This window comes from Nitrospira sp. Nam80, from assembly GCF_965152575.1.
The window spans coordinates 913,339-971,009 of record NZ_OZ224216.1; the positions used below are offsets into that span (position 1 = coordinate 913,339).

Genomic DNA, 57,671 nt, shown 5'->3' on the forward strand with positions numbered 1-57,671 from the left:
TCCAACAGCGGCCATGAAGGCAAGCGGTATGGCACGGAGCTGCCGGCGGACGAAAAAACGGCGTTGATCGAATATTTGAAAACATTTTGACAAGCCAACTCGCATGATGCGGCGGGCCGGGAATTCCGGCTGAAACCGGAGCAGTCCTATGGACGAACACCGTCATCCTTACGAACGAAGAGCAGTTTCAATGCGGCCGGCCTCATCGCGTGGCTGGCACAAGCTCACGATGGTGGTCCTCATCCTCATCGTCTTGGGAGGCGCGGGCGCGTTCGTCGGGTGGTACAAATTTTTCCGGGATGAACCCCAGCCTGATTGGGTCACCGCGACGCCGGACATGCGTTTCATGTATGGCTCGATTGGAGCCGAGCACGACGCCGGCATCCCCTACTGGATCTGGTACGTCTTGCCGCGCATGTTTCCGGAGAAGCTGCCGGGCCCCGGTGGCTATGCGTCATTGGGTGTGCTGTGGGAACAGGGTCGGGAAATGCCGATCGGCTTCACGAAGAAAACCATCGGCTTTGCCCGGGTGGCCAACACTTGCGCCTCTTGCCACACGGCCAGCTACCGCTCCAAGCCCGGCGAGAATCCAATATTTGTCCCGACCGGGCCGAACCATACGTTGAACCTCGAAGCCTTCTTTCGTTTCATGATCGACTGCGCGAAAGACCCGCGCTTCAACGCCGACAATATGATGCGTGAAATCAACCTCGCAGCCGATCTCTCCCTCCTCGACCGCATGATCTATCGCTTCATTCTCATTCCGATCACGAAGAAACGCCTGCTGGAGCGCGAGCGGCAGTTCGCCTGGATCTATCGACAGGATTTCCCCGAGTGGGGGAGGGGCCGAGACGATGCGATGAATCTGACGAAGTATTTCATGATCAAATTTCCCACGGACAATAGCATCGGGCCGACCGATATGCCGTCCTTCTGGAATCTGAACAAGTACAAGCCGGAGAAGGGCCATCTCATGAATTTCGCCGGCGACAGCCATGATGCGCGTTCAGTCATTATTGATTCGGCGCTGGGGGTGCTCGGGGCTGCGCCGCACAATAAGGAAGAGTTTCTTGAGCAGGTGAAATGGTTCGAGGACTACCTGGGCTCCTATCCGCCGCCCAAGTATCCGTTCCCGATCGACCTTCAGAAGGCCGCCGCCGGGAAATCGGCCTTCGACAAGGGTTGCGCGCGTTGCCACGCGAGTGAACGTACCGGCAGGCGGGTTCCGGTGGAGGAGGTGGGCACGGATCGAGGCCGGCTCGATACCTGGAGCAAGAAGGCGGCGGTCGAAGCGAACAAGGTCGTTACGGGCATGGGCATCGAGCGGCGCGGCTTGGTTGAAGATAATCCGAGCGGCTATATCGCGGCGTTCCTCGACGGCATTTGGCTGCGGGCGCCGTATCTGCACAACGGTTCCGTGCCGACTTTGCGTGATTTGTTGGAACCGGTCGACAAACGGCCGAAGCTGTTTTATCGGGGCTACGACGTGTACAACCAGGTGAAAGTGGGCTTCATCACGAGTCCCGCTGAAGCGAGCCAGGTCGGGATGCCGTGCGAGATGGTGCAGGACAAGAAGGTCTGCGAAGTCGAACGGATCGGCACGTTGTACGATGTGAGCCAGCGCGGAAGCGGAAACCAGGGCCATGTGTATGGCACCGAGCTGCCGGCCAAAGACAAAGAGGCGCTGGTGGAATATTTGAAGACGTTGTGAATTCGCACTATGGTCACGGGATCTCGTAAGCTGTTCCACACGGGTATTGGCGGCTTTCCCTGATAGTTGGTTGTGTAGACAGACCTCGTTGTAGCAAGAGAGCATTTTACGAGTGGGACTTTCTTTGCCGCTGCCTTTGCAACGGGGGTAGTCGCGAGCGCCATCATCCGACAAGGAATCTTTAATTACCAGTATACGTCTCTGTTGAGCACCCTTCTGCAGAATGCTGACAAGCAATTCCCGCATCACACCAACACAGAGTACGGCCATGGTATCGTGCGAGCTTGATTTAGTGGATAGACTGGAGGATTTCAACGGAAACACTTTCGTGTAATGCGTCAACAAGCACTGAAAGTCCGATTGAGGTTGCTCCAATCTTCCCAGATCGGCATCTGTCTCTCGTCCCATCCACGCACTGTTCCAAAGGGTCAGTCATGAGGTGCATGGAATTAGTGTCTCGTCATTCAGAGTGGCTTGTGATTGGCAAAAGGCACCTATTTAATCCTTCCATTCAATCCGGTCCGATTAAACATAATCTGCTGCTAATCGGTAGAGTGATCAGTGGACTGTGGTCGTATGCCTATTGACAATGTGGTCATATTGTATAGATAATGTGACTAGATTGGAGTGATTATATGCGAACGGTGAACATTGCAAAACTCAAAGCTAGGCTGAGTGAATATATCCGTGCCGCGCGGGCTGGAGAGACCATCCGTATTCTTGATCGTCGTCAGGAAGTCGCCAGGCTCTCAGGTGCCCATACTCGAGAGGGCATGCGTGCCGCCCAAACACTGGTCGACAGAGGCATTGCGGAGTGGCGCGGCAGCAAACCCACGATCAAACCCTTGAAACCTCGCAAGGGGCCGGCGCATGTGGCTGATGCGGTGGTAGAGGATCGAGGATGATCCTTTACCTTGATACGTCGAGCATGCTGAAATTGTATGTTGAAGAGTTAGGAACGAAGGAGGTTCAGGAAAAATCAGAGCAGTCCGAAGTGGTCGCCTCTTCGGTTATTGCCTATCCTGAGGCGCACGCAGCGCTGGCCAGGCGACATCGTGAAGGGGCACTCTCGAAAGCTGAATTGAAAACCATTTTAGAGCAGCTCCAAGAAACGTGGATCGACTTTCTCACCGTCTTCGTGTCTGCATCGGTCTATCTTCGGGCCGGAACGCTTGCTCTCAAGTACGGCCTGCGGGGAATGGATGCGATTCACCTGGCTTCCTGGGCTGAACTTCTCAAAGACGGCGATCGTGTCGAATTCCTCTCTCATGATGAAAAGCTCATGAAAGCTGCCGCAAGAGAATTCAGGGGATAAAGATGACAAAGACGTGAACCTCGGCTTGTCCGCCCCATGTCAGAACATGAAGCAGCCCGAATAGTCCGCCAGCAGACACTGAAAGCGAATTGAAATCCGCTCCAATCGTTCCAGATCCGCCGCAGCCGGTGAGGCGCCATCCACTCCGTTGAGCCATGCTGCGTCCTGGCGAAGCTTTCGGAGGCTCAAGCGCGAGGTGCCGGGGATCAAGGTGTCTTGGTTCACGGCGTAGCCGGTCACGCGGCGAAACGTTTCAATCTCGTCCGACCATTCAATGCGCTCCGGATCGAATTCATACTTTTGATGATCGGTGTCCATCAGGTGCAGAAGGGCATCGAGCCACTGAACCGTCGCTCCCATGCGTTCGTAATGCAGTGTCCCCGCCCGATCGTCAGGCGTATGGTAACGCGGCGTCCGAGCCGACGACAAAAACAGGTACGGCACGCCGCGATTTCGAAAGCCATCGTAGTCGCTGACCGGGTGATGCCCGCGTTCCGGGATTTCTTCAATCAAATGCATGCCGACCGGCAGAACCGTAAGGCGCGCTGCATCAGACGTCATTTCTCGATCTTTACGAGTCAAGTCCTTCAACTCATGACTCAGGACTCCAAACTCAGAACTTGAGAGCGGCGGTTGATGATTGATCGCCTGCTTTACCCGTCGATAGAGCCCGGCGCTTTTCTCCGCTCCCGCCGCAAAGACAACATCCTTAATCGGCTGCCATTGGACTCCGCCGATCAGGTCCATGATGATGACCGCTTGAAATGCATCGAGGGTGCCGATCTCAGGAGGAAGATGGGCAATAAAAAATTCTGAGCCCATATGAGGCGTCCCGAAATAGGGCTGCTCCTCGGTATTGAATGCGGCGAAGACGACGGAGTAATGGGAAAGAGGCGGAAGGCGACGAGCCAGTTCCATAACAATCGCGATGGCGGAGGCGTTGTCATCGGCCCCGACGTACTGCCCTCCCAAGTGGTCGTAATGGGCCCCTACAAGAATCCATCCCAATGGTGTGCCGGTCGCCAGCCTGTAGCCGATGATGTTGTCCCCGTGGGCGGATGAAATGGCTTGCCGGAAGTTCGGCGTCGAGACGAACGGCAATAACGCCGCTTGACGAAACGCGTTCTCAATCCGTTCGGCGGCACGGCGATTCCCGGCCGTGCCGGGGAACCGCCCCTGTAATTGATGGCTTGCCAGGAACTCCACGTCCGCCCTGAGCCTGGTTGCCGTCTCGGTGAAAAGTGGCAGCGTCGCGGGATCGATGGGCTGCATCCGGAGGCAGCCGGCCAGGAGGAAGACAACGCTGAGCATTATTCCGGAGAACAGGGCCGACCGGACCCGGCGGGATACCGGCTGATGCACCATGCCGCTACTTGTCCGATGAAGGATTGATTGATCTATCTGGAGCGGCGCCGGGCTGTTCGACATCTTGCAGCGATGAAGTGGCTTTGTGTTTGAGGGCGCGCCCTTTATCCGGTGTGGGGTCCGTGATGATGCCGTAGGCTTCCCTGCCCTCGTGATTCTCCGGCAGATACTCCGTAATCGGCATCCCGTCCTCTCGGACGAACAGCAGGCAGTGGCAATACTTGTAGATTTGCATTTCGTCGCAGGCGCAAATCCACCGGCGCAGCTTTGCTTCCGCAGTCTTATCCGGATAGAAGTTGCAGGGGCAGAGCGGCTTACCGAGTTCGTCCGCATTCGCCGCCAGGCCGTTGACGACCGCTTCAGTGACGGCATGGTTGGGATGAAACGCCGTGCCGCTTTTCTCCGCATAGCCCTTGGCAAATTTCCACATTTTGGCCAAATTCTTTTCGCTGGGATCTGACATCGACTCCACCTAAAAATAAGAAGTTCTATGTTATGAGTGTATTCACGTCCGCCTCACACGCTGGTAGTGGGCCAGCGTTGCCATCACATGCATTGAGTGGATGCCCGCCCTTCGCATGACTGAAAAGTAAACTGACCCACTACGCGCGCACTCGTCACAGTTTACAAGGCCCATCGGCTCCTTTACAATCCACGAGTTTCACCAATCCGAGCAGATGAGCAATCCGGCGTGATGAAAGAAAAATTACTGGCGATGCTATCGCCGGCGCTTGGGCAAGCGGCGGCAGCGCAGATCCTCGATGATTTGTTCCGGTCGCTTGACCGGGCGGACGGGCCGCAGGCGGTGGTCGTGTTACTCGGCGAGCTGGCCGATCTCTCTCCCAAAGCCGCCCAGGCAGCCATCGAAGCGTTGCCGGAACTTCATCGGCGAGGGGGAGTGAGCGAGATCGTACAGTGGCTCGATCTCGCGCTGGCCTTCGCCCAGGCATCCGGCGCCGCGACCCTTCGATATATCCGCGAAAGCCCGCTGTTGATCAGCCTCATCGAGCCTTCCTCCGCTCGGCGCAGGGTACTTGCTTCGACATTGGAATTGGCCGAAGAGGACCACGCGGTCGCCCTGGAATTCCTGCGCGCGGCTCCCGAATTGACCCCGCGCGTGGAAGCGGACCAACTGGACCAATGGGCCGGCATCGGGACAGACGTTTCTCAAAAAGATCCTATCGCCGGGATCGAGTTTATCCGCCAGTCCCCTGCGATTGCCCAGGTCCTTGCCTTGAGCGATGTAAGGCCATGGATCGATTTTGGTCTGAAATTAGTCACGACGAACAGTTTGGGGAAGATCGATTATCTGGGGACAATAGAGTTCTTCCGCACAAGCCCCGCTGCGCTGGCCGGGATTCATCCGCCCGCCGCCCGCTCGTTCACCATCGCGCTCGGCGCTCGCGTGGCCGATAGCGAGTTGGAATTGGGAACAGCATGCCTGGCTGAAGCGCCGCTCCTGTTGAGCCGGCTGCCGTCCGATGACTGGCGAATGAATGTGCTGCAATACGGGTTGCTTCTGGCGGATCGTGACGCACAGGCGGCCCTTGCCTATTTCCGGCGGGCTCCGGAGATTCTCTCTCTTCTCGGCACGGGAGCGGAGGCACGACCACGCTTTGAGCAATGGTTCAAGGCCGGCATGGAGATTCTCGACTACGGCATCGAGGCAGGCCGCGCATATTTTGCCGTTGAAAGCCATCAGGCGCTTGCGGCCCTCGAGCAGGCGGCGAGCGGGGTGCCGTTGCGGCGTGTTGTCCGCTCATTGACGCTGTTCGCGCAAGCGCTTTGCGGAAGACCGGTCCGCGTTCAAGCGATTCCAGAAGGGAAGGAGCAGCATCCGCGCTCGACTGTCGGGGCCGAAGGCCTGGGTATCCATCTGCCGTCGCTCGTCAGGCGGTATGGGACCTACGAAGAGAATGTACGGTTCTATCAGGTCATGGCGGCGCATGAGGCCGGGCATGTGGAATTCGGCACCTATGATCTCCCCTTGTCGCGATTGGCCGATCTTCGCGCGGATCTTCAGGCAGATGGCAAGGAAGTCACCGGCGAGGGGCCGAGGACATTGGCGGAACTATTTGCCTTGTATCCGCAGCCTGGCCTCATTCGCGACCTCTGGACGATTTTAGAGGATGCGCGGGTTGAATATCTGTTGCAACGCGAGTATCCCGGGCTGCGGCGCGATCTGGCGCTCCTTGCGGCGGAGGCGGTCAATACGAGGACGTTGTCGCACGGCCTGACAGTCCGTGAACTCATTGTCGATCAGCTCTTGTTGCGTTCAACCGCGGCGGACGCGAAGTCGGTGCCGGCCCCTGATGCGGTGGCCGATATCGTAGCCGAATTATGGGAACTTTGCCGAGCGGTACTTACACCTGCCGCCACGGCCGAACAGGCTCTGCGGACGGCCCATCAGGTCTATCTTCGTCTGGACGAACTGGTCGCGCAGCGATCCGAGCCGATTGCCGGAGACAACGAGCCATCTGCCCAACCTCCGGCCGCAACGGTCCCGAGGGCCTCCGAAGACATGTCGTCCGAATATTATCCTGTCTCGAACTGGGATTATCGCGGCACGATGGATCCGAACCTAGTAAAGCAGCAGGCGGAGGAAACATCCGGCGCGCAAGGAGCCGAACAGGGGGATGCCGGGGAAGTCGGGATCGCCGGTTCCTCCGGGTCCGGGGGACAGGGAGCAGGGACGGCCCGCGGTCATCAGGCCGGTCTTGAAGGGTTGGCTCCGGGAAGGGGCGCGCCCTCTCTCGTCGAAAAGGTGCTCGCATTGGAGGGTGAAGCAGAGTTCTCGAAAGAGACGGGACATGAAGAGGGACGGCTCGTGCGCTATCCGGAATGGGATGCGGCCATTCAGGATTATCGCAGCCATTGGTGCTGGTTGTTTGAACGGGAAGCCGAAGAAGGCTCATCCGAATTTGTTGAACAGACTTTGGCTGCTCAACGAGGACCGATCAAACTGCTGCGCCGGTATTTCGAGAGTTTCCGTCCGTCCGGTTTCACACGGCTCGCGGGTCAGATCGATGGGGAGGAGATAGACCTTGATGCGGTGGTGCGTCGGCTGGCAGACATCCGGGCCGGGGCCGAGCCGTCTGATCATATCTACATAAGAGGAGACCGGCAGGAACGAGCTGTGGCGGCGGCGGTGCTGGTCGATGTCAGCGGTTCCACGAGCCGCCAGGTGACGGCGGGCCGGCGGATCATCGATATTGAAAAGGAAGGGCTGGTCATGCTTTGCGAGGCGTTGGACGCGATCGGTGACCAATTTGCCCTGTACGGATATTCCGGCGCGGGACGGAAACAGGTCGATTTTATCGTGATCAAGGATTTCGATGATCCGGTGAGCGGGCGGGCGGCGCGCAAACTCGGCGGCATCGTACCGCTGCACCAGAACCGTGACGGCGCCGCCATCCGGCATGCGACACGCAAACTATTGGCGCGGGAGGCCAAAACTCGACTCCTGATTCTGATCAGCGATGGGCGGCCGCTCGACGACGGATATAAAGACGACTATTCGTTGGAAGACACCAAGATGGCGTTGCGCGAAGCCCGCATGAAGGGGATCGAGCCGTTCTGCATTACGATCGATCGGGAGGCAGACCGGTACCTCCGCCGCATGTATGGAGATGTCCGATATATCGTAATTGATGACGTGGAGGGGTTGCCGGACAAGCTGCCGAAGATTTACCATCGCCTCACGCGCTGAACGAGCCAGGGGCGTAAGTTTTAAGTTTAGAGTGATGAGTGGTCGGTCGAGACATCGAGAGGCTGATAAGGTGTTCCGTAGGAAAACTCAGAACTCACAACTCACAACTCAGAACTTGGAGCAGCATGACCGACGAGCGTGAAAAACAGCCCGTTCCGCCCTGGCTCTACAAGCTGTTTACCGGGCATCAATACCCGTACGTCAGGCGACAGGCGAAATTCGCCAATAGGGATATCAAGCCGGGCGAAGAGCGGCCGGAACCGACCAAGCAGGAGATCGATGCGAAATTCTGGGAGATTTATCCCCGCTGTTCCGCCAAAATCCTCCAAGAGGTCAAATCGGGGATGATCGTGACCTTCGTGGAGCTGGGTGAATATGGACCAGGTTCCTATCAAGCTCTGGTCGACAAGCCGGAAGAGTTTCTCGCCGAGCGTTACGGGAAGAAAAAGATCAAAGTGAATTTTTATGACGGGGATAATTTCGTCTGCACGCAGAATTTCAAGGTCGGCGGCTGGACGGAACATGAACACTAGCTAGGAATGAGAAATGAGCAATGAGGAATGTGGAATGGTTGAAAGAAATATTCTAAGGTCCGGCTATTCACTCCTCATTCCTAATTCCTCATTTCTAATTTTTGAATCTTAGCGGGGGCAACATGGCAAGGCCGAAAATTACGGTGGTGGGTGCGGGGAATGTGGGTGGAACGGCCGCGCAGCGGCTGGCAGAGAAGGATTGCTACGAGGTCGTGCTCGTGGATATTGTGCCCGGGATTCCGCAGGGCAAAGCGCTCGACCTGACGCAAGCCGGGCCGGTCTGCGGGTACAGCACCAAGGTGGTGGGAACGAACGGGTATGAAGAGACAGCCGGATCCGCGCTCGCGATCATTACCTCGGGCATTCCGCGTAAGCCGGGCATGAGCCGCGATGAATTGCTCGCCACGAACGCCAAGATCGTATCGGGCGTCGTAAAGGAACTCATTTCACGGTCGCCGGACATCATCCTGCTGCTCGTGACGAATCCGCTCGACGCCATGGTGCACGTTGCATTGCAAGTGAGCAAGTTCCCCAAGTCCAGAGTGATCGGCATGGCCGGCGTGTTGGACACGGCGCGGCTGCGGGCCTTCATTGCCGAGGAACTCGGCGTGTCCGGGCCCAGCGTGGATGCGATGGTCTTGGGAGGTCACGGCGACACGATGGTGCCGTTGCTGCGCCATGCGACGGTGGGCGGCGTGCCGATCATGGAGCGGCTGTCCAGCGATCGAATGGATGCGCTCGTCAAACGGACCAGGGAAGGCGGCGCTGAAATCGTGGGTCTTCTGAAGTCGGGAAGCGCCTTTTATGCACCCTCGGCTTCGGCCGTCGATATGGTCGAGGCGATTGTGAAAGATCAAAAGCGCGTCCTGCCTTCCGCGGTGTTATGCGAAGGCGAGTACGGACTGCACAACGTCATCGTCGGCGTGCCGACTCGGCTTGGTCGCGGGGGCGCCGAAGCGGTCGTGGAGTACGACCTCACAGCCGAGGAAGGCGCGGCCCTTCAAGCATCCGCTGCGGCGGTTCGGGAATTGTGCGGGGTCGTCGATCGTCTCCTTCCAAATTAGCTGCTGCGCGCAGCCGCCCTTGCTTGACAAAATTGCAACGCCTACAGTAGACCATTTCACTTAGCAATCAACCGGAGAAGGTGAGGGACCTATGAAATTTCTTGAAGATCCGTATCAGACAATGGGTGTCGGCTTTGCACTCGCTGTCGTGTTGATATTGTTGTATTTGGGAATGGCGGGAATCGGAGCCGGAGACGCCGATTGGTTTGGACTCGTCTTTCGATGGATCCATTTCCTGGCGGGCATTACGTGGATCGGGTTGCTGTATTTCTTCAATCTGATCAATGCCGCATTCATGAAAACGCTGGATGGGCCGACGAAGAATATCGTGATTCCGAAACTGATGCCGTCGGCCTTGAATTGGTTTCGCCATGGCGCGACCGTCACGGTGTTGGCCGGGCTCGTTCTCTATTTCTATCTCTATTCCAAGGGTGGTACCGGCGCGATCGCGTTGGGGATTGGCGGGTTATTGGGCATCATCATGATGGTGAACGTGCATGCCATTATCTGGCCCAATCAGAAAAAGATCATTGCGGCCGTCTCACAGGCTGCGGCCGGTGGGCCTCCGCCGCCTGCCGAAATGGCGCAATGGGGAAAGACCGCACTGCTGGCGTCCCGCGTTAACTTCTTGTTATCCATCCCAATGCTGTTGTTCATGGGAGCGGGAAGCCATTTCAAATAGATTGCCGGGTTGACGAGGCCGGCCGTGGAGAGCGGCCGGCCTCCAGCCGGTTCCCACATGGCGTGTTTCAATATTTTTTTATCGCCGCTGGTCATTCAGGGCTATCGTTTTCTAGGTCCATGGGGCCGGAAGAGTCGGAAATTCAGGCCTAATCTCGCGCGGTTGGCTTGACGATCGCATGGGGCGGTCTTATAGTACTCCTTTGGCGATCGCGTTGAATCCATTACCAAGGACATTATGGGTACATCAGCCGAGCCGAGAGTCTTACAAAAAGTAGACGGGGCGCCCTGGGAAATCGATCCCTATATTCAGTCCGGGGGATACGAGGCTTGGCGGAAGTGCGTGAAAGAATTAAGCCCCGATGACATCGTCGGCGAAATCAAACGCTCAGGCCTCCGCGGTCGCGGAGGAGCGGGATTTCCTACCGGTACGAAGTGGGACAAGGTTTTACATCACCGCGTAAAGGAACGGTATTTCGTTTGTAATGCGGGAGAGCATGAGCCGGGGACGTTTAAGGACAGGCATTTACTGAAACAGATTCCCCATCAATTGATCGAGGGCTGCCTGATCGCTTCCTATACCGTGGGAGCCAAGGCCTCCTTTATCTATGTCAATCACGAGTATACGGAAGAAGAAGCCAACTTGAAAAAGGCGATCGCGCAGGCGAAGGAACGAGGCCTCCTTGGCAAAAACGTGCTGGGTACCGGTAAGGATCTCGAGTTGGAGGTGTTCTCCGGACACGGCAGTTATGTCGCAGGGGAAGAGACCGCGATGTTGGAATCCATGCAGGGCCGACCGGCCATGCCGAGACAAAAGCCACCGTTCTATCCGACGGACTTCGGGCTGTACGGCAAGCCGACGCTGGTCAACAACGTGGAAACGTTATGCAACATTCCGAAAATTCTCCGAAACGGAGCTGCGTGGTTTACCGAAGTCGGGACGGAAAAGTGCCCGGGCACGATGCTGTTCTCACTAAGCGGCGCAGTGAACCGGCCCGGTGTGTATGAAATGCCGATGGGCATCACGATTCGCGATCTCGTTGAGAAATGCGGCGGCGGCGTGCCCAACGGTCGCCGGATTAAGGCGGTCTTCCCCGGCGGTCCGGCTTTCGCGATGGTGACCGAAGATCAACTCGATCTTCCCATGGATTTCGACTCTCTAAAGAAAGCCGGCACCGGGTTAGGTTCAGCCGGCGTTATTGTCGTGGACGATGCCACCTGCATGGTGGCCCAGACGCTGAAGTTTTCCAGTTTCTTCAAAAACGAAAGTTGCGGGCAATGCCCACCTTGCCGGATGGGCACGATCAATCTGTCGATGCTGATCGAGAAAATCGAGCAAGGGGACGGAACGCCGAAAGATTTGGATACGCTGCTGCAGCTGTGTGGGTTCGTGAAAGGGACCGGGTATTGCACGCTGGTCACCGGCGCTGCTGTGCTCGTCCAGAGTAGCTTGCGCCTATTCCGGCATGAGTTTGAAGAGCATCTCCGCCTGCAGCGATGCCCGTACAAGCCGGTGCCGGAAGGAGCAGCGGCTACCGCTTAAGGAGTATCCGACGTGCCTCGGGTGACTTTTCTGCATTCTCAAGGTCGAACGGGCGAAGTGGAAGCCGATGTGACATTGCTGGAGGCTTCCAAGGCATTGGGATTTCCGCTGAATCATGATTGCGGCGGCAATGCCTCATGCACCACCTGCCGGGTCGAAGTGCAAATGGGCGGGGAGAATCTGTCCGAAATTGACTTTGAGGAGCAGGATTTACTCGACCGCGAAGCGTTGTCGGAACCATGGCATCGTCTGGGCTGCCAGGCGCGGGTGCAGGGAGATGTGGTGGTTCTTGTGCCGGAGACCAAATGGGCGGCGCCGACAACCGGCGGAAGAAATTCTGAGAGGGATTCTGAGTCGATAAATAACGGCGCCGGCCTTCCGTAAGGCGCCGAAGTGGTGGTAAACTGAGAGAAGCTGCACCAGCATCGCTGGATGCAGGCGGACTAAATGGAGGGAGATCTACTATGGTTACGATTACGCAGATCGCGGAACAGAAGATACGAGAGTTGATGGCGGAAGAGAAGGATGTCGTCGGACTCCGGATCTATGTCCGCGGGGGCGGATGTCACGGCTATCAATACGGAATGGCGTTCGAGTCGAAAATGGCCGAAGACGACACCGTAATCGAAAAAGGCGACGTGAAGGTCATCATGGACTCTCAGAGCGCGCCGTTGCTGCAGGGCGCCGAGGTCGATTATGTGGATAGTTTGCAGGGTTCAGGATTTTCAATCAAGAATCCGCAGGCCAAGACGACATGCGGATGCGGCAGTTCGTTCAGCGCCTAAGTCGCGCCGTTGCTCGCCTGGCGAGTCTCCTGACGATCGATTCTAATACGGTAGCCGGGGTCACCTTCAGAGTGGTCCCGGCTCATTTATTCTTTGGGACTAGGATGACGCAATGGGCTTCACGAGCGTGACCCGCCGGTACAGGTTTTGTGCGGCGCATCGTCTTCACACCGACTGTCTCTCAGCGGAGGAGAACCGGGCGGCATTTGGCAAGTGCAACAATCCGAATGGGCATGGCCACAACTATGTGGTGTTCGTCACTGTCGCCGCCGGTGAGGAATCAACGCCCTCCGACGTGAACAAGTTCGATGAAGTGGTGAGAGACACGATCGTGAAGCGGTTCGACCATCGGGATCTCAACCAGGATCCCCTGTTTGCGGACCGAACCACAACGGGTGAGAATCTGGTGGTCTTGATCTGGGACCTGTTGGAGAACCGATTGCCTGCAGGACAACTGACGAAAGTTGGAGTCATAGAAACCCGGGATAATTACTTTGAGTACTCCCGGCCGGCTGGTTCGGCAAGCGCGTATGAATGAGGTGGGACGTGGCTAAGGGGACAAGGCGATCACGGTTTGTGCAGGCTGGGTCGGTATCCAACAATGGAAGTCCCAAAGGGATCGACAAGGTTCCGGCGCTCGTGACGAAACTCTTACTCGACTTGGGAGAAGATCCCAGCCGGAACGGGCTGCTCAAGACGCCGGAGCGTGTCGCAAATGCGCTGCGTTTCATGACGCGGGGATATCACCAGGATATCGATCAGTTGCTCAATGGGGCGTTGTTCCCCATCGAATACGACGAAATGGTGATTGTGAAGGACATCGATTTCTTCAGCATGTGCGAACATCATCTGTTGCCGTTTTTCGGCAAATGCCACGTCGGGTATCTGCCGAACAAGAAGGTGGTGGGATTGAGTAAGATTCCGCGCGTCGTGGACACGTTCAGCCGCCGGCTCCAAGTTCAGGAACGGCTGACGACCCAGATTGCCGATACGCTGCAGCAGAAACTGAACGCCCATGGGGTCGCCGTAGTCATGGAGGCGAGACACCTCTGCATGATGATGCGGGGGGTGGAAAAGCAGAACACCATCGCGGTGAGCAGCTCAATGTTGGGCGCTTTCCGAACCCAACAGCAGACTCGGGAAGAATTCCTGAAGTTGATCCGTGGCAGCAGCATTCGGGACGGGGTGTGAGTGTGGCTCTAGCGCGCTGATCGGTCCTCGCCTAACCCATCCAGAAATTTCCCAACGACTTCATTGAACTGCTCCGGCTGTTCGGCGTTGCTCAGGTGCCCGGCGCCGGGAATGAGGGCCAACGTCGCGCCCGGAATGGCTTGCGCCATGAGCTGGGCTTCCGCAGGCGGGGTAGGCTGGTCCTCCTCGCCGACGATGACCAATGTCGGGCAGGTGATTTGGGCCAACAGGAAAGTGGAGTCCGGCCGGTCCGCCATGGCCATAGAATCGACAATGATCCCGCTCGGGTCATTGCTCTCAATGATGCCTCTGATCCGCGTCGCCAGCTCCGGTTTTGTCTTGACGGACGTGGCTCCCAAGAGCTTCGGGATCATGATGTCGGCCACCGCCCCGGGTCCTCGTCTGTACGCGGTTTGGGCCATCGCGAATCGGCCGGCGCGGCCTTCTTCACCGTCGGCTTGCGCTCGCGTGTCCGCCAACACCAGGGCTCGCACCCGGTCTGCGTATTTTCTATAGAAGGCGAAGCTCACATACCCTCCCATCGAGAGACCGATCAGTACTGCCTGCCTGACAGCCAAATGGTCGAGAAGGCCGGCCACATCATCGGCATATTGCTCCAGCGAGTACCGCCAGAGCGGTGCGTCCGATTCACCGTGGCCGCGGAAGTCGATGGTGATGGTGCGAAACCTCCTGGACAGGGCATCTTCCTGGGGTTCCCACATGGTGCGGTTCAGGGGAAAGGCGTGCAGGAATACCAGCGGCATGCCGGCGCCTCGATCGTTGTAGCCGATCGTCATTCCGTGAATCTGCGTCTTCATATTTCCTTACATCCTTCAATGGCCGGTCGCTTAGAAACGTCCCAGGCTAGGTACCATCGCCCGCGGTAGGCGGTCAAGGACTTATCGGGCTTGCTCGACCTTAGCCCGGTTTGCGAGCGTTCGGTATCGCCGTATACAATGGCTTCGGAGCCTATCTCATATGTCGAGTAGTCGCCGCCCTCATTCCCCTGGTCTGTTCAATCAAGGCAATCAGCCGGGCCAGCCTTCTATTGAAGCTCCGCTGGCGGACCGGCTGCGGCCGCGGCGCTTTGATGATTTTGTCGGACAGGAAGATATCGTCGGGAAAGACCGGCCCCTTCGGAAGGCGATCGAATCCGACCGGTTATCGTCCGTCATTTTCTGGGGACCTCCGGGATGCGGAAAGACCACGCTTGCCTATCTCATTGCAGAACATACGAAGTCTCACTTTGTGCCGTTTTCGGCGGTGACCGGCGGGATTCCCGAACTGCGCGAGATCATCAAACTGGCCGAACACCGAAAGGCCATGGGACAGCGCACCATTCTCTTCGTCGATGAGATCCACCGGTTCAACAAGGCGCAACAAGATGCGTTTCTCCCGCATGTTGAGCGGGGCACGATCATCCTGGTTGGCGCGACGACAGAAAACCCGTCCTTTGAAGTGATCTCGCCCTTGCTGTCCCGGTCGCTGGTCGTGGTCCTCGGGGCTCTTTCCGACGAGGCGCTGGGTCGGATTCTCGATCGTGCCCTTGTGGACAGCGAGCGGGGGATTGGGACCAGAAATGTGACGCTCGATGATGGAGCCAAACGAGGCCTGATCGGCTATGCAAACGGGGATGCCCGCTCGTTGCTCACCGCGCTCGAGTTCGTTGCCGGACAAGTCCAGCCCGGCTCCGACGGGAGGCGGGTCATTGACGGCAGGACACTGAAGACGGCGCTCCTCAATAAGTCCCTGCGGTACGATAAGTCTGGCGAGGAACATTACAATCTGATCTCCGCGTTCATCAAAAGCCTCCGGGATTCCGATCCAGATGGAGCCTTGTACTGGCTGGCCAGGATGCTGGAAGGTGGGGAAAATCCCCGGTTCATTGCGCGGCGCATGGTAATTTTCGCCTCGGAAGATGTGGGGAATGCCGACCCGATGGCTCTGGTTGTGGCCAATGCCGTGGCTCAGGCGGTTGAATTTGTCGGCCTGCCGGAAGCGCAGATCAATCTGGCGCAAGGCACGACCTATCTCGCCTCGCGCCCGAAGGATAATGCCTCCTATGTCGGCCTGCTGGAAGCTTTGCAAGATGCCAAGGAGGCAGGCAATCTTGGCGTGCCGCTGCATTTACGCAATGCCGTGACGTCCCTCCTACGCGATTTGGGGTATGGAAAGGGGTACCGGTATGTCCATAGCGACCCTTCGGCGCGGTCCAACCAGGAACACCTGCCTGAACCGCTCAAGGGAAGGCGATATTATCGGCCCAAGCCCTCATAACGAGATGAAAAAGGATATGGACAAAGTCGTGTAAACCGTTATACTGAGCGCAAAAGGGGACGGGATGGGCAAACAAAGCTCTGTCGAAAACCCCAACGAACGCCGCAAGTATGTCCGCGCGACCTTGGTTGGCTCAGCACTCGTATCGCCTAAGAGCGGTGGGAAGGCCTTCACGGCCGTTCTGGATAACGTCAATCGAATCGGCGCCGGGCTGCACGCCAAAGAAAATCCGCCGGCTCAGGAACGAGTCACCGTCTCCCTCGCGTTTCTCGATCCGGACCGGGTGGAACAACAGGAAAAATTGTCGGGAACGGTCGCCTGGGTCAAGCCTTGGGAAAAGGGCTATCTGATCGGCGTGGTGTGGGATGAATTGGTCACGAAGGAAAAAAACCGCTGGCTCTACTACTACCTCGAAGAGACCCTCAAATCGACAGTCTAGATCCTGAAAGTCTGTTCAGGGCGACGCGCTGCGGAGAGGCGCGTCTTGGCGCGCCGGGGCTGGGTTGCGTGAGAATACCGGCCTTTTGAGCATCCCTGCAAAAGTAGCTAGCTCGGCACGGCCAGCTTCTGCCTGATCTCCTCCAACTCTCCTGAGAGCGATTCCCAACGGGCGGTCATTCGGTCCAACTCCCGTTTCCATTGATCATGTTCCAGGTGTAATTCATTCCAGCGGGAAAAATCCTGATACAACTGCGGATCCGCCAATTCCTGATCCCGTGATTTGATGCGCGTCTCCAATCCCGCAATCTCACTCTCCGCCCGCGCCACCTGCTTTTCGAGGCGTGCCTGAGTTTTGCTCAGCTCCCGCCGGTCCCCTCCGGAAGACTTGGGTTGGACTTGCGAGGCCATGGCCTTCGTGGGAGCCGAGGATTTCGTTGCCATTTTAGGAGACAAATCTTCGCTGCTTTCCTTGATGGATTCGAATTCCTGCGCCTTCTTCCACAGAAAGTACTCATAGTCCCCGAAATAATTACGGGCTTGCCCCTCATCGATCTCCACGACGCGGGTCGCAATGCGCGTCAAGAACGTTGGATCGTGGGAAATAAAAATGATCGTGCCGGGAAAATCGGTGAGGGCATCGGTCAGCATGTCGACGGAGGCGGGATCGAGATGGTTGGTCGGCTCATCGAGCAGCAGGGTATTGGCCGGCTCGACCAGCATGCGGGCCAACGCTACGCGGTTACGCTCGCCGCCGCTCAGGGCCTTGATCGGCTTCTTCTGGTCCTGTCCCGAAAAGAGAAAGGCGCCCGCGATGCCGCGCAGAAAATTCATTTCAGCCTGCACCGACACTTCGGATAACGATTCGAGAATGGAATGTTCCGGATTGAGCGACTCGGCCTGGTGTTGCGCGAAATAATGGAGCGTGACGCCATGCCCGACGGTCCTGTTGCCTTTCTCAAAGGGAAGAACGCCGGCCAACATTTTCAGCAAGGTACTCTTTCCCGCGCCATTTTCTCCGACCAACGCGATTCGCTGGCCCCGCTCGACCGCGAAGTCCAACGATCGATAGATCACCTTGTCCCCATAGCTCTTTGCGACGCCCCGCAATTCCAGCACATGGCGGCCGCTGGCAGAAGGAACCGGGAACTTGAACCGGACCCGTTTGGCATCCCGTTGCCGTTCGATGACTTTGACTTTCTCCAGTTGCTTGATGCGGGACTGGACTTGGCTGGCTTTATTCGCCTGGTACCGAAAGCGATCGATGAATTTCTGAACCCGCGCCACCTCTTTGGCTTGGCGGGTGGCGGCGGCTTCCAATTGGGCGTCCCGGGCGGCCCGCATCTCGCGAAACTTTGTATAATTGCCGCGAAATTCCTGGATGCTCCGATCGCGGATTTCCCAGATGTGCGTGGCGATGCGGTCCAGGAAGCGCGTGTCATGACTGATCACGAGGAGCGTCAACTTCGAGTTCAGAAGAAAATTCTCAAACCATGCTTGCGTCGGCTTGTCGAGGTGGTTGGTCGGCTCATCGAGCATGAGCACATCCGGCTCGGACAGCAGCAGATGAGCCAGGGCCACCCGCATGCGATATCCGCCCGACAGGTTTTCGATCGGCCTGGTAAAGTCGGTCTCGGTAAACCCAAGACCCATGAGAATGCGCTCTGCCTCGTGCTCGGGATACAAATCCCGATGGGCCGCATCAAGGACAGTCTTGCCCGTGATGGTTTCCAGCTCCTGGGGCAAATAGCCGATTCTGAGGCGGGGACGCTTCCGGATGGAGCCTTCGTCCGGCGATTCTTCGCCCAAAATCATTCGGAATAAGGTGGTTTTTCCTACCCCATTGGGCCCGACCAGCCCGACTCGGGTGTTCGGCCGCAGGTGTGCCGTCGCACCGTCCAAAAGGACCTTTGTCGCAAATTGCTTATGAACCGATTCGAGTTGAAGCATGGAGTTGAATCCGTGAGGCGTGAAGCGTTAGGCGAAAACCACCGAGGATGTAACGCAACCTGAAGACTCTATCCGATCGCATCCATGACGATAAGGCTTAAAATAGCGACCGGCTCTAGCGAAGCTTGGTTTGGTGGAGCTGGCCGGGATTGAACCGGCGACCTCGTGAATGCCATTCACGCGCGCTCCCAACTGCGCTACAGCCCCACATTTAGGAGTCTTGAATTCTGAATGTTGAGTTTTGAGCTAAAAGCCGTCTTGTAGAGGGCAGACTCTAAACCCAGACAACGTAAGGACACATGCTATCATGCAGTCTTTTGGGCAGTCAAGAAATGCAATGGTACAAAACGTGCTTGACAAACCCTCGAGCGGACCCTACCATGATGCGCTCGTGGCTCTGGTCTCTCGATGAGATCAGGGCTATTTTTTCGACCGAGATGCAATAGAGAGTGGCATGGGAAATCTGGTGATCATCGGCGCCCAGTGGGGCGATGAAGGGAAGGGAAAGATCGTCGATATCCTGGCGCGCGACGCCGATGTGGTGGTGCGCTATCAGGGCGGCTCCAATGCCGGCCATACCGTTATCAACTCGCGGGATACGTTCGTTTTTCACCTGATTCCCTCCGGCATTCTGTATCGAGGCACATTGTGTATCATCGGGAACGGGGTGGTCGTCGATCCTGGCGCCTTGATTGAGGAAATGGATCATTTGCATGGCAAGGGCGTGAAGATCGGGAAGAACTTCACGGTCAGCGATCGGGCCCACCTGATCCTTCCCTATCATAAGGCCATCGATAAGGCGTCGGAGCAGTCGAGAGGGGTGCGCCGCATCGGGACGACCGGTCGCGGCATCGGCCCTTCCTATGTAGATAAGATGGCGCGCATCGGCATTCGCATGGGTGATCTGCTGAATCCGCCGCTGTTCAAGCAAAAGCTCGAAGAGAATCTCGGCGACATCAACTGGCTGCTCGAGCAACTACACAAAGTGGAAGTCTTTGAGCTGGAAAAGGTCTTCGATCAGTACATGGGCTATGCCGAGCGGGTGAAGAGCTACATTTGCGATACGACCAGCCTATTGAACAAGGCCATCGCCAATGGGAAAACGGTGCTCTTTGAAGGAGCGCAAGGCACCCATCTTGATGTCGATTTTGGAACTTATCCCTATGTCACCTCCTCCAGCGCGGCGGCCGGAGGCGCGTGCACGGGAACCGGCGTCGGGCCGACCAAGATCGACGGGGTCATGGGCATCGCCAAGGCCTATACGACCAGGGTCGGCAGCGGACCCTTTCCAACGGAATTGACGGACGAAGTCGGCTGCGGACTGCAAGAAAGGGGAAAGGAGTTCGGGGCGACAACGGGGAGGCCTCGCCGCTGCGGATGGTTCGACGGGGTGTTAGTTCGTCATGCCTCGCGTGTGAACGGCTTGACCTCGCTTACGGTGACGAAGCTCGATGTGCTCGATGGATGCAAGGTCCTGAAGCTGTGCCGCGGGTATCGTTACAACGGAAAGATCTATCGCGACATGCCGTCGGATCTCGAAGTCTTGAGCGGTTGTGAGCCGATATATGAAACATTGCGGGGATGGCATCAACCGACCACCGGTGTGACCAGCTATAAAAAGCTGCCGGCGGAGGCGAAGCGGTATCTGGCCCGGATTGAAGAATTGTCGGAATGTCCGATCGATATGATTTCCACCGGATCAAAGCGCGACGAGACGATCATTCTCCGCAATCCGCTGACGCAAGCTTGCCGCGGTCGGGGCAAATAAATCCTCCATGGCCAATCGTCATCCGGCGGTGTTAAGATGCGCGCGCAGCTGACTCTCCCCGGAAGACATCGTGATCAGGTGAGCCGGTAGCTCAGTCGGTAGAGCATCGCCCTTTTAAGGCGAGGGTCCTGGGTTCGAGTCCCAGCCGGCTCACCAGTTTTATGAAATACTTGTCCTGATCCCGCCACGGCCACTTTTCCCTTCATAGGACAATCCATAGGACAACGGATAGGCCTTTTCGAGGGTTTCTACGGCATGTCGAAGTTTGCGGTCCCATTCCGGCCCACCATGGGAATAATCAGCCGCCATTCCCGGCATTCGATGTCCGAGTAAGGCTTGTCGGACTTCATAATCAACGCCGAGCCTTTGGAGTCTAGTAGCAAATGTGCTCCATTTACTCGTTCGGTATCCTGGCGCTGTTCTACAGCCGTACTTGGGGGCCGGATGAGCAGAAATGTATGCCGAATCTTCTGACATCTCGGTTTCTGGAGCAGGACAAGTTGAAGGAGGATCGGACACAAACTTTGCGTTTTCAGGCGTAGCGGGCTTCCGCCTGCTCGTATCGGAACACGTGGATTTTTGGCGACTATAAGCATGTCCGCTCTACGCTAGAGTTGATTCCCTGGAAGGCAATGCCGTCGTGCAAGGAGCCGTCGGCGGCATCAACTTCATATTCTGATTCGATGGGAGGCTACTCAGGAAGGAATTATGTTCACCACCAGAATAAGGGTTCATTACGGTACTTCGCCAAGCGACAAGAGGTCCTTGTTTGGGCATTACAGTTGCCGCATCCCCTGCAAATCAGGGAAGGTAGGCAGTCTAACTGTGGACTCTTACGACAAACTGCTCATAGCCGAAGGTTTTGCAAAGCGATTCTCCAGGCATGGTGTTCCCGCGTGTAAAAAGAGCAACATCCTAACCGCGAATGAAGAATACACCGTGTATACCATGACTGAATGGGACGACGTTAGATCGTGAATTGGACATGAAGCGGCTCATGCTGGATCTGAACGAATCGCGACATCACGATCGTTCAGGATCCGAATTGGAATGACGAAGCTCGGATCAGTTGCGACTTCAGATTCAGGTGCGCTAAGGTCTACAAGCCACCGCCGTATAAGGAGTCCACCATTGTTCTGGATGCAATCAGTATGTCGTTCTTGTACTCTGCGGAGAAGATCTCCAACGACATGCGAAGGCGGGGCATTGCGTCGCGGTCCCAGTGAAGGTGAGGACATGACCAGGAACCCTCGTCCGGCGTGGAGGGTTAAACCAGCAGGTGGGGTCGCCATTCACTCCGTGCAAGGGGCACCGTCAAAATATGGTTTTTAAATGGGAGCCGTATGATGCGTATATTATCGCCTACCTTGGTCAGTAGATATAAGGTTCTTGCGATCATTTCTATCATGTCCGCCGTATGGGTGTTAGGGACGGCGGCTTACTCGGGGGCGAATGAGGGAGAAGTACGGGTCCGGCAAATCGGCCACCTCAATAGCGTCATCGCCGACAAAATCCAGGGACAGGTGAACGTCGTCCCGTTGACCCTGAAGCCAGACTCAGCGATCCTTCTTCAAGGCGAGGCGCTGCCCGGGCTGAAGCATGAACACAAGCAAGAACTAAGAGTGACGTATCGGGCTGGATATACCATCGTGCTGCTTGACGCCACTATGGAGCATATTAACGCCTTACACGAGATCATCGGAGCAGGCGTGAACTACAGTTCGCGTTCGAAAGATGGGGAGGGGATATTGGCGTATACCTTCCGACAAGAGAACCACGTTCCCATAGCCTCCTTGGCGAATGTGCATCCTAGCCCCCTGCAAACCCTAAGTGGCGATCCAGACCCCACTGGCGTTCAGGACCATAACCTGGCACTTATGCGGACTGCAGATCTCGTGGTAGCCGAATTAAGGCATATTCCGAATGTCAGTATGCCGGCCTCGCCCCAGGATCCAAATAAGCCAACAGACTGGCAATCCAGCCCACTGCAAAAAACGGTTTTCCAGCAAAATGGACCCGCAGGGGTCTACAACACCAGTGTGACTGTCTACGCCCTGCATAGCTGCCAAGCAGACACAAGAACGGGCCTCACATCGGACTACTACATGGTGACGGCGTTGGCTGACTGGACACCGACAAACGCCAAATTCCAGAGCGCCGCGACTGAGCTGGGTGACACATCCATGTATTACGACGCCACGAACAATACATACGTGGTGGCCAATTGGCGGGATGATCCCCAACGGACCTACTGCAGCTCACCTTCTTACTTTTCGAGTAACGCAGATATCTGTCGATACATTAATTACCCGCTTCAGTACGACGTCACAATGGTACCGATCAGTAACGGTTCCGTTGTCCAGATTGATGCAAAACCACCTGCTAGCCAGGGTCAGGCAACAACCTACACATCCGGTTTTATGTTCAATCTGGGGGGTACGGTGAATGTGTCAGGAAAGGGTCCGCAAGCGGGAATCTCTGCGGGTGTGACATGGAACAATATGACAGCTACCACCGTCCCCCCCCTTGAGCTGGACCTTAGCCAAACGGATAATGAGGGTGCCCATTGGACCTTCAAGTACTGCACCGGCGGCGAGGAACCGGACCCTGGCGCGAATTGCACCAGTCACGTGCAAATGGCAAAAGATGTGTGCCGGGCCCAGCTCGGGGACGACTCTGGTACCAATCCACAACAAGGCCAAACGCCTAAGGGCGCATTTACCGATGCGGTTCAGACAGCACTGTGGCAGGCAGGACCGGATACGCGCACGGGGAGAACGACTTTTGATATTGAAGTTGCTGTCACACCAAACATCGGATACACCACCGCCAATCTTTGGGCATTCGGTGATAGGGCTTCGAGCAGTGCCGGTTGTGATCCCAGTAGTTGCGACTGCGTCTCGAAAACAACCACTAATCAGTTACCCGGAGGCACCTATACGTTCCACATTCCATTGCCTTCGCTCCAATGTCAATAAGGACGTTGTAAGAGCGTTGGGTTTTGTCCCCGCAACTGGCTGCGGGGGACATCGTGTGTAATGGGTATAGGTTCGCTCTCTTAGACAACAAGCTGGGGATGCCGCCCAACGAAATCGTCAACCAAATCCAGGCGATGTCCAGAGAACTCGGACTAGATCTCAGCATCAGTTCCCAGTAATGGATCTTTCACCAACCGGTCCTGCTTCAGACCTCTTCCGGGCAGTCCCGCGTACTACGCGGCGAGTTGATGAAGCGCCATCCCGGCAAGGGTATTTAGAAAGAACCATCTCGCGATAAAGCAACCAATATCCAAATCGACACAGATATCGCTATTTCGATACGCAAGGCTGAGGTCTCTACAAACTGCTCGGTTCAGAACATGTCGATTATTCGGCCCTGTCCAATGTCCGGCCCAAAAGAGGGGCACGGTACTTTCTTTGCTTAACCAGCTCATGTACCACCTCGGCAGATGCTCTTGCTTAATATTCCGCGGTGGGCTCTGAATACGGTCGCTCAGCAAGGAGGCGAAGAAGGATCGGCCACCGGATAGCGCCCACGGTCTCTTCGCACCGCCGGGGTCATCGGAGCATGTACGGATCGTGTCGCTCGCAGGAGAAATGTGCTGTTGAAGGAGTGAAAAGAAGCGAATTGAAAAGGAGACCAGCATGGATCGGCGCAATGGGCTCTTTGCGGGGTGGTTGCTGATGGCTGTACTCTTTCTTGGAGCTTGTGTCCCGGATGTCTACCGGGCTGTGCCGCCGGTCGGCATGCCAGAGCACGACCAGCGGCGCGTCACTGCCTACTGTGCACGGTACTCTGACCCGGAGCCCTGCTATCTCGCGGCGGGCTATATTTTAGAGCCGGTCCAGAAACCGGACACGCGGATGGCACGGGTCGATTGGCAGACGACCTTTTGAGGCCGCCGGCAGTCCTAATCAAGTAAGTGTCGTACCCTTACGAGATGGTCCGGCGAAATCTTGTATCGTTCGATATAACTCTTCTGTGGCCTGCTCTTTACTCAGCAGAGCGGCTCCTCCCGCTTGGGCCAAGGCCTCGACGGTTTGAGGGGAACTTTGTACCGACAATCCGATGACTACAATGTGCGGCCAAGCTTGCTTTATTCGCCGCGCCGCTTCGATACCATTGAGGCGGGGGAGATTGATGTCCATTACTACCACATCAGGCTGGAGCCGGTGGGCCAGTGACACGGCCGCCTCGCCGTCCACCGCTTCGGCGATAATTTCCAAGTCCTCATACGTCTCAAGGATGCTCCGAAGTCCTTGTCGGACCATGGCATGGTCATCTACCAGCAAGACCCGTGAGCGCCTACCGCCGGTGTTTTCATTTTTCACGTCCATTCCGCTTGGCCGGAGAATCACGTTTTCGCGGGATGGGGCTTCTAACTCACTGCCCACAGTCAAACCCAATTCAATGCGGGTTCCTTGTCCCGGAATCGAATGGACGTAACACCAACCTGAAATGGCGTCCATTCGCTCCTGGATGCTAAACAGCCCGAATTGGTCGTCTGCGGTCCGATGCCGCATCACATTGGGATCAAATCCAATTCCATGATCCTCGACCGTAATCAGCCATTTATCGGCATCACGCATCTCGACCGAAATGACGGCTTCGGACACGCGGGCATGCTTGAGCACATTGAGCAGCAACTCTCGAGTGGCCTGAAAAAGAATATCCGCCGCATTATCCGGTAAGCGCGGCATGTTCGGCGTGAGGACCTGTACAGTAACAGTGAGTCCTTGCTGCCTCATCTGTTCTGCCAGCCATTGAATCGCCGGTACAAACCCAAGGTCATGCAATACGGAGGGGCTTAACTGAGCGATCAGCGTGCGGGTATAGCGGAGACAGTCCTGAAGTACCTTATCGATGTCGGTGAGAATTGCTTTATAGTCGGCTTCGACGCCAGCAGTTCCCTGTTTCGCTTGGCCAATTTTAATGCGTGCCAAGGCAAGAAGTTGAGCCAGATAGTCGTGGAGGTTTGTCGCGAGTCGACGCCGCTCACGTTGCTCTGTCCGACTGAGCTGGACGGCCAATGCCCGGAGCCGGTCTTGATAGCGAACCAATTGCTCAGTGCGCTCGGCCACTCTTGTTTCCAACTCCGCACTCCACCGAGCAAGTTCCCTCTCAGTGCTTTTTCGTTCCGTAATGTCTCGAAAGACCAGGACTACCCCCAGCAGATGCCCCGTCGCGTCTCGGATCGGTGCGGCACTATCGTCAATGGGCACCTCGGTGCCGTCCGGGCGTACCAAGACCGTGTGGTTGGCTAAGCCCATCACAATACCCTCCCGTATGACTCGGTCCACGGGATTTGCGGCCGGCCGACGTGTTTCCTCATTTACGATGTGAAAATAATCTACTAGTGGCTTGCCGACGATTTCATCCGAGGCTCTTCCCAGCAGTTGCAACGCTACCGGATTGGCAAACATGATTCGGGCTTGCGCATCGGTTGCGATCACGGCATCGCCAATGCTGGCTAACGTGACCAGCCATCGTTCTTGCGCTTCATGGATGGCTCGCTGGGCGCGTTTCTGCGCGGTAATGTCCCGCGCGATTTTCGACGCCCCGATAATTCGTCCGTCCTCGTCTTTCATGGGAGAAATGGTGAGCGAGATGTCACACAGAGTGCCGTCTTTCTTTTGTCGCACGGTTTCATAATGGTCAATGTGCTCGCCTCGTGCCAGCCGAGTAAGAATGTCCTCTTCTTCCGACAGTCGGTCGGCCGGGATAATGGTGGTAATCGATTTGCCGATCATTTCATTGGCAGCGTAGCCGAAGATTCGTTCGGCTCCGCGATTCCATGTCAACACGATCCCGTGGAGGTCCTTACTGATGACGGCATCGTCTGAAGACGCGACGATTGCCGACAACCGTGCCGCCATGCGGTTCGCTTGGCGACGTTCTGTGACATCCCGGAAGACCAATACCACGCCCACTAACCGCCCCGCTGAATCCAGAATGGGCGCGGCACTGTCGTCTATTGGACGTTCCGAGCCGTCGGGACGCACCAAAATCGTGTGGTTCGCAAGGCCGGCCGTCTGGCGACTCTGTAAGACGGCATCCACTGGACTAGGGATGGATTGGCGTGTGTCTTCATGGACGATGATAAAGACATTTGACAGCGGCCGGCCAATGATCTCATGTTCGGGCCGACCCAGTAATCTCACAGCGACCTGGTTGACGAACGTCACGCGGGCCTCTGCGTCCGTGGCGAGTACTGCGTCGCCAATACTTTGCAACGTGACGGTCAGTCGCCGCTGTATTTCCTCCAATCGGATACGACCCGCCTTTTCCTCTGTAATATCGCGCGCTATTTTAGAGGCCCCTATAATTTGGCCTTCGGTATTGCGGATGGGGGAAATAGTGAGTGAAATCTCGATTCGCTTTCCGTCTTTTCGGCGACGAATCGTTTCAAAATGGTCAACGCGTTCTCCTCTACGTAACCGATCTAGAATGTAGGTTTCTTCGGGGTGCAACTCCGGCGGGATAATTAGAAGAATGGATTGCCCGACGGCTTCTTCAGCCGTGTATCCAAAAATACGCTGCGCGGCTGGGTTCCAGCTCTGAATGACACCCGACAAATTCTTACTAATGATGGCGTCATCGGTTGAATCAACAATTGCTGCTAAGTACACCGCGGCTTGGATGTGGTCATCCGAAGGTCCGGACATCGACATCACGTATCAATCCCTGATAAATAGTGAAATTGAGCGGTTTGGATCGCAGAATCCCGACTGGGAATATTGCATCTAAACTGAAAGATTCTCCCATCCTAACACGGATAAATCCAGCTTCAAACCGGTGGATCTGGGGGGTAATCGTCTAGCAGACTCGTAAACTTATCGGTCTATGGTTTTATGCTTTGCGCGTTGATCGCCGCTGCCCTTGGAGATGCAGCCGCGGTGACCCGCAAAGATATCCGGGCAGGCGTTCCGGGAATGCTTTTAACTCGGCGGCCTCAGCGGCCTCGATGGCACAGACATTCAGCGTGCGGACCGGTCGTTGCACAGGCGAGTGATCACGGTATCGAGATCCGCATTTGATGGCAGGTGCGCCGCTGAAGATTTGCGAGAAAAATAGTGGGCGTTGAGCTGGGAAAGTGTCTCATTAATAAAGATAGTCTGATGAGTCATCAGGCCTGTCTTCATAACTTCAGGTGGTAACGTATCGGCGTGATATTGACAGATGCCGGAAAGCGCCGGTTGTGCGTGAAATAATTCTTCAAGCCTCCATTCGTATTCCATGAGTTTGGAAAAACCCTTCTCCGGTCCAAACTCCCAGCTCATATCACCTGTCACCCACAGACCCTGGTACCCGTCTTTCAACGCCTGAGCCACTGCTTCATTCAGTAGTGTAAGCATCCGATCAATGTCGAAGCTTCCATTGTTCAGATGCCCTCGGTCGGAGGACAGAACCAGCCTGCCTTCTATCACCGCCTTCGGGACATCCACTCCGGCCGCATACAGATAAGATCGCATTCCCGCCACCATGGGAGGGCTATTGAGGTACAGGCATCGGTAATTCTTGTTGAGGTTTTGTCGGATCAATGCGGTGAGTGCCGTCAAATGCCGGGCAGGAGAGCCCTCATAAATTAAGCATTGGTGTCGTGGGTCGTGTGGCATACGCTTCAAAGAGATCTGCACATATACGCGGTGGTTCAGTCCTGTTGAACACGGGCTCCAAATAATGACCCATATTACAGGAAAAGCTGTATGACATAAATAGAAATAAGGAGCATGTACCTATGAAGGTCCCAATGGAATACCTTATGCCGGTCCGGAAGCCGAACACGCGGATGGCGCGGGTGAGATTGGCAAACGACCTTGCGAGGCAAGCATTCAGCTCAAAGGCAAGTATCGATCGTTACCACATAGTTTGGATCCTGAAAGGAGCTGACTGGACACCTTGACGTCAAGGGGTTCACCGCCAGCAGTGGATTTGTCATACAGTGCCCAATGATCGCCCGTCGACTTGTATAACACGGGTGCCTGGGCTCTCGATATTTTAGTTGATGGGACGGATCACTTAGTCTCAGTGAGAGCTTTATCGATGAGGAATGTGAATTCCTCAAAGGATCTCGCACCGACAAGTGGGCGTCCGTTGATAAAGAAGGTGGGTGTGCTCGAGACGCCGAGCTTAAGCGCATCCTGTAGGTCGCCATTAACCTCCGCTGCGAAATCATGCGCGTTGAGGCATCGAGAGAACGCTGTCACATCCAGCGAAGCTTGCCGAGCCAGCAATTCGAAGTCCCATCCTGATCCGGGATATTGCTGCTCGAAGAGAAGATCGTGATACTCCCAGAATTTGTTCTGCGCCGCGGCGCATTGAGCCCCCTCCGCCGCTTGTTCGGCATGGACATGATTGGGGGCGGGATAGTCTCGATAGACCAGCCTGACCTTGTTCCCGTATTCTCGCAGCACTTCTTTCAGCACTGATGTCAGGGGTCATCCAATAATCCCCAGGTGTGGTCATTGAATTCTCCCCACCCATCCTAACGAAGGAGGAGAGAGATGGGACTTGACGAGACGGGAGCGTCGACGATCATGCGCGTCCAGGACCAACTTGGGGAGGCGTGCATGGTGGATCAGGAGCGGTGGGCGGAGATCCGACGGTTGTTTCATGAGGAACGGGTATCCATTTCGGAGATCGGGCGGCGGTTGGACCTGGATCGCAAGACCGTGCGTCGCAGTGTCCGGCAGACGACGTGGCAGCCCTATCGCCGGGTGGCGGTCGCCGAGACACTCTTGACCGCCCATGCCGACTTTGTGCGGGCCCGCGCCCCGCAGGTCAATTACTCCGCACGGATTCTCTACCAGGAGCTGCGGGCGAGCCGGAGCTACACCGGCAGTTACGAGACGGTCAAGCGGTGTGTGGCACCACTGCGTGAGGTGCAGATGCAAGCGGAGCGGGCCCTGCTGCGCTTTGAGACGCCGCCAGGGCAGCAAAGTCAGATTGATTGGGGGCAAGCGTTGGTCCCCTTTCGCGCCGGCGCCTCGGTCGTGCACGTGTTCGTGCTCACCTTAGGCTTCAGCCGACGCGGGTTCTATTACGCCTGTGCTGACGAGCGACTCGCGCAGTTTCTCGAGGCCCACGAGCGGGCCTTTGCCCATTTCGGCGGGCATACCCGTGAGCATCTGTATGACCGGCCGCGGACAGTCTGCTATGCGGATGACACCGGACGGCGCCTCTGGAATCCGACCTTCAAAGCGTTTGCCGACTACTGGGGCTTCGAGCCGCGGGTGTGTCGGCCCTACCGCGCACAGACCAAGGGCAAAGTCGAATCGGGCGTGAAGTATGTGAAGCGGAACTTCCTGCCGGGGCGGACGTTCGTCGATGTCGTCGACTTCCAAGCCCAGCTCGACGAATGGAATGCGACGATTGCCGACCGTCGCTTGCATGGGACCACACATGAGCCGCCGATCACGCGGTTCGAGCGGGAGCGCGGGCAATTGGTGCCGTTGGCAGGGCAGCGCAGCTTCCAGCAGGAAGCGCGCGTCTCGCCATCGTGGCCGAAGACTATCTCGTCAGCCTGGACACGAACCGCTACTCCGTGCCCTTCCGGCTCATCGGCCAGCGAGTCGAGGTACAGCGACGGGGCGAGATGGTGCACATCTTCCATCGCGACCGCGAGGTCGCCAGCCATCCCGTCCTCGCTGGCACCCACCAATTCCGCATCCTGCCAGAACACGGCCCTGGGGCCATCGCGCGCATCGCACGCCAGCGCCGGTCGACACGAGGCGAGTCGGCCCCATGGGCGGCGGTCCTGCCGGAGGTCGAGATCCGGGATTTGGCCTGCTACGAGACGCTGTGCGGACGCGTGAACGCGCACGAGGTGCAGCCATGAACCCCGCCCAGCTCGAACGACTCCGCGAACAGTTGACGCGCTTGCGGCTTTTCACAAGCCGCGAACGACTCGACGCGCTCTTACAGGAGGCCGCGGCGAAGGACCTCTCGTATGCGGACTTCCTCGACCAGGTGCTCAGTGAAGAAGTCGCCGCCAAGGCCGAAAAGAACATTACCATGCGCACCAGTCTCGCGCGGTTTCCGTTTGTGAAGAGTCTGGACGCCTTCGACTTCGCGTACCAACCCTCCTTGGATAAGAAGCAGATTCAGCAGGTGGCGACCTGTCATTTCATCGAACACGGCGAGAATCTCGTGATCCTGGGACCGCCCGGCGTGGGCAAAAGCCACCTGGCCATTGGGCTAGGACTCAAAGCCATTGCGCAGGGCTACCGGGTCTTGTTCACGACGGCGGCCGCCATGATTGCCACGCTCACCCGGGCGCTCACGGAGAATCGGCTGGAGGACAAGTTGAAGCTCTACACCATCCCGCGGTTACTGATTATTGATGAAATCGGCTATCTGCCGATTGACCGCACTGGAGCCAACTTGTTTTTCCAGCTCATCTCGCGCCGCTACGAGAAAGGGCCGATGATTCTCACCAGCAATCAGAGCTTCGGCGCCTGGGGGGAGGTGTTTGGCGATCGGGTGCTGGCCACCGCCATCCTGGATCGGGTCCTGCACCACGCCATCACGATCAATATCCGCGGCCATTCCTACCGCCTGAAGGAGAAGCTCAAAGCCGGCTTGGTGCGACCCGAAGAAGCCACAACCACAACCTAACTGGGTGGGGACTTTTCGATGACCATAACTGGGGAAATTTGGGTGACCCTTGACACACTGACACACTTTCCCTGCAATACGGACATTGAAAGTCTGAAAATTCTATAATAGTCACCGGCGCCGTAGCTGATCCTATTGAAGGATCATCGTCGGCCGAGACCGGGACAACGGGTTCAGTAACCGGATGCAGTAGGACCTCAATTGAAGTGCTGCGCCGCAATGCTACGATAAGTGCTTGCTGCCGTTGGTCTGATGTCCGTGCATCGGCGGTGCTCTCCAACAGTTCCTCGACGGTTTTCCGCGTCCGCTTTGCTTCAATGCGCAACAACTCGGCATCGATAAGCTGCTGCACTGAATACTGGAGCAGTTGCAACCGTCGCTGATCCAATTGGTAGAGTGGTAGGGCTATGTGGCGCTCTGCTTCTTCAAGCGTAATCGAATGACCATCTACCCTGGCAATCACACGCGAGTCTGTTGAATCGGAAGGCTTTGATGGCAGAGGCGTACCGGAAAGGATAAACCATGCTGCAATGATGCAGAAAAACATGACGAGGCTTGAGTGCCAAAGGAATGCCTTCACGATAGCCGATCCTTTCGCTGACGGATCACTAAAGATCGCCCGCAATCGCGACGGTCGGGCTGTATCGAACATCCGAGCGTGATTGTCGTCTGGTGAGATGGCGGTAGCTATCCCCCCACCGGAGAGGACCAACACCTACTAGTGACGAATATTCCATGACGCGGAGGCGGCCTATCCTCTGAGGCGCAAGGGCCGCGTGAGGCTGGAACTCCGCGGTAGTCTGGAAGGAAGCGCCAGCAAGGATTCTTCACCGAAGTCTGAGGAGGTTTTAATGCACAACGTCGACAAAACGTTGATTGGAACCAGCAGGCCCTTTCTTAAGGCGACGGGGATGATCCCGTTATTGAGCGCTACGAAGTCAACCGTATTGATATCAGGAGAGACAGGCACCGGCAAAGAGCTCTTTGCAAGAGCAATTCACTATACGGGCGAACGAAGAGGGAAACCGTTTGTGCCGGTGAACTGCGCCGCGCTGCCGGATCACCTGATTGAGAATGAACTCTTTGGTCATAGTAAAGGCGCTTTCACCGGAGCGGTTAGCGACAAACATGGCTTGTTCCATGAAGCGGACGGCGGCACGTTGTTTCTCGATGAGGTTAATTCACTTGATCTAACCGTACAGAGTAAGCTGCTGAGGGTCTTGCAGGATCAGGAGTTCAGGCCATTAGGTTCAACCAAGAGCCGAAAAGTTGATGTGAAAGTAGTTGCCGCGACGAATACGGATCTGCGTTACTTGGTGGAAACACGCCAGTTCCGCGAAGATCTTTTCCACCGCTTAAACGTCCTCTCCGTCGTACTCCCCCCGTTGCGTGATCGCAGGGAAGATATCCTTCTTCTGGCGACACATTTTCTGAAGGTCTATGCGAAGGAATTTTCCAGAGGGGCAATTACGATGGGCCATTCCTGCAAGGCGAAGCTGCTGGGGTATGCGTGGCCCGGCAATGTGAGAGAACTGGAGGGCGTGATGCAGCGTGCGGTGGCCATGGCGGCCGGCGAAGTCCTTGAAGAGTACGATCTTGATTTGCCCAGTTGTGACTGCCAAGAATTCCGGACGCCGACCATGGATGTAGTATCCAGGACAGGTATCATCGATGATGCCGGTTTTCAAAAGATGAAAATGAAGGTGATCGAGGAATTCGAACGGACCTATCTTTGTGAACTCCTCTCGGCCCACCAAGGGAACATTTCAAAAGCCGCTCGAGCGGCGAAGAAGGAGCGCCGAGCGTTTCAACGTCTCTTACATAAGCACGGGCTGGATCGGAGGGTGTTTTGCGCAGCGTAGCCGGGTCTGGATTTCCTGAGGAATAAGCGTCGCAGGAGTCATCGACGAGATGGGCTCATCTTAAGATTTGCACGTACTTGCGTCCTGGAACCATCCGGTATTGAAATTGCTCCATCCCATCGATCATGGATAGGTCGGATGTTCCAGAGGAGAATAATGTCGTAGCATGGCTTATTCTGGGCTACCTGTGTTCGCACCCGGAAGCTAAGGATACGGCAGTGGGGATAGGGAAATGGTGGCTTAGAAGGGAAGGGATTGACGCCGACATGGACCGGGTGCAGACCGCGCTGGAGTTCCTGGTTCGATGGGGATGGCTTACTGCGACAGGAAACTACTCAGGGCGCACAGTTTATGGACTGAACAAAGAACGTCAGCCTTTTCTTCAGCACTTTCTGCAAGGCTGGTCCATTCCTGAGTAAATATCAAGGACAGGAGCTTGCACCGTTATTGTCGGAATCATGGTTCAGAGAAGAGCTTTCGACAACGGCCCGCTGCGCGGCCTGTAAGTTTTCAGCTGCAGCCACGTAGTACCGTGGGGCCTGCTCAAGGGCCTTCTCAAAACAAATGACAGCCTGCCGATTTTTGCCCAAATCCATATAAACAGTTCCGAGATTGTTGTACGCCTGCGCTTCGTCTCCGGCCCGTTTGAAGGCATTCCACGCATCGGCGAAGCGTCCCGCCTTGCCATAGGCCATCGCAAGATTATTATGGACCTTTGCTAGGGTTGCTCCGTTCCGAACTGCTTCCTCGAAAGCTCGTATAGCTCGGTCATACTCGCCCGTGAAATAGTAGGCTAGGCCTAGGTTGTTATGCACCGCTGATTCCTGCGGTCGTAGGGCCAGGGCAGCTTGATATTCAGCAATCGCCTCTTGATGTCGTTTCTTACGATCAAGCAGCATACCCAACCAATTGTGCGTTTGCCACCGGGAGGGCTCCAACTCGATCCCGTGACGAAATGAGCCTTCGGCCAAATCGTAATTCCCTGATTGCCAATAGGCCTGACCAAGTCCCTCATGTGCCAGGGAGAACTTAGGGGCAAGCTTGACCGCTTCCTGAAGCCTTGCTAGCGCCTCCTGGCCCAGGCCTTGTTTGAGCGACACGAGCCCTAGCTTGTAGTGGATTGTCGCTGGAGCAGTATGACCTTCAAGGGCCTTACTGTACTCCACCACAGCCAATGCCCAATTTCCGTTCTGAAAATGGCTGTCGCCGAGCCGCTCATAATCAGCAGATCCCATGTTCGGCAGTGGCGTCGGTTCTTCTTCCTTAATCGCTAAACCAGCCTTCTGCCGTTCCAGAGTTTCTTTATATATCCCCTGCTCATATTTCATACCGTCCTCTTTTGCAGATGTGCAGTCGGAGAGAAGAATACTAAGGCCAAGTAAAAGAACTCTATTTATTAAGCGATACTTCATCGGTCGAGTCCTCCGGCTCATTGGAGTGACGCAAAGGGAACGCAGGATAGTCCTGGCCGACATATACCTAAGACTGCTTGTACCGGACTCCTTCTGAACCGTCAAAATAAAACGGGCTTCTAACTGAAGCAATTAGGTGCGGGTGATGTGCGGCCGGACGACCGCAGAGGCGGGTCATTTTCGATTCGCGGGACCGCGGTTAGGTCACCGCAGTTTGGATTTGCAGAACTCAAAAGATCACATAGAACCATGACTTAAGAAGCTCGCAATCCTGGTCTTCCGTTTGCAAACTCCCCCTGGCACACCCGGTTGGCACTCTACGCAATTAGGAGGAAGGGAGGTGGAGATAGGTAGCAATCAGGCGGGTTCCAGCTTGACGGGTGAAGAGTTATCAACGATAGAGACCGATTAAGACGAGAAAGGAGAGATTTATGTTGAAGCATATTCTTGGTTTTGTGAAGCGGGATGAAGGCGCGACCGCCCCTGAGTATGGGCTGATGGTGGCGCTCATCGCGGCGGTCATCATCGGCGCCGTGACCACGCTCGGACTAAACATCCAGGCGGTGTTTAATACTGTCGCGGGTTCGATTGCTGGAGCGAGCTAAGCGCACCTCTGTGAAGGATGCTTAGCCGGCCGGGCCATCAGCCCGGCCGGCTATTTGAATAGTCGGCCGCCACGGTTCTGAGAGGACAATCAATGAGGTTACGAATACTCGAAGAAAACGGCGCGACGTCCGCGGAGTATGCGTTGATGATCGGCCTGATTACAGCCGTTATTTTCGGTGCGGTCCAAGCCATCGGCAATAGCCTTATACCCGTTTTCACAACGGCTGCCGGGTGGTTTGCCGGAAGTTGACCAGGCGTCTTGCGTCGAGGGGAGAATGATGGGGCAGATTATGTTCCTGACATTGGTCGCCGTGCTGCTTGCCGCAGTTGTAACCGATATCCGATCGTGTCGAATCCCCAATTTCTTGACAATTCCGGCCATGGCCACTGGGCTCCTATTACATGCCTTGCGTGACGGGCAGACGGGGCTGGTGACGAGTCTGGAGGGGTTGGGAATTGGACTTGGCTTGTTTCTCATTCCTTATCTCAGAGGGGGCATGGGCGCAGGTGATGTCAAACTCATGGCCGCCGTCGGCAGCTTCCTGGGACCTCAAGGCGTCTTATTTGCGGGTTTGATAACGATGCTTCTGGGCGGGGTCTATGCGGTTGCCGTTATGGTTGGCCACTGGGGGTTGCGAAATAGTGTAGATCGGATCAAGTCCATGTTTTTATCTCGGCCCGAAAAGACGGCCTTGCTGACTGCATTGAACGCGCAACTTCAGCTACGTTACGCCCTCGTCATCGGATTAGGCACGCTACTCTCGGAGTTAGTTATCGTCCCCTAAGGAGGAAAGTAAATGAACCGTTATCGGGCTTTACTGTTTTTGGGTTTGGCGGTGGTCGTGGCGTTGATCACCAGCGTCATGCTCTGGTCATGGCTGCGCGATGTCGAAAGCCGTCGCAGCGCGCCCTCCGCACCGGCCATTCAGACAAACGGCTTAGCGGTTGCTGCAGCCGATCTCACTTGGGGCACTAAGTTGACGCGTGAAATGTTTCAGTTGGTTGACTACCCTGCTGCCAGTCTGCCGGACGGCCACTTTACCAACCTTGATAATCTCAAAGACCGGGTCCTCCTTGTCAATCTTAAGAAGAACGAGCCAATCCTCGAATCTAAGCTGGCTCCGGTAGGGGCCACGACAGGAGGCGTCGCTGCCGTGACCGATCCCAACAAGCGGGCCATGTCCGTAAAAGTAGATGAAGTGATCGGTGTGGCGGGGTTCATCAAACCCGCGGATCGAGTGGATGTCATGGTGACCATAGAGCCAACGTCAGGATCATCTGGAGCAGCAAAGACCGTTGCGAAGGTCATCCTTGAGAACGTGAAAGTACTGGCGGCCGGCACACAGATGGAGCGCAAGGGTAAAGATGAAGAACCGAAACCGGTTCAGGTCATCACTGTGGAGGTCGATGTCGTGGAAGCTGAGAAATTGGCTTTGGCTTCTACCCAGGGCCGACTACGCTTGGCGTTACGGAATCCGCTCAATTCCGAACCGATTCTGACGAAGGGAGCGACTGTCGGATCGTTGCTGGGTTCCTATCGCCCGCCGAAGGAGAAAGAGGAGCAATCAGATGTTGCATACAAGGTGGAAGTTATCAGTGGGAAAAATCGTACCCAGATCAAATTCTAGAGGAGGTCCATGAATGGAAACCTATCGACGGTTAGAGAAACAGGGACAGCTATTAAGACACTGGATTGGTGGAGGCATTGTCGGGGGACTGGTCGGGTTGGCGCTGGTTGGTGGAGGCTGGAGCCAGATGGCTCTAGCGGCTACGTCGCACAAAGAAACACAACACCTCAGCTTGGTTTTAGGGAAATCTACGATCGTGGATGTGTCGGTTCCAATTAAGCGCGCCTCACTCGCGAACCCCGACATTGCGGATGCGATTGTATTGAGTCCCAAACAGATCTATTTGACGGGGAAAGGATACGGAACCACCAATCTCACCCTGTGGGCGAAGGACGATCAGGTCTTGAGCATTTATGATCTGGAAGTGGGTATTGATCTGAGCCGGGTAGAAAGCCAATTGGCAGAATTGTTACCGGAAGAAAATCATATTCAGCTTTCAGCGGCCCACGATCACGTCACTCTGGCAGGCACCGTATCCAGCCAGGCCAAATTGACTCAAGCTCTCGCCGTGGTCGAGGCCTATGCTCCCAAAAAGGTTCTGAATTTCCTTCGAGTGTATCCGGAGCCGGCCGGGCAAAATCCTCCGGAGATTCAACCCGTGACTGTGGATGTGATTAGAGGAACCACCATCAATTCGCAAAAATTCTAGACATCGGCACATCCATAACCGGTGTCACCATGCCTACTCAACCGGGAGGAAATGACGCAATGAAACAGATCTCGTGGACATGTTGTGGCGCTCTCGTCCTCGCGCTCCTCGACGCAGCAATCGGGCACGCACAAAAGGCGCCACAACTATCGGTTGAGAGTCTTACGGCGCAACGACTGGAACTAACAGTGGGCAAATCAAAAGTAATCGACACGCCATCCCAATTTAAGCGGGCCTCGCTCGCGAATCCTGATATTGCCGATACGGTCGTTCTGTCGCCTATGCAGATCTATCTCACCGGGAAAACCGTTGGCGTCACGACCCTCACGCTTTGGGGAGAAAACGATAAGGTATCCACGGTGTTTGATCTCGTCGTCAGTCCGGATCTTACGAGGCTCAAGGAAAACCTGTATCGCGTTCTGCCGCACGAGCAGAGTATTAACGTGACGGCTAACCACGAGCATGTGACCATATCGGGCACAGTATCCAACGCCGCCAATCTGACAAGGGTGTTAGGGATGGCGGAAGCCTACGCGCCGAAAAAGGTCATCAACCTTTTACAGGTAGGCGGAGTCCAGCAGGTCATGCTGGAAGTGCGGGTCGCGGAAATGAACCGGGAATTGATCCGCAGACTTGGTATCAATCTGGCTGCAGTCGCCGCTAATGCCTTTGGGGTGACTGCATTAAACAATTTGACGTCGCTGATCGGGCCTGGAATCGTATCTAGCTCTCCAACTCTCGGCCAAGATGTCACATCGTCGATTAACGCCGTGGCCAATTTCCGAACCGGCAGTGTCAGTTGGACGGGGTACATCGATGCCTTGAAGCAGCAGAATCTGGTCAAGGTCCTGGCCAAGCCGACGTTGGTGGCGATTAGCGGGCAGGAGGCGGCTTTCCTCGCGGGCGGCGAATTCCCGATTCCGGTCCCCCAGGCGTTTGGCGTTGTGACCATCCAATTCAAAAAGTTCGGAGTCGGCCTGACCTTCACGCCGAACGTACTGAGCGATAAGCACATCGGTATTACGGTCGCGCCCGAGGTGTCTGAGCTTGATTTTTCCAATGCTCTCAGACTGCAAGGCTTTACTATTCCGGCGATCACGACAAGGAGGGCCTCGACCGTCATCGAATTGGCCGACGGCCAAAGCTTCGCGATCGGTGGTTTGTTACGCGACAACCTTCGCGAAAGCGTCAGTAAGTTCCCGATCTTAGGCGAGATTCCCATACTCGGGGCACTCTTCAGAAGTTCATCCTTCCAGAAGAGCGAAACCGAACTGCTCATCATAGTGACGCCGCATTTGGTGAAGCCGTTGGACCTCGCCGGACAAACATTGCCCACAGACTATTATGTCGAACCGAACGACTTTGAATTCTTCCTACTTGGGTTGGCGGAGAAGGGTGGGTTCGGAGGTTCAGTCGGAAGAGTTTCCCCTGCGGCTGAAACACTGTCGAACCGCGTGGGAACGACGCGGCGTCGTATTGATGGCCAATTCGGGCACATGGTGCCTTGAGTCGGAGAGGCTCTATCTGTGGTCACACTGAGCGTAACGTGAGGAGGAAGATGATGCGTATGTTGTATGCCACGGCGAGTGTCATGAGTTTCTTGGTGGTTACCATGATTGGATGTGCGCCGACACAATTGGGAGAGAACTGGGGAACTGCCTATCAAACCGCCAAGCAAAACCAGACCTTGAATCCGGATGCTGGAGAAAGCCTCGATCCTGTAGTCGGTATGGAGGGCCTTGCCGCTGCCACAGCAATGGAAACCTATCGACAAACCTTCGAGAAGCCTGATGCGCAAATGCAGAAATCTCTCGTCACGACCGGGGTTCAGACCAGGTGAAGAGGGGACTCATTATGAAACGGCTTGATGAACGTGGCGCCGCCGCCGTCGAATTTGCAATTCTATTGCCGGTACTCATGCTCATTCTGTTTGGGATCATCGAATTCGGGATGATCATGTACTCTCGGGAAATCATTACCAATGCCAGCCGGGAAGGAGCCAGGTCGGGTATCGTGCAGGCGACCGTCAAACCGACCGAGGCGCAAATTCAGGCTGTTGTCACCAATTATCTCAACGGGACCGGAGTTGATCCCAATGTCACGCAAATCGATGTTGTCGGGGAAGGTCTGACTGCGCCCAATACCCTCACTGTCACGGTCACGTATCCGTACAACTTTTTTGTGCCGGCCATTCTAGGGCTGGGGAATTCTATCAACCTGACCGGCCAAACTGTGATGAGACATGAATAACAAAAGGTGGGGATCCATGATGCGATCGTCTCTACTTCATGACGAACGAGGAGCCACGGCTGTCACTGTGGCAGTGACCCTGGTTGTTCTGTTGTCAATGGGCGCCTTGAGCCTCGACATTGGCCATTCATTAGTCGCGAGAAATGAACTGCAGAATGTTTCCGATGCGGCGGCTCTCGCTGGGGCGCGGGAACTCGGTCTCATCTATGAAGGGTTGCCGCCCTTTCAGCAATATGGATATCAACTCACCAATCCCGCGCCCGTTCATAATGCCGTGCAGAATATCGCGGCTCAAAATCAGGCCGCAGGGGTAGCGGTTAGCATCAACACAGCCGATATTCAAATCGGTCAGTGGAACGACCCAGCGAAGACTTTCACCGTGACGAATATCTTTCCGAACGCGGTACGGGTGACGGCCCGGCGAGATGCCTCGGCTAACGGCCCGGTCAGTACGTTCCTTGCGAACGTCATGGGGATAAACTCTGTCAGCGTTCGGGGTTCCGCCACGGCCGCAATGACCTTTATCAGTCAGACACTCCCGGGCGAACTCGATGTGCCGTTCGCCATTTCCAGCCAATGGTTCGTCAATAATCAGTGTAATCAACCGATTAAGTTCTATCCCACGAATACCATAGTCGGATGTGCCGGCTGGCACACCTTCCTCCAATCGCCGTCCAACGCGAATACACTCAGGAATATCATTGATGGGATGGCAAATGGGAGCTATACCAGCCCTGCAACTACAGCCGGCGCGACCTCTCTGGAATTCATCGGCGGAAATGTTGCCAGCGCCTTCCCCAATCTCATTAACCTCTTCAATATCAAGAAACCCGAAGGTGATCCCAGCGTTTGGGAGGTGTTCGTTCCCGTGTACCAGGATACTTCATGCGCAAATCCAAGCGGTCCCATGATGATCGTCGGATACGCGACCGCCAACATTACCAATGTCCAAGGACCCCCCACCATGACCATTGATGGGATTGTCACCTGTAACAGCGTCCAAGGCGGGCAGGGCGGAGGCGCGAATTTCGGGACATTTGCGAGCATCCCAGGCCTAGTACAGTAAATCCTAAATGGCGGGAGGAATCGGCGTATGGCCCGTTTCTTGACAGTCTCGTTGGAATGCAAAAATGACCAGGTCCGAAGTATCTTTACTGAAATCCTTGGCAATCGTCGCAGCATTATCTTGACTCAAAGCAAGGGAGCTGCCGCAGACATGGTTGTCCTAGAACTGGACGAAAACAGTCCGCAGCGCACCTTCGGAACGATTCGAACAATGCTGGCCGCTGCGCCCCAGACAGAGATTTTCCTGACAGCTAATCGAACTGATCCGCAGGTAATGCTGGAAGCATTCCGAATCGGCGCAAAGGAGTTCATCCCTCAACCCATCAACAGGCAGGAAGTCGAAGCGGCTCTCACGCGATTTGAGCAGCGCGCGAAAGAAAGGACTGTCACGAACGAGAATAGGGCCGGTATAGTCATCGGTCTGATCGGAGCGAAGGGAGGTGTGGGGGCCACCACGGTGGCGACGAATTTAGCCATGAGCCTAAAGCAGGTGACACCTCAGAGGTCCATCGCGCTTGTAGACCTCAACCGCCATGATAGCGATATCCCGCTCTTTTTGGACTTGCCCGCTCCGCGAGGTCTTCGCGATCTGTCTGACGATATCAGCCGGCTGGACGAGACCATCCTCCGCAGTGTGCTGGTCGAACACGAGTCCGGCATCGATGTCCTGCAATCAGGCTACGATGGATTAGACGGGCTTCACCCGGTTCACGGATGTGTCCTGCGCACTTTAGATCTCATGCGGTCTATTTACGATTATGTCTTTGTCGATTGTGGGCACGTACTAGAGGATAGCACGAAGGAGGCGTTGGATTATTGTTCGAAGGTCATCGTTGTCATGACGCTTGGTTTGCCGGCCATTCGGCGTACGAAGCGGCTGCTGGAGCTGTTGCAGTCCGCGAATTACGGACCAGACAAGCTATCGGTAGTCGTGAACCGTTACAGTCCACGTGAGCAAGATATTCTTCGTCACACTGAAGACACGCTTCTGTGCAAGGTGACGGGAACCATTCCAAACGATTTCTTGATGGTCAATGAAGCCATCAGTCACGGCAAGCCGCTGAAGGCAGTAGCGCCTAAGTCTCCGGTCACTCAATGGTATGTCCAGCATGCCACTGCGATTGCAAAGCGACACAAGGACAGCGGCGGTGGGGACGTTAAAGCTGAGACGGAAAGGAAAGGCTCATTTCTGGCGCGATATCTGCCTAGCCTGGGATTTGACGCTAAAACAAGAATGGTCTGAAAAGGTGACCCGGGAGACCGTTCATCGGAGGTTTAGACGATGCTAAGTGCGAAGCAGGGGACTTTATCCGAGCTAAGCTCCACGTATCAGGATCTCAAAGAGAGGGTTCACCAGCGGGTCATTGAGCTGCTCGACCTCCCGGCGGTGAGCGTAATGAACCAGGAGACGCTGACGCCTCAATTGACCAAAGTGATCGAGCAAGTACTGCAACAGGAACCGGTACCGCTGAACTTGCGAGAGCGTGCTCAATTGACCCAGGAGGTTCTGTATGAGGTACTGGGATTGGGACCGTTGGAGCCGCTTCTGGCGGATCATACCGTAGCGGACATTTTGGTAAACACTTATAAGCAGGTCTTCGTCGAACGATTCGGGCGGCTGGAGCTGACTCCGATTCGGTTCCGTGATGACGGCCACTTGCGGAAGATCATCGACAAAATCGTCGCTCGCGTAGGTCGTCGCATCGACGAATCCTCTCCCATGGTTGATGCTCGTCTCGTCGACGGTTCTCGCGTCAATGCAATCATCCCTCCGCTTGCACTCGATGGGCCCGCACTCTCGATCAGAAAGTTCAGCAAGGACCCTCTCCAGCTAAATAATCTGATTGAAAAGAAATCGGTGACACCCGAAATGGGAGATCTCTTGCGGGGTATCGTTCAAGCCCGTCTCAATGTGTTGATATCGGGCGGAACCGGATGCGGGAAGACCACGATTCTCAATGTTCTGTCCGGATTCATACCCGGTCACGAACGGATCGTCACGATTGAGGACGCAGCCGAACTTCAGCTTCGTCAGGAACATGTCGTGCGATTGGAGACAAGGCCGGCCAATATCGAGGGCAAGGGCGAAGTCACCCAACGTGATCTAGTCCGGAACGCACTGCGTATGAGACCAGACCGGATAATCGTCGGCGAGGTGAGAGGAGCCGAGAGCCTCGACATGCTACAAGCTATGAATACCGGCCATGATGGATCGCTGACTACCCTGCACGCCAACTCACCGCGCGACGCGCTAACGAGACTTGAAACGCTTGTAGCCATGGCGGGGCTGAACCTCAGTACCAAGGCTCTCCGCCATTACATCTCCTCAGCGTTGGACGTGGTGATCCAATTGACCCGTCTGTCCGACGGCAGTAGGAAGGTGACTAGCATTCAGGAAGTGACGGGCATGGAAGGGGAGGTTGTGACCACGCAGGATATTTTTACCTTCCAACAGACCGGGATGGATCAACAAGGACATGTTAAGGGCCGGTTTAAGGCGAGTGGAGTGCGCCCTAAATTCATCGAACGGTTTCAAGCCTTTGGTATTCCCCTGTCAGAGGAACTTTTCAATGCCACAAAGGTGTACGAATGCTAACCAGCTTTATCGCGCTCGGCATCTTCGTGACCATGGTGCTACTGCTGGAAGGAAGCTACTACGTCTATCGTACATTTGCCTGCCAGAAAACGGAGCGCGTGATCGAACGTTTGCAGGAATGGTCCTCAAAGCGACAATCAGCCGACGTGGCTCCCGCGGGCATTCTCAGAAAAGATGTTATGAGTGACATCCCTTGGCTCAACGATCTGCTCCTGAGCATTAGAAGGTTGAACGCTCTTCGCACATTGCATGGCAAGGCCAAGGCCAGTCTACCGGTCGGAGCATTTCTCATCCTGTCTGGGCTTTTGGCCGCCATGGCGTGCCTGTTCTCGGTGCGATTAGGTGGTCATGTCTCGATGACAATCAGTGCGACCGGAGTGGGGGCAGCTGTTCCCTTCCTCTATCTATGGCGAAAGAAAGCCAAACGCATGGCGGAATTTCATCGCCAATTGCCTGAAGCCCTGGAATTGGTGGCGAGGGCGCTGCACTCGGGCCATGCGTTTTTCGTGGGTATGAAGCTGGTCGGTGAGGAATTTGCGGACCCAATCGGAACCGAGTTCAAGCAAGCGTTTGACGAGGTGTCGATGGGATTTTCGGTGCCCCAGGCTCTTCAGAAGCTGGCTCACCGGGTAGACTGTGTGGACATGAAGTTTTTTGTGACTTCCGTCAATCTACAACGCGAGACTGGCGGTAATCTTGCGGAGATGATTGAATCACTCGGACAGCTCATCCGCAAACGGTTTGAACTCCATATGAAAGTCAAGGTGCTGTCCGCCGAAGGTCGGTTTTCAGCGATTATTCTCTTTGCGTTGCCGTTTGCTCTCGGTGCGGTCCTCTACAAACTGAATCCTGATTACATCTCATTGTTGTTTACGGACCCCTTAGGACATCAGATGTTGATGCTTGGCGCGCTGTTGCTCGTAATCGGGGCACTCATCACCATGCGCATGATTGCCATCAAGGTGTAGGGGAGAAGCGTACATGGAAACTCCAATTGTTATCGCTCTTCTCGCTTTTCTCGTGTGTCTGCTGGGCAGTTTCGCCCTGTATGTGTACTTGAACTCTCGTGAGGCAGTACAAGTCTGGAAGAGGCGGGTTGAGGACCGGTTGGATGCGGCGGAACCGGTGCTCGATCAAGATTGGATGGATTCTTTGAAGGCGCGCTTCGCGCACCTCATTAAGAGCCTCGGCACGATGGTACAACCGAGCAATGAAACAGACGTTAAGACTATCCGGCACTCCTTGATCACAGCGGGTTATCGGCATCCTCATGCCCCCCTTCTCTTTCTGGGCTCTAAGCTTTTCATGGCAATCGCGCTGCTCCTCAGCACGACGCTGATTCCTGCAAAGGCATTGGGATTTCCCGGCTTCAGTACTCTGCTTATTTATTATGTCCTGGCCGCTTTTGTGGGCTATTACGTGCCGGATTACTGGTTGCGCTGGACAATCAGTGTGCGACAACAGCGGATCCTTCACGCCCTGCCTGATGCTTTGGATCTTTTGGTGGTGTGTGTTGAGGCTGGGTTGGGCCTGGATCAGGCGATTAACCGTGTCGGAGAGGAGATCAAGTTCGCGCATCGAGATTTGAGTGATGAATTCGGATTGCTCGCATTGGAGTTGAGGACTGGGGTGACCCGTACCGCGGCCTTGCGAAATCTCAGTCATCGGATAGACTTGGAAGAGTTCAAGAATCTCGTGGCTCTGCTGATCCAGACCGACAGATTTGGGACGAGTATCGGACAGGCCCTTCGAGTTCACTCGGATTCGATGAAGGTTGCGCGTCGCATGAAAGCCGAAGAACTTGCGGCAAAATTACCGGTCAAATTACTGTTTCCCTTGCTGTTCTTCATTTTTCCCAACCTGTTCATCGTTGTGCTGGGGCCGGCCGCCATCCGAGTGATTCGAACGTTACTCCCTGCACTATCCCATCAATGAACAGAACAGCGAGCCACATAGACCTCAAGCCGTTGTTGCATGAAATAATTCAGCGGGCTGTCACCGGTGGGGGATTCAGCGATCGGGCCGGAGGTTCGTACCGATCGGATGCCACGGCTTGGGCCATCCTCGCATTGGATCTCAGTAAGGTTGACGAACGACTGCTGAATCGCGCGCAGTCACGACTCGCGAGCGAGCAGCAGGAGGATGGACGCGTCTCGATCTCCCCACATCACGTTGAAGCTTCTTGGCCGACTTCCTTAGCTATTCTTGCCTGGCAAGACTCTTCCACCCATGACGAGTCCTCCAGGCGGGCGGTTCGGTTTTTGTTGGAACACGAGGGACACCATTGGAAAAAGAGCTCCGACGATCCGCTCGGTCATGACACGGCTCTAAAGGGATGGCCTTGGATTGAAGGAACCCATTCCTGGGTCGAACCAACGGCCTTGTCTGTCTTGGCTCTTGTCGCGAGCGGTCACACTGATCACGTACGGGTTCAGGGAGCCATTCGGTTGATCTTGGACCGTCAATTACCGCGAGGAGGATGGAACTATGGCAATACCACCGTGTTCGGCCAAGAACTGCACCCGGCTCCGGAGAGCACCGGTGCCGCGCTGACAGCGTTAGCCCAACAGGTACCCGTGTCTGCCATTCAACGAAGTCTCGATTATCTGAATCAACAGATCAATCAGCTCCGGACGCCGATTGCCGTTGGATGGGCTCTCCTGGGCTTACAGGCGTGGGGCCTGTGGCCACCAAACGGCTATCTTCTCGTTGAGCGATGCTTGCAAATGCAAGTACGCTATGGGCCTTACGATACCGCGTCGCTGAGTCTGGTCCTATTGCCCGCACTAAAAGCGCGTCGTTTCTCTTAACAGAACCAGGAGTGCTCGGCTCAACATCAGTCTTTGCTGAAGCACGGCAGCTCAATGTCCGATTCACCTGAAATTGTGACACCAGCTGGCTGGACACGCCGCGATTTCATCAAGGCGATTGGGGCCGGTGTGATTCTGGCTTCCGGTGTGCTGACGGTCGAGCGCCTCATGCGGCCCCGTCTCCATGCCGAAACCTTTATCGCCAAGGTACAAGGGTACGAAAGAGAAATCGGATCAGTGATAAATCAAGGTCTTCATGAACTCGGCGTGAAACCTGAAGAGATCAAGGGCAAGCGGGTTCTCTTAAAACCGAATCTTGTGGAAACCAGTATCGGGGCCGTCCACATCAATACCCATCCATTAGTCGTCAGGGGCGCCGTGGAAGCGTTCTTGCGGCTGGGAGCGGCGAAGGTGTTCGTCGCGGAGGGACCTGGGCACCGTCGGGACACGTTGGCCGTCCTGGAAGAATCCGGTCTTGCCGATGTGCTGCACGAAGACCGTATCGCCTTCTCCGATCTGAACTACATGACCGGCTATACCATTCAGAATGCTGGACGGCGGTCTCGTCTACGGACCCTGACGTTGCCGGGTCTCTTTCAAGAAGTGGATTGGATTGTGTCGCTGGCCAAGATGAAAACCCATCACTGGACCGGCGTGACGCTGTCGATGAAGAATCTCTTCGGAGTCATGCCAGGAATCTACTACGGCTGGCCCAAGAACGTTCTCCACCATGCCGGTATCGAGAACTCAATCCTTGATATCAACGCCACTGTGCGGCCGCACTTCGCCATTGTGGACGGTATCATCGGTATGGAAGGCGACGGTCCCATCATGGGCATACCGCGGCCTGCCGGTGTATTGGTGATGGGCAGAAATCTTCCGGCTGTAGACGCAACCTGCGCACGGATTATGGATATCGACCCGCACCGGATCTCCTACTTGGCACGAAGTGATGATTGGCTGGGCCCGATTTCGGATTCTTATATTGAGCAGCGGGGTGAATCGGTGAAGTCCGTGAGGACGAGTTTTATGCTTGTGGATAAGATTCCTGCCCATCGTGGCATCCGGCTTACCTCATGAACCGCTGCTGTAAATGCGGAGCATTGGAGGTGATTTGGCGATGGAATCGAACGGTACCACGTGTGAAAAGGTTTCCGCCATTTGAGCGCTCAAACAATACAATCGGACGTCGACTGTAGATCTCAAGATCGGCTGGCAGCCGTAGCTTTAATTGAGCATATCCCCGCGATCGATGGACTGCGGGGAGTCGCGATTCTGTTAGTTGCCTGGTATCACGCGCCGTTTCTCTTCCGCGATAACAATGGCTTTCCCCAGGAGATCTCTCAGAGTATCGTTCAGAAAGTATTCTGGGGGATGAGCACAGCGGGATGGATTGGGGTCGATCTGTTCTTTGTCATCAGCGGCTTCCTTATCACGTCCATTCTGATCCGGGGACGCGCAACCAAAGGTTCGCTGCGTGTATTCTGGTATCGAAGAGCCCTTCGTATTCTCCCACTGGCGGTTCTCTACCTCTCGGTGTTGAAGCTGAATGTAACTCTAGGCGACCCTTTGGGAATGCTTAGCAGTTTTGATGCATGGCCGGCCTACCTTTTCTACATGGGGAACTTTCATATCGCTATAAACGGCTGGCAGCCGGTCGTTGTCATGATTCTTTGGAGCCTTGCGGTCGAGGAACAGTTTTATATGGTCTGGCCGTTCTTGGTGCACCACGTCGGCTCCAAGAAGCTCATTCTGACCTGCTTGATTATCCTTGCACTTTCTCCTATTGCCAGAGCGATCGTCTACTGGACACTCGATTATCCTGCCGTTTATGTGTTGACGGTCTGCCGCTTGGACGGCCTTGCCGTCGGAACTGTACTGGCATTATTGGTCCGTGCCGAGAGGTGGAGGATTCAAACGCTGGCCTCCTGCCGGAAGTTCGTGCCGCTTGCCCTGCTTTCGGCCTTTACCGTATTGCTGGGCCCCTTTAGTCCTTCATTTCCACAGACCAGGCCGCTGCTGTTCACGCTCTTCGGCTATACGTGGATAGCAATTTCGTTCGGACTCCTGGTAGGGGCGAGCCTCCAGTGTACAGGCTGGGTTCAGTCTTTACTCGGAGGGCGCGTACTAATGTTTGTGGGTAAAAGATGCTATGGATTCTATCTTTGGCACGCTTTGGTAGCGGCGATGGTGAAGAAGGTCGTCGATTCCTTACAGTTGGATGTGGGTCTTTATGGGTTGCTGTGTCTGTGGGTGATCGGTCTGATAGTTGTTACGACAGCATCATGGTGTTTTTTCGAAAAACCTATTCTCAGTCTGAAGCGGCTTGTTCCTTCCACGGCCGTCTCGAAGCCTTGCGCCGTTGTCTTGGTCCGGTAGAGACTCGTAAGTCCTTTAGTGAATTGAAAAGCAGCTCCGGATGGGGCTGAACGTGTCAGTCTGCTCCAGAAGGGGTTGCGTCTAACATGAGTGATATATACATGAAAATGGCCTTCGCGTTGTTCTTGTCCTTAATGTTCTCAGCTGCCGCCGTTTCGGCGGAAAGCGAACAGCCGATTGCGGAGCAACCGCGACTCTACGACGATTATATGGCCCTACAACAAATGCAGCGGAGCTTCTTCCAACGGTCTCCTGAGGATCAGGCTCGGCTTCAGCCGCAGATGCATGGCGCGGAACGGCAGGCCTGTCAACGACTCAGTCAGGAGCGTCAACAACAAGTGTCGAAAGAAGACTATCGCAGGCAGGGTGGGGAGCAGTTTGTTGCGTTCGTTGAGCAGTTTGAGCAGTATTGCCAGACCCTCCAGTAAATCACTTCCACATGTACGACTCGCAGGGATTTTGGTCTCTAGGCCTACCGTGTAACCTTTTCACAACCTATTTAAGTACCGTCCAAGCTTACAGGACCATCGCGATCTGCCATCTAGCTTAGGCCTGTCCAGTACATCGCGAAGCGCCCAGCCAAACTCTCGGTCAAACCTGCTGGTCGGCTAGCAACCAGTCTTTCCGGCGGCCGAATTTTCCAGTGGATCAAACTTAGAAAAGGGCGCAAGCTTCTAACTGGGCCTGGTATCCAGGCAATACCGCCGATTGAAAGCTATTGCCCTCTCACAATAGGTTGAGGAAGGACCTGTGGACGTGTTTGCCGGCGAAAGACGTTGTCCTCGACGAATTTGGCGCTCGTCTTACGTGACGTTGTCGTTACTCCTCTGTCTCGGCGTGGTCCTCGCCGGCATGAATGCTGCCCAAGAACACGCATGGGCAAGGGCACGCGATCTCGTGGCGACTCCTATCCTGATGGGATCTCCACTGCAGGTGATTGAGAGTCGGATGCGGACGGGTGAGATTCAATGGTTCGAGAGCCAAATGCTTGATTCACCCCTTCAGCTCATCGGCAGTCCTTTTGGACCCTACCGATTTGCGACGTTGCCAAACCTTCAAGACCTCCGGGCTACCCGCCGGTCTATTTCTCTGCTACCAGCTATGTACCACATGCCGCCAGGTATGCTGCTCATGCTGCCTCCTTATGTCCTTCCTTTCACTAACAGCTATACTGTCTATTCCGATCAGCCGACTGAGGAAACGATCATTCTTTCTGTTCCCGTGCGGCCGGCTGCTCCTCCCAAGTTCTTCAGCTCGCGCTGTGGCCAATTTGAGGAGATTGCGGTACCGCCGGGTGGGATTCTGGCAGATGAAGAGAACAAACCCTGTTAAACAATTGGTGCAGGGCCGAAACAAATAGGCGGGGATCAGCCTTTCATCGGCACAGCATCAAAACCGTACTTGAGCAGGAGTTTTTGTATCCGGGGACTCGCGATAAAATCGAAAAACTCCTCGGCAACGTCACGGGCCTCATCCCGGCAGGTCCACACGACAGCTTGCCCGAATTGGACCCGCGTATAGGTTCCGGCCGGTGTTTCATCAATGATCCGCACCTTCCCGCTGTTCTGAATCGCATCCACGCGGTACACGATGCCTACATCGGCCTGACCCGTGTGAATTACATCGACGACCTCTTCATTGTCTTCCGCAAGAACCAGGCGGAAACGGTCGCGATACGCGGGGTCGAGCTTCCTGAGCACCCGGGCGCTGGCTACACCCAGGGTGGAGGTCTCATGATCGCCCAGAGCAATGCGGGTCCCTCGATTCGAGAGCGCGTCATGAAAGGCGATCGGCGTCGCATGTGAAGTGGTTGACATGACGAGCACGAGAGAGGTCTGAGCGAACACCCGAAGCCCCCCGTTGAGCGTCAGTCCTTTCTTTTGCAACTTCTGGATTTCCTCGCCCGCAGACAGAAACACATCGATCTGGGCTCCCTTTTCGATCTCACGGCGCAGCGTCTGCGACGGTCCATACACGACGCGGACCGTGGCTCCATATTCTCGTTCGAACATCGGCAGGATTTCCTGGAAGGCTCCTTTTAAGCTGTGGGCTGCGCCAATGGTGAGACTTTTCACCTGGGGCGAATCTTCTGCCCAGGCCGGCTGTCCTGTTGCGATGGTCCCTGCGACCCCACCCATGATAGCCAGTGCCATCCCGAATATTCGAAGTCCCGTCATCGGTGCTCCTGTTTCCTCGTCTTTGGCCGCAATCGCCGGGTATGACTTGCGATAGAGGCCCTACCGCCAGCCTCACAACCACGACTCGTCGATCTGGGATCATCGCAAGATCAATACCAGTTGAAGCCGGAATGCGGCGCGCCGACTAAACCCAGTCAGGAGGCACATTTCCGGCGAATTCAGTAAGATTTTCGGCTCACCCCGTGTAGGTGTGCAAGACTGGATTGTGGGGTTCCGCACGATGCGGGAGGTGCGCAAATGCACGATCCAAATGCTTCATGTGGTGGCGTTTGGGACGTTCGACGGAGCCGGCCGGCCACGGCCCCGATAATGTCCCAACAAATCGCGATATCCCGGCTATACCTCTCGATATGTAGAATGACTACGATGAGTCGGTAAGCCTCTTGCTACACCTACGGAGCGTCGCTGACAGGAGCCTTGGCACAGGCCGATTTCGTGCGACCACGTTTGCCCAAGTTTCCACTCGAATAATTCATCATTCATCTAATGTGGATGGGACCGGAATTCCAGTGATTTTGAACCGGCCGGTATGGAGGCGAGAAAGCCGGCGGCATTGTCCGACGATTGACACAGGGAAGCGTTTAAGGTAAGGAGTGCCCACGAGTGCCGAAAACCCACCCTGCCTGTGACGGACTTCGCGCATGAATCAGATCGTCCTCATTGCTCTGCGAAGGCCGTACACCTTTGTCGTCATGTCCATCCTGATCGTGGTGATGGGAAGCCTGACGGTGCACGAAATGCCCACCGACGTCTTCCCGAATATCACGATTCCCGTCACCTCGGTGGTATGGATCTACACCGGGCTGCTGCCGCAACAGGTCGAAGGGCGCATCACGTATTTGTTCGAACGGTTTCTGACCTCGACGGTGGAGGGCATCAAGTATATCCATAGTCATTCCTACTACGGCAGCAGTATCACGAACATTTTTCTCCAGGACGGCGTCGACGTGGGTAGGGCCGAAGCGGATATCGTGGGTATTGCCCAGAACGTCGTCAAGGCGCTGCCGCCTGATATCTCACCGCCCATGGTCATGCGTCTCGCGCCATCCTCCATTCCGGTGGCCATGCTTCAAATCAGCTCCGAGCACATGACACCCGCCGAGCTCTATAACCTCGCCTACATGCGGATCCGCCCCCTCCTCGTGACGGTGCCGGGGATCGTCTTGCCGCACCCATACGGGGGGCAGGACATGCAGGTCATGGTCAACCTCGATCAACAGAAATTGCTCGCGCGCCATCTGACCCCGGCGGACATTCACGATATCCTCATGAAGCAATACCTCGTGCTGCCGTCCGGCGACATCAAAATCAAGCAAACAGACTGGATCGTGCAGACGAATGCCTCGCCGTTACACATCGACCATTTCGGCGATATCCCGATCAAACGGGAAGGCAACGCCTTCGTCTACTTGCGCGATGTTGCCACGGTGCAGCTCATGGGACGAGTGCAGCAAAACGCGGTGCTGGTGAAGGGGAAACAGACCGTCATCATCGTCGCGATGAAAAGCACGGAGGCTTCAACCCTGGACGTGGTCGACGGGATCAAGAAGATGATTCCGCGTGCCGAGCAAATCTCGCCCGAAGGCGTAGAAATCAAGCTCCTTGACGACGCCTCGACGTTCGTAAAGGATTCGATTTCCGATGTCGTGCATGAAATGGCGACCGCCGGGGCCCTGGTCGGCCTCATCGTCCTCCTGCTGCTCGGCTCATGGCGAGCGACCGTCATCGTCTGGACGTCGATCCCGCTGTCCATTTTGACCGCCATCATCGGCCTGCATTGGCTCGGAGAGACGATCAACGTCATGACCTTGGGCGGATTGGCGCTGGCCGTCGGCATTCTGGTCGATGACGCGACCGTGATGATCGAAAATATCGACCGCCATATCGAAATGGGTAAGGAGCTGGAACAGGCTATAATCGATGCGGCCAATCAGATCGTCGTTCCGACGCTCGTCGCGACCCTGTGCATCGCGATCGTCTGGTTCCCGCTCTTCAAGCTCGGCGGCGTCGCCGGTTATCTGTTCAAACCCATGGCGGAGGCGGTCATCATCGCAATGCTGGCCTCTTTCATTCTGTCGCGCACCCTGGTGCCGACCATGGCGAAATATATGATGAAGAGCCATCATGTCGCAGCCGCCTGACCATAATAGTGAAGCAGCCGCGAAACCGTCACGGAATCCATTCGTTCGGTTTCAGCAGGGGTTCGAGCGCCGCTTCAATCAGTTCCGCGATCGCTACGGTGCGCTCCTCGAACACGCAATAAACCACCGCAACGTCTTCGTGACGATTTCGCTGATCATCGCAGTGCTCTCCTCCTCCCTCTTTTTCTTCCTCGGGCGCGATTACTTCCCCGAAATCAGGTCAGGAGTCATCCAGATGCATATGCGGGCCCCGCTCGGCACGCGCATCGAGGTGTCGGGACGCATTGCCACCCTCGTCTCCAACAGTATCGAGGAATTGCTGCCCGGGCATGTGGAAAACATCGTCAGTAACTGCGGCCTGCCGGTCGGGCCGCACAATCTTGCCTTCATCCCGACGCCGACGATTGGTTCCCAAGATTGTGACTTGACGATCCTCCTGAAGGACGAAAAGTCGCCGGTGTGGGAGTACCGGCAGATTCTTCGCCGGGGGTTGAATGAGCGTTATCCGGGCACGGAATTTACCTTCCAGCCGTCTGATTTGACGGCCAAGATTCTTAACTTCGGCGCCCCCGCGCCGATCGACGTCCAAGTCAACGGCCCAGACATGTATCCCAACTACGAGTTCGCCCTCAAATTGGCAGGCAAGTTTCGCGAGATCCCCGGCGCCACCGACGTGGTGATCCAGCAGACGATGCGCACACCCACGCTCATGGTCGAAGGCAACCGCACGTTCGGGCTCGGTGTCAACAGGACCCTGAAGGACATGGCCGACAATCTGCTCATGACGACGGCCGGGAGCCAGCAGGTCGATCAGATCTATTGGCTCGATCCCAGCACCGGCATGTCCTACCTGATCAATGTCTATACACCGCAGCCGCAGATCAACAGCGTCAATAGTCTCAAGACCGTTCCGGTCGATGCCTCGAGCTATGCGTCAAACGATCATGACGTGCAGTTGCTCGGTAATTTAGCCGACCTGTCGGCGGAGGGAACGCCGGGCGTCATCACGCACGGAAATATTATGCCGCTGTTCGATATCTATGTCTCCGCGGAAGGCCGGGACCTCGGAGGAGTGTTGGCGGACGTCGAAAGGGTCACCAATAACATGGAGAAAGAATTGCCCCGCAGCGCGAAGGTCGAAATCCATGGCCAGGCCTCATTGATGTACGAAGCCTATGCCGAGCTGATCTTCGGACTGCTCGCCGCGATCGTACTGGTCTATCTGTTGATCGTGGTGAACTTCCAATCCTGGCTGGATCCGTTCATCATCATTACGGCGTTGCCGGGCGCCTTGGCGGGTATCGCGTGGGCCCTGTTCCTGACTCATACCCGGCTCTCGGAGCCCGCGCTGACGGGTGCCATCATGACGATGGGTACGGGGACCGCCAACTCGATTCTCGTCGTATCCTACGCGCGCGAGCGGCTGCAAGAGCACGGCGATGCGCTCAAGGCTGCGATCGAAGCCGGGAAAACCCGCTTCCGCCCGGTGCTCATGACGGCTTCGGCCATGATCTTCGGCATGGTCCCCATGGCGACGGGTTATTCCCAGAATGCCCCGCTGGGCCGCGCCGTCATCGGCGGCCTGCTCGTGGCCACCCTCTTTACCCTCTTTTTCGTACCCTGCGTGTATGCGATGATCTATAGCCGGCGAACGGCTCCGGAAAAAGGACCCGCCTCATGATGAAGATGCTCAGTGCCAAAGGCATTGCTGTCGCCGCCGTCCTGCTCTTTTTCGTCTATGTCGGGTATCGCGTGTATGAGAGCCGAAGCGATGCCGCGCTGCTGCGCGAGAAGACGATCGAAGACGCCATCCCCACTGTGGCCGTCGTCAATCCAAAGGCCGGCGCACCCACCGAGACCATCATCCTTCCCGGCAACATCGCCGCCTGGTTCGAGGCGCCGATCTACGCGCAGGTCTCCGGGTATGTAAAGATGTGGTACAAGGACTACGGAGACCAGGTGAGGACGGGCGATATCCTCGCTGAAATCAACGCGCCGGCGATTGACGCGCAATACGCGCAAGCCAAGGCGGATCTGGAAGCGGAACGCGCGAAGTATGCGCTCGCCGAAGTCACCGCCAAACGCTGGGTGGCGCTACGTAAGAACCACGCGGTCTCCGAGCAGTCCATCACGGTGCAAGAACAGAATCTGAAGGCCGAAGCGGCGAAGGTCAAGGCCGCGGAACAGAACGTCAGGAACAACGAGGCGTTCATTCGGTTCAAAACGATTGTCGCCCCCTTTGACGGCGTGGTGACCCAGCGCAATATCAACGTCGGGGACTACGTCAATAAAGAAGGCAATATCAGTACTCCGAACGCGATCGGCAACCTCTTTACGGTGGCCGACGTCCATATGATGCGGCTCTTTGTCTCTGTGCCGGAGTCCTTCGGGCCGTTCCTCCATGTCGGGCTGACGGCCGACGTGACCGTGCCGCAGTTGCCCAACCGCCACTTCACGGCCAAATTCCTCACCGTCGCCCGTGGATTTGACGTGAGCACGCGTACCGCGGTCACCGTCTTCACGATCGACAACGAGGACCATGTGCTCTGGCCCGGTTCCTACGCCAAAGTCGAGCTCACGGCGCCGGTCGATCGAAACGTTCTCACGATTCCGTCCACCGCGCTGGTGTTTCAGGAGCACGGTACGCAAGTGGCCGTGGTCACGGAGGACGACCGAGTGCATTTGAAACCCATCACCGTAAGCAGACTGCTCGACAACGCCGTCGAAGTGGAAGAAGGAATTTCCACGAGCGATCGCGTCATTAACAACCCCAGTGCTGCATTGCTCGACGGCGATAAGGTGCGGATCGTCACGCCGGCGCCCGGGTATGACCTCATCAATAATAAAGAACCGACGGATTCAAAACAGAAGCCGAAAGAATCTCCACAACAAGCGCCGAAGGAAGCGTCAAAGGAATCGTGACTGTGATCACATCACGCATTCCTCGATCTTCTGCATGGCGAGGCGCCTTCCTCCTGCTGGCGCTCAACTTGCCGGCGTGCAGCTCATTCCCGGCCGTCGATCTGTCGCCTTCGTATAAGCCGCCTGAATATGTCGTCCCCGCCTCATGGCGCGGGTCGAGTCCGTTTGTCGAGGCGAAGCCCTCGGACGACGAGCTGCGACAGGATTGGTGGAGGATGTTTGACGATCCGGTCCTGAACCAGCTGGTCGAGCAGGCCATGGCCGCCAATCCGGATTTGCAGGCCGCCGCCGAACGGTTCGTGCAGGCGCGCGATGTGATGATGCAGGCTCGGTCGCTGTATCTCCCTCGCGTCGGCTTGGGCTTTGATGCGTCCAACAATAGACAGTCCGTCAATCGTCTCTTTCGTGCTCCCGACGAACCTCTCGAAGAATCAAGCGTATGGGCAGGGGGGCTCGCCTCCTGGGAGCCTGATTTCTGGTCGCAACTCCGCAATCGCATGCGCCTGGAGCTGTACCGCGCCGAACAACGCGCCGCGGACTTCGGGCTCGCCCGCCTCAGCTTACAGGCGGAGATCGCCAGCAACTATTTCATCCTGCGGGGTCTCGACGCGCAGGATGCGATCTACAGACAATCGATTGATCTCTACAGAGAGTCGTTGGACCTGGTGAACGCTCAGTTCATCGGCAACATTGCGTCGGCCCTTGACGTCGCCCGGGTCGAATCCCTGCTGTTCAGCACCGAGACCAGAAGAGCGCAAATCCAAGGTCATCGCCAGGTAACGGAACAAGCGATCGCCATCCTCCTCAACATGGCGCCGGCGAGCTTCAAGATCGCGCCGGTCGACACTCTTCGCATGGCGAGTTTTAGGATTCCGCAGACCATCCCGTCCACCTTGTTGGAGCGTCGCCCCGATATCGCCGGCATGGAGCGCCGGATGGCGCAGGCGAACCGCGCCATCGGCATCGCCCGCGCGGCATTTTATCCCAATGTCTCGTTCCGACTTGGCGGCGGATTCGAAGACGACGCCTTCAGCCTGTTCAAGCTGGCCAACAGCTTCTGGTCCTACGGGTCCGCCGTGTCGCTGCCGGTCTTTCAGGGCGGGTATCGCCGCGCGCAGTTGCAGCAGTCCTGGTCGGCCTATCGCGAGACGGAAGACCGATACCGCTCGACCGTGCTCAACGCCTTCCGCGAAGTCGAGAACAATTTGAGCCTCACCAACCGGTTGACCCTGGCGGCCGACCGCCAGGACGCGGCGGTCGGAGCTACGCGCAAAACGCAGGACCTGACCACGGAACTTTATCAGGGCGGTCTGGCGTCCAGCCTTGAGCTGATTTACGCGCAGGTCGCCACGCTTCAGGCACGTATCGATTCCGTCGTCATCAAAGCCGAACTGCTGCGGTCCTCGGTGGAACTCATCCGCGCGCTCGGCGGAGGATGGAACCGCAACCAAATGCCGGCCGACGAAGAAATCCAGCCGTTCGGCACGTTCCAATATACGAATCTCGACAAGCCGCCGCCGGCGGGCGGAATCGATGTCAACGCGGAGAACAACCACGTGAATAATGATCTGACCAAGCCGGCGGCCCGATGACGACCATGCGACGGTCCGCTTCGCCTTCGCTGCCCCTGCCCGATCCCCGTCCGGTGAACTGAACACAGTCGACTCACGGCACTATTCTGCGATAGCGCACAGTACGATCAGTGCGCCCGCCTGCCCCTATCCCTTCTAAATACGGATGAGCCCGGCTTAAACGCCGTACTGTGTAAGCCTCGGACTACATAGATTCACCTCAGCGGCTCAAAAAGGCCAGGGCGCCTGCGGTATTCGGCTTGCAACATAGCGTCGGAGATAGTGCCATGGCGTCGAGCGCCTGCCTCCAATTTTTCTCGGCCTTCGCATATGAACCAAGTCGTCCTCATCGCGCTGCGCAGGCCATACACCTTCGTCGTCATGTCCATCCTGATCGTGGCGATGGGAAGCCTGACGGTGCTCGAAATGCCCACCGACGTCTTCCCGAATATCACGATTCCCGTTACCTCCGTAGTCTGGGTCTACTCCGGCCTCCTGCCGCAGCAAGTGGAAGGGCGCATCACCTATCTATTCGAACGCTTTCTGACATCGACGGTGGAGGGGATCAAGTATATCCATAGCCATTCCTACTTCGGCAGCAGCATCACGAATATTTATCTCCAGGACGGCGTCGA

General features: G+C 56.1%; 52 protein-coding genes, 2 tRNA genes and 2 pseudogenes (2 of these 56 only partly in view). 45 read left to right on the forward strand and 11 right to left on the reverse strand.

What is annotated here, in order from left to right:
- The 4 genes from ACWGXE_RS04435 to ACWGXE_RS04450 all read left to right on the forward strand — a co-directional run.
- On the forward strand, positions 1-90 hold the 3' end of the coding sequence (locus ACWGXE_RS04435) for a c-type cytochrome (protein ID WP_447601642.1). The gene continues 1,437 nt to the left of window position 1, outside the view; 90 of the gene's 1,527 nt are visible here — the last part of the coding sequence; the start codon falls outside the window, past its left edge; its stop codon occupies positions 88-90.
- 100 nt (positions 91-190) lie between these two features.
- Positions 191-1,711 (forward strand): c-type cytochrome, encoded by a 1,521-nt coding sequence (locus ACWGXE_RS04440; RefSeq protein WP_447601644.1) that lies wholly within the window; start codon positions 191-193, stop codon positions 1,709-1,711.
- Positions 1,712-2,346: 635 nt separating this feature from the next.
- Positions 2,347-2,616, forward strand: a complete 270-nt coding sequence (locus ACWGXE_RS04445) for a type II toxin-antitoxin system Phd/YefM family antitoxin (RefSeq protein ID WP_447601646.1) — start codon at positions 2,347-2,349, stop codon at positions 2,614-2,616.
- Positions 2,613-3,026 (forward strand): type II toxin-antitoxin system VapC family toxin, encoded by a 414-nt coding sequence (locus tag ACWGXE_RS04450; protein ID WP_447601647.1) that lies wholly within the window; start codon positions 2,613-2,615, stop codon positions 3,024-3,026. The genes ACWGXE_RS04445 and ACWGXE_RS04450 overlap by 4 nt, the downstream gene beginning before the upstream one ends.
- Positions 3,027-3,065: 39 nt before the next feature.
- On the opposite strand, the gene ACWGXE_RS04455 is transcribed toward ACWGXE_RS04450, so the two are convergent.
- Both ACWGXE_RS04455 and ACWGXE_RS04460 read right to left on the reverse strand, forming a co-directional pair.
- Complete coding sequence (locus tag ACWGXE_RS04455) at positions 3,066-4,337, reverse strand: M28 family metallopeptidase (protein ID WP_447601649.1); 1,272 nt, start codon at positions 4,335-4,337, stop codon at positions 3,066-3,068.
- Positions 4,338-4,395: 58 nt separating this feature from the next.
- Positions 4,396-4,854: a ferredoxin-thioredoxin reductase catalytic domain-containing protein gene (locus ACWGXE_RS04460; RefSeq protein ID WP_447601651.1), complete on the reverse strand. Its 459-nt coding sequence runs from the start codon at positions 4,852-4,854 to the stop codon at positions 4,396-4,398.
- A 231-nt stretch (positions 4,855-5,085) separates the two neighbouring features.
- On the opposite strand from ACWGXE_RS04460, the gene ACWGXE_RS04465 reads away from it, so the two are divergent.
- From ACWGXE_RS04465 to folE, 9 genes are all read left to right on the forward strand, one after another.
- Entirely contained in the window at positions 5,086-8,100 is a 3,015-nt protein-coding gene (locus tag ACWGXE_RS04465) for a VWA domain-containing protein (RefSeq protein ID WP_447603865.1), read from the forward strand.
- Between the two features lie 125 nt (positions 8,101-8,225).
- Entirely contained in the window at positions 8,226-8,633 is a 408-nt protein-coding gene (locus ACWGXE_RS04470) for a hypothetical protein (RefSeq protein WP_447601652.1), read from the forward strand.
- A gap of 122 nt (positions 8,634-8,755) precedes the next feature.
- Entirely contained in the window at positions 8,756-9,697 is a 942-nt protein-coding gene (mdh, locus tag ACWGXE_RS04475; protein WP_447601654.1) for a malate dehydrogenase, read from the forward strand.
- A gap of 91 nt (positions 9,698-9,788) precedes the next feature.
- Entirely contained in the window at positions 9,789-10,379 is a 591-nt protein-coding gene (locus ACWGXE_RS04480; RefSeq protein WP_447601655.1) for a urate hydroxylase PuuD, read from the forward strand.
- A 237-nt stretch (positions 10,380-10,616) separates the two neighbouring features.
- On the forward strand, positions 10,617-11,921 hold the full coding sequence (gene nuoF / locus ACWGXE_RS04485; RefSeq protein WP_447601657.1) for an NADH-quinone oxidoreductase subunit NuoF: 1,305 nt from the start codon (positions 10,617-10,619) through the stop codon (positions 11,919-11,921).
- A 12-nt stretch (positions 11,922-11,933) separates the two neighbouring features.
- Positions 11,934-12,305, forward strand: coding sequence for a 2Fe-2S iron-sulfur cluster-binding protein (locus ACWGXE_RS04490; protein WP_447601658.1), 372 nt, complete (start codon positions 11,934-11,936; stop codon positions 12,303-12,305).
- 80 nt (positions 12,306-12,385) lie between these two features.
- Positions 12,386-12,706 (forward strand): iron-sulfur cluster insertion protein ErpA, encoded by a 321-nt coding sequence (erpA, locus tag ACWGXE_RS04495; RefSeq protein WP_447601659.1) that lies wholly within the window; start codon positions 12,386-12,388, stop codon positions 12,704-12,706.
- A 112-nt stretch (positions 12,707-12,818) separates the two neighbouring features.
- Positions 12,819-13,244 (forward strand): 6-carboxytetrahydropterin synthase, encoded by a 426-nt coding sequence (locus tag ACWGXE_RS04500; protein WP_447601661.1) that lies wholly within the window; start codon positions 12,819-12,821, stop codon positions 13,242-13,244.
- 80 nt (positions 13,245-13,324) lie between these two features.
- Complete coding sequence (folE, locus tag ACWGXE_RS04505; RefSeq protein ID WP_447603866.1) at positions 13,325-13,897, forward strand: GTP cyclohydrolase I FolE; 573 nt, start codon at positions 13,325-13,327, stop codon at positions 13,895-13,897.
- 8 nt (positions 13,898-13,905) lie between these two features.
- On the opposite strand, the gene ACWGXE_RS04510 is transcribed toward folE, so the two are convergent.
- Entirely contained in the window at positions 13,906-14,715 is an 810-nt protein-coding gene (locus ACWGXE_RS04510; protein ID WP_447601663.1) for an alpha/beta fold hydrolase, read from the reverse strand.
- A 160-nt stretch (positions 14,716-14,875) separates the two neighbouring features.
- Between ACWGXE_RS04510 and ACWGXE_RS04515 the strand changes: the two genes are divergently transcribed.
- Complete coding sequence (locus ACWGXE_RS04515) at positions 14,876-16,174, forward strand: replication-associated recombination protein A (protein ID WP_447601664.1); 1,299 nt, start codon at positions 14,876-14,878, stop codon at positions 16,172-16,174.
- Positions 16,175-16,238: 64 nt separating this feature from the next.
- Positions 16,239-16,613 carry a PilZ domain-containing protein gene (locus ACWGXE_RS04520; protein WP_447601665.1) on the forward strand — a complete coding sequence of 125 codons (375 nt, stop codon included), beginning with the start codon at positions 16,239-16,241 and terminating at the stop codon, positions 16,611-16,613.
- 107 nt (positions 16,614-16,720) lie between these two features.
- Here the strand turns inward: ACWGXE_RS04520 and ACWGXE_RS04525 are convergent, their stop codons facing one another.
- Both ACWGXE_RS04525 and ACWGXE_RS04530 read right to left on the reverse strand, forming a co-directional pair.
- Complete coding sequence (locus ACWGXE_RS04525; RefSeq protein WP_447601666.1) at positions 16,721-18,562, reverse strand: ABC-F family ATP-binding cassette domain-containing protein; 1,842 nt, start codon at positions 18,560-18,562, stop codon at positions 16,721-16,723.
- 131 nt (positions 18,563-18,693) lie between these two features.
- Positions 18,694-18,769, reverse strand: a tRNA-Ala gene (locus tag ACWGXE_RS04530).
- Positions 18,770-19,016: 247 nt separating this feature from the next.
- Here ACWGXE_RS04530 and ACWGXE_RS04535 point away from each other — a divergent pair.
- The 4 genes from ACWGXE_RS04535 to ACWGXE_RS04550 all read left to right on the forward strand — a co-directional run bounded on the left by ACWGXE_RS04535 (position 19,017) and on the right by ACWGXE_RS04550 (position 24,226).
- The gene (locus ACWGXE_RS04535; RefSeq protein WP_447601668.1) at positions 19,017-20,330 is read left to right on the forward strand and encodes an adenylosuccinate synthase; all 1,314 of its coding nucleotides are present in this window, start codon (positions 19,017-19,019) and stop codon (positions 20,328-20,330) included.
- A gap of 80 nt (positions 20,331-20,410) precedes the next feature.
- A tRNA-Lys gene (locus ACWGXE_RS04540) sits at positions 20,411-20,486 on the forward strand.
- Between the two features lie 1,187 nt (positions 20,487-21,673).
- Positions 21,674-23,308 (forward strand): hypothetical protein, encoded by a 1,635-nt coding sequence (locus ACWGXE_RS04545; protein WP_447601670.1) that lies wholly within the window; start codon positions 21,674-21,676, stop codon positions 23,306-23,308.
- A 666-nt stretch (positions 23,309-23,974) separates the two neighbouring features.
- Positions 23,975-24,226: a hypothetical protein gene (locus tag ACWGXE_RS04550; protein ID WP_447601672.1), complete on the forward strand. Its 252-nt coding sequence runs from the start codon at positions 23,975-23,977 to the stop codon at positions 24,224-24,226.
- 18 nt (positions 24,227-24,244) lie between these two features.
- Here ACWGXE_RS04550 and ACWGXE_RS04555 read toward each other — a convergent pair whose 3' ends face one another.
- The 3 genes from ACWGXE_RS04555 to ACWGXE_RS04565 all read right to left on the reverse strand — a co-directional run bounded on the left by ACWGXE_RS04555 (position 24,245) and on the right by ACWGXE_RS04565 (position 28,756).
- Complete coding sequence (locus ACWGXE_RS04555; RefSeq protein WP_447603868.1) at positions 24,245-27,001, reverse strand: PAS domain S-box protein; 2,757 nt, start codon at positions 26,999-27,001, stop codon at positions 24,245-24,247.
- A 306-nt stretch (positions 27,002-27,307) separates the two neighbouring features.
- The gene (locus ACWGXE_RS04560) at positions 27,308-27,946 is read right to left on the reverse strand and encodes an MEDS domain-containing protein (protein ID WP_447603870.1); all 639 of its coding nucleotides are present in this window, start codon (positions 27,944-27,946) and stop codon (positions 27,308-27,310) included.
- 399 nt (positions 27,947-28,345) lie between these two features.
- Positions 28,346-28,756, reverse strand: coding sequence for a DsbA family protein (locus ACWGXE_RS04565; RefSeq protein WP_447601673.1), 411 nt, complete (start codon positions 28,754-28,756; stop codon positions 28,346-28,348).
- A 144-nt stretch (positions 28,757-28,900) separates the two neighbouring features.
- Here ACWGXE_RS04565 and istA point away from each other — a divergent pair.
- The 3 genes and pseudogenes from istA to istB form a co-directional block, all read left to right on the forward strand.
- Positions 28,901-29,728: pseudogene (gene istA / locus ACWGXE_RS04570) on the forward strand (IS21 family transposase); the annotation flags it as partial.
- A gap of 101 nt (positions 29,729-29,829) precedes the next feature.
- Positions 29,830-30,168 (forward strand): Mu transposase domain-containing protein, encoded by a 339-nt coding sequence (locus ACWGXE_RS04575; RefSeq protein ID WP_447603793.1) that lies wholly within the window; start codon positions 29,830-29,832, stop codon positions 30,166-30,168.
- Positions 30,165-30,947, forward strand: coding sequence for an IS21-like element helper ATPase IstB (gene istB / locus ACWGXE_RS04580; RefSeq protein ID WP_447599474.1), 783 nt, complete (start codon positions 30,165-30,167; stop codon positions 30,945-30,947). Before ACWGXE_RS04575 ends, istB begins: the two co-directional genes overlap by 4 nt.
- Here istB and ACWGXE_RS04585 read toward each other — a convergent pair.
- Positions 30,901-31,599 carry a thioredoxin domain-containing protein gene (locus tag ACWGXE_RS04585; RefSeq protein ID WP_447601675.1) on the reverse strand — a complete coding sequence of 233 codons (699 nt, stop codon included), beginning with the start codon at positions 31,597-31,599 and terminating at the stop codon, positions 30,901-30,903. The two genes, istB and ACWGXE_RS04585, sit on opposite strands and share 47 nt — an antisense overlap.
- 199 nt (positions 31,600-31,798) lie before the next feature.
- Between ACWGXE_RS04585 and ACWGXE_RS04590 the strand changes: the two genes are divergently transcribed.
- Positions 31,799-32,809, forward strand: coding sequence for a sigma-54 interaction domain-containing protein (locus ACWGXE_RS04590; RefSeq protein WP_447601676.1), 1,011 nt, complete (start codon positions 31,799-31,801; stop codon positions 32,807-32,809).
- Positions 32,810-33,231: 422 nt separating this feature from the next.
- On the opposite strand, the gene ACWGXE_RS04595 is transcribed toward ACWGXE_RS04590, so the two are convergent.
- Entirely contained in the window at positions 33,232-34,221 is a 990-nt protein-coding gene (locus ACWGXE_RS04595; RefSeq protein WP_447601678.1) for a tetratricopeptide repeat protein, read from the reverse strand.
- 431 nt (positions 34,222-34,652) lie between these two features.
- On the opposite strand from ACWGXE_RS04595, the gene ACWGXE_RS04600 reads away from it, so the two are divergent.
- From ACWGXE_RS04600 to ACWGXE_RS04685, 18 genes are all read left to right on the forward strand, one after another.
- Complete coding sequence (locus ACWGXE_RS04600) at positions 34,653-34,826, forward strand: Flp family type IVb pilin (protein ID WP_447601679.1); 174 nt, start codon at positions 34,653-34,655, stop codon at positions 34,824-34,826.
- A 92-nt stretch (positions 34,827-34,918) separates the two neighbouring features.
- Entirely contained in the window at positions 34,919-35,077 is a 159-nt protein-coding gene (locus ACWGXE_RS04605; protein WP_447601681.1) for a Flp family type IVb pilin, read from the forward strand.
- Between the two features lie 25 nt (positions 35,078-35,102).
- Positions 35,103-35,612 carry an A24 family peptidase gene (locus ACWGXE_RS04610; RefSeq protein WP_447601682.1) on the forward strand — a complete coding sequence of 170 codons (510 nt, stop codon included), beginning with the start codon at positions 35,103-35,105 and terminating at the stop codon, positions 35,610-35,612.
- A gap of 12 nt (positions 35,613-35,624) precedes the next feature.
- Entirely contained in the window at positions 35,625-36,455 is an 831-nt protein-coding gene (cpaB, locus tag ACWGXE_RS04615; RefSeq protein WP_447601684.1) for a Flp pilus assembly protein CpaB, read from the forward strand.
- A gap of 13 nt (positions 36,456-36,468) precedes the next feature.
- Entirely contained in the window at positions 36,469-37,104 is a 636-nt protein-coding gene (locus tag ACWGXE_RS04620) for a pilus assembly protein N-terminal domain-containing protein (protein ID WP_447601685.1), read from the forward strand.
- Between the two features lie 59 nt (positions 37,105-37,163).
- Positions 37,164-38,612, forward strand: coding sequence for a type II and III secretion system protein family protein (locus tag ACWGXE_RS04625; RefSeq protein WP_447601687.1), 1,449 nt, complete (start codon positions 37,164-37,166; stop codon positions 38,610-38,612).
- Positions 38,613-38,662: 50 nt separating this feature from the next.
- Positions 38,663-38,944: a hypothetical protein gene (locus tag ACWGXE_RS04630; protein ID WP_447601688.1), complete on the forward strand. Its 282-nt coding sequence runs from the start codon at positions 38,663-38,665 to the stop codon at positions 38,942-38,944.
- Positions 38,945-38,958: 14 nt separating this feature from the next.
- Entirely contained in the window at positions 38,959-39,354 is a 396-nt protein-coding gene (locus ACWGXE_RS04635) for a TadE/TadG family type IV pilus assembly protein (protein WP_447601690.1), read from the forward strand.
- A 16-nt stretch (positions 39,355-39,370) separates the two neighbouring features.
- Complete coding sequence (locus ACWGXE_RS04640; protein WP_447601691.1) at positions 39,371-40,420, forward strand: pilus assembly protein TadG-related protein; 1,050 nt, start codon at positions 39,371-39,373, stop codon at positions 40,418-40,420.
- Positions 40,421-40,447: 27 nt separating this feature from the next.
- The gene (locus ACWGXE_RS04645; protein WP_447601693.1) at positions 40,448-41,662 is read left to right on the forward strand and encodes an AAA family ATPase; all 1,215 of its coding nucleotides are present in this window, start codon (positions 40,448-40,450) and stop codon (positions 41,660-41,662) included.
- Positions 41,663-41,701: 39 nt separating this feature from the next.
- Positions 41,702-43,015, forward strand: coding sequence for a CpaF family protein (locus ACWGXE_RS04650; RefSeq protein ID WP_447601695.1), 1,314 nt, complete (start codon positions 41,702-41,704; stop codon positions 43,013-43,015).
- On the forward strand, positions 43,009-43,983 hold the full coding sequence (locus ACWGXE_RS04655; protein ID WP_447601697.1) for a type II secretion system F family protein: 975 nt from the start codon (positions 43,009-43,011) through the stop codon (positions 43,981-43,983). Before ACWGXE_RS04650 ends, ACWGXE_RS04655 begins: the two co-directional genes overlap by 7 nt.
- Positions 43,984-43,996: 13 nt before the next feature.
- The gene (locus tag ACWGXE_RS04660; RefSeq protein WP_447601699.1) at positions 43,997-44,950 is read left to right on the forward strand and encodes a type II secretion system F family protein; all 954 of its coding nucleotides are present in this window, start codon (positions 43,997-43,999) and stop codon (positions 44,948-44,950) included.
- Positions 44,947-45,825 (forward strand): prenyltransferase/squalene oxidase repeat-containing protein, encoded by an 879-nt coding sequence (locus ACWGXE_RS04665; RefSeq protein ID WP_447601701.1) that lies wholly within the window; start codon positions 44,947-44,949, stop codon positions 45,823-45,825. Before ACWGXE_RS04660 ends, ACWGXE_RS04665 begins: the two co-directional genes overlap by 4 nt.
- Positions 45,826-45,879: 54 nt before the next feature.
- The gene (locus tag ACWGXE_RS04670; protein WP_447601703.1) at positions 45,880-46,905 is read left to right on the forward strand and encodes a DUF362 domain-containing protein; all 1,026 of its coding nucleotides are present in this window, start codon (positions 45,880-45,882) and stop codon (positions 46,903-46,905) included.
- A gap of 81 nt (positions 46,906-46,986) precedes the next feature.
- Complete coding sequence (locus ACWGXE_RS04675; RefSeq protein ID WP_447601705.1) at positions 46,987-48,204, forward strand: acyltransferase family protein; 1,218 nt, start codon at positions 46,987-46,989, stop codon at positions 48,202-48,204.
- Between the two features lie 86 nt (positions 48,205-48,290).
- Entirely contained in the window at positions 48,291-48,632 is a 342-nt protein-coding gene (locus ACWGXE_RS04680) for a hypothetical protein (RefSeq protein WP_447601707.1), read from the forward strand.
- A 379-nt stretch (positions 48,633-49,011) separates the two neighbouring features.
- Entirely contained in the window at positions 49,012-49,536 is a 525-nt protein-coding gene (locus tag ACWGXE_RS04685) for a hypothetical protein (protein ID WP_447601708.1), read from the forward strand.
- 35 nt (positions 49,537-49,571) lie between these two features.
- On the opposite strand, the gene modA is transcribed toward ACWGXE_RS04685, so the two are convergent.
- Positions 49,572-50,381, reverse strand: a complete 810-nt coding sequence (gene modA, locus ACWGXE_RS04690; RefSeq protein ID WP_447601710.1) for a molybdate ABC transporter substrate-binding protein — start codon at positions 50,379-50,381, stop codon at positions 49,572-49,574.
- A 662-nt stretch (positions 50,382-51,043) separates the two neighbouring features.
- Here modA and ACWGXE_RS04695 point away from each other — a divergent pair.
- The 4 genes and pseudogenes from ACWGXE_RS04695 to ACWGXE_RS04710 all read left to right on the forward strand — a co-directional run.
- Positions 51,044-54,224: pseudogene (locus ACWGXE_RS04695) on the forward strand (efflux RND transporter permease subunit).
- Entirely contained in the window at positions 54,221-55,465 is a 1,245-nt protein-coding gene (locus ACWGXE_RS04700; RefSeq protein ID WP_447601712.1) for an efflux RND transporter periplasmic adaptor subunit, read from the forward strand. The pseudogene ACWGXE_RS04695 and the gene ACWGXE_RS04700 overlap by 4 nt, the downstream one beginning before the upstream one ends.
- Positions 55,466-55,467: 2 nt before the next feature.
- On the forward strand, positions 55,468-57,057 hold the full coding sequence (locus ACWGXE_RS04705; protein WP_447601714.1) for an efflux transporter outer membrane subunit: 1,590 nt from the start codon (positions 55,468-55,470) through the stop codon (positions 57,055-57,057).
- A gap of 309 nt (positions 57,058-57,366) precedes the next feature.
- Positions 57,367-57,671: the 5' portion of an efflux RND transporter permease subunit gene (locus ACWGXE_RS04710; RefSeq protein WP_447601716.1), read on the forward strand. It continues 2,908 nt past the right edge of the window; 305 of the gene's 3,213 nt are visible here — the first part of the coding sequence; the start codon lies at positions 57,367-57,369; its stop codon lies off the right edge, out of view.

What these genes read in the sequence shown, in the direction of transcription:
- ACWGXE_RS04440 (WP_447601644.1), top strand. Translation starts at nt 191, where the DNA reads ATGCGGCCGGCCTCATCGCGTGGCTGGCACAAGCTCACGATGGTGGTC.
- ACWGXE_RS04445 (WP_447601646.1), top strand. Translation starts at nt 2,347, where the DNA reads ATGCGAACGGTGAACATTGCAAAACTCAAAGCTAGGCTGAGTGAATAT.
- ACWGXE_RS04450 (WP_447601647.1), top strand. Translation starts at nt 2,613, where the DNA reads ATGATCCTTTACCTTGATACGTCGAGCATGCTGAAATTGTATGTTGAA.
- ACWGXE_RS04455 (WP_447601649.1), bottom strand. Translation starts at nt 4,337, where the DNA reads ATGCTCAGCGTTGTCTTCCTCCTGGCCGGCTGCCTCCGGATGCAGCCC.
- ACWGXE_RS04460 (WP_447601651.1), bottom strand. Translation starts at nt 4,854, where the DNA reads ATGTCAGATCCCAGCGAAAAGAATTTGGCCAAAATGTGGAAATTTGCC.
- ACWGXE_RS04465 (WP_447603865.1), top strand. Translation starts at nt 5,086, where the DNA reads ATGAAAGAAAAATTACTGGCGATGCTATCGCCGGCGCTTGGGCAAGCG.
- ACWGXE_RS04470 (WP_447601652.1), top strand. Translation starts at nt 8,226, where the DNA reads ATGACCGACGAGCGTGAAAAACAGCCCGTTCCGCCCTGGCTCTACAAG.
- mdh (WP_447601654.1), top strand. Translation starts at nt 8,756, where the DNA reads ATGGCAAGGCCGAAAATTACGGTGGTGGGTGCGGGGAATGTGGGTGGA.
- ACWGXE_RS04480 (WP_447601655.1), top strand. Translation starts at nt 9,789, where the DNA reads ATGAAATTTCTTGAAGATCCGTATCAGACAATGGGTGTCGGCTTTGCA.
- nuoF (WP_447601657.1), top strand. Translation starts at nt 10,617, where the DNA reads ATGGGTACATCAGCCGAGCCGAGAGTCTTACAAAAAGTAGACGGGGCG.
- erpA (WP_447601659.1), top strand. Translation starts at nt 12,386, where the DNA reads ATGGTTACGATTACGCAGATCGCGGAACAGAAGATACGAGAGTTGATG.
- ACWGXE_RS04500 (WP_447601661.1), top strand. Translation starts at nt 12,819, where the DNA reads ATGGGCTTCACGAGCGTGACCCGCCGGTACAGGTTTTGTGCGGCGCAT.
- ACWGXE_RS04510 (WP_447601663.1), bottom strand. Translation starts at nt 14,715, where the DNA reads ATGAAGACGCAGATTCACGGAATGACGATCGGCTACAACGATCGAGGC.
- ACWGXE_RS04515 (WP_447601664.1), top strand. Translation starts at nt 14,876, where the DNA reads ATGTCGAGTAGTCGCCGCCCTCATTCCCCTGGTCTGTTCAATCAAGGC.
- ACWGXE_RS04520 (WP_447601665.1), top strand. Translation starts at nt 16,239, where the DNA reads ATGGGCAAACAAAGCTCTGTCGAAAACCCCAACGAACGCCGCAAGTAT.
- ACWGXE_RS04525 (WP_447601666.1), bottom strand. Translation starts at nt 18,562, where the DNA reads ATGCTTCAACTCGAATCGGTTCATAAGCAATTTGCGACAAAGGTCCTT.
- ACWGXE_RS04535 (WP_447601668.1), top strand. Translation starts at nt 19,017, where the DNA reads ATGGGAAATCTGGTGATCATCGGCGCCCAGTGGGGCGATGAAGGGAAG.
- ACWGXE_RS04545 (WP_447601670.1), top strand. Translation starts at nt 21,674, where the DNA reads ATGATGCGTATATTATCGCCTACCTTGGTCAGTAGATATAAGGTTCTT.
- ACWGXE_RS04550 (WP_447601672.1), top strand. Translation starts at nt 23,975, where the DNA reads ATGGATCGGCGCAATGGGCTCTTTGCGGGGTGGTTGCTGATGGCTGTA.
- ACWGXE_RS04555 (WP_447603868.1), bottom strand. Translation starts at nt 27,001, where the DNA reads ATGTCGATGTCCGGACCTTCGGATGACCACATCCAAGCCGCGGTGTAC.
- ACWGXE_RS04560 (WP_447603870.1), bottom strand. Translation starts at nt 27,946, where the DNA reads ATGCCACACGACCCACGACACCAATGCTTAATTTATGAGGGCTCTCCT.
- istB (WP_447599474.1), top strand. Translation starts at nt 30,165, where the DNA reads ATGAACCCCGCCCAGCTCGAACGACTCCGCGAACAGTTGACGCGCTTG.
- ACWGXE_RS04585 (WP_447601675.1), bottom strand. Translation starts at nt 31,599, where the DNA reads ATGTTCGATACAGCCCGACCGTCGCGATTGCGGGCGATCTTTAGTGAT.
- ACWGXE_RS04590 (WP_447601676.1), top strand. Translation starts at nt 31,799, where the DNA reads ATGCACAACGTCGACAAAACGTTGATTGGAACCAGCAGGCCCTTTCTT.
- ACWGXE_RS04595 (WP_447601678.1), bottom strand. Translation starts at nt 34,221, where the DNA reads ATGAAGTATCGCTTAATAAATAGAGTTCTTTTACTTGGCCTTAGTATT.
- ACWGXE_RS04600 (WP_447601679.1), top strand. Translation starts at nt 34,653, where the DNA reads ATGTTGAAGCATATTCTTGGTTTTGTGAAGCGGGATGAAGGCGCGACC.
- ACWGXE_RS04605 (WP_447601681.1), top strand. Translation starts at nt 34,919, where the DNA reads ATGAGGTTACGAATACTCGAAGAAAACGGCGCGACGTCCGCGGAGTAT.
- ACWGXE_RS04610 (WP_447601682.1), top strand. Translation starts at nt 35,103, where the DNA reads ATGATGGGGCAGATTATGTTCCTGACATTGGTCGCCGTGCTGCTTGCC.
- cpaB (WP_447601684.1), top strand. Translation starts at nt 35,625, where the DNA reads ATGAACCGTTATCGGGCTTTACTGTTTTTGGGTTTGGCGGTGGTCGTG.
- ACWGXE_RS04620 (WP_447601685.1), top strand. Translation starts at nt 36,469, where the DNA reads ATGGAAACCTATCGACGGTTAGAGAAACAGGGACAGCTATTAAGACAC.
- ACWGXE_RS04625 (WP_447601687.1), top strand. Translation starts at nt 37,164, where the DNA reads ATGAAACAGATCTCGTGGACATGTTGTGGCGCTCTCGTCCTCGCGCTC.
- ACWGXE_RS04630 (WP_447601688.1), top strand. Translation starts at nt 38,663, where the DNA reads ATGATGCGTATGTTGTATGCCACGGCGAGTGTCATGAGTTTCTTGGTG.
- ACWGXE_RS04635 (WP_447601690.1), top strand. Translation starts at nt 38,959, where the DNA reads ATGAAACGGCTTGATGAACGTGGCGCCGCCGCCGTCGAATTTGCAATT.
- ACWGXE_RS04640 (WP_447601691.1), top strand. Translation starts at nt 39,371, where the DNA reads ATGATGCGATCGTCTCTACTTCATGACGAACGAGGAGCCACGGCTGTC.
- ACWGXE_RS04645 (WP_447601693.1), top strand. Translation starts at nt 40,448, where the DNA reads ATGGCCCGTTTCTTGACAGTCTCGTTGGAATGCAAAAATGACCAGGTC.
- ACWGXE_RS04650 (WP_447601695.1), top strand. Translation starts at nt 41,702, where the DNA reads ATGCTAAGTGCGAAGCAGGGGACTTTATCCGAGCTAAGCTCCACGTAT.
- ACWGXE_RS04655 (WP_447601697.1), top strand. Translation starts at nt 43,009, where the DNA reads ATGCTAACCAGCTTTATCGCGCTCGGCATCTTCGTGACCATGGTGCTA.
- ACWGXE_RS04660 (WP_447601699.1), top strand. Translation starts at nt 43,997, where the DNA reads ATGGAAACTCCAATTGTTATCGCTCTTCTCGCTTTTCTCGTGTGTCTG.
- ACWGXE_RS04665 (WP_447601701.1), top strand. Translation starts at nt 44,947, where the DNA reads ATGAACAGAACAGCGAGCCACATAGACCTCAAGCCGTTGTTGCATGAA.
- ACWGXE_RS04670 (WP_447601703.1), top strand. Translation starts at nt 45,880, where the DNA reads ATGTCCGATTCACCTGAAATTGTGACACCAGCTGGCTGGACACGCCGC.
- ACWGXE_RS04680 (WP_447601707.1), top strand. Translation starts at nt 48,291, where the DNA reads ATGAGTGATATATACATGAAAATGGCCTTCGCGTTGTTCTTGTCCTTA.
- modA (WP_447601710.1), bottom strand. Translation starts at nt 50,381, where the DNA reads ATGACGGGACTTCGAATATTCGGGATGGCACTGGCTATCATGGGTGGG.
- ACWGXE_RS04700 (WP_447601712.1), top strand. Translation starts at nt 54,221, where the DNA reads ATGATGAAGATGCTCAGTGCCAAAGGCATTGCTGTCGCCGCCGTCCTG.